52 protein-coding genes, 2 tRNA genes and 3 pseudogenes (2 of these 57 running past the window's edge) are annotated in these 57,671 nt (G+C 42.2%); 41 read left to right on the top strand and 16 right to left on the bottom strand.

Annotated features, from left to right (window positions below; translation table 11 throughout):
• Both clpX and recQ read left to right on the top strand, forming a co-directional pair.
• On the top strand, positions 1–442 hold the final stretch of the coding sequence (clpX, locus tag BACFIN_RS15885) for an ATP-dependent Clp protease ATP-binding subunit ClpX (protein WP_007749572.1). Its footprint begins 803 nt before the window's first position; 442 of the gene's 1,245 nt are visible here — the last part of the coding sequence; its start codon lies beyond the left edge, outside the window; it ends in the stop codon at positions 440–442.
• A gap of 169 nt (positions 443–611) precedes the next feature.
• Entirely contained in the window at positions 612–2,792 is a 2,181-nt protein-coding gene (recQ, locus tag BACFIN_RS15890; protein WP_007749569.1) for a DNA helicase RecQ, read from the top strand.
• 728 nt (positions 2,793–3,520) lie between these two features.
• Here recQ and BACFIN_RS15895 read toward each other — a convergent pair.
• Both BACFIN_RS15895 and BACFIN_RS15900 read right to left on the bottom strand, forming a co-directional pair.
• Positions 3,521–3,982 (bottom strand): lipocalin-like domain-containing protein, encoded by a 462-nt coding sequence (locus BACFIN_RS15895; protein WP_007749565.1) that lies wholly within the window; start codon positions 3,980–3,982, stop codon positions 3,521–3,523.
• 354 nt (positions 3,983–4,336) lie between these two features.
• The gene (locus tag BACFIN_RS15900; protein WP_007749562.1) at positions 4,337–4,858 is read right to left on the bottom strand and encodes a lipocalin-like domain-containing protein; all 522 of its coding nucleotides are present in this window, start codon (positions 4,856–4,858) and stop codon (positions 4,337–4,339) included.
• 116 nt (positions 4,859–4,974) lie between these two features.
• On the opposite strand from BACFIN_RS15900, the pseudogene BACFIN_RS20510 reads away from it, so the two are divergent.
• The 9 genes and pseudogenes from BACFIN_RS20510 (at position 4,975) to BACFIN_RS15940 (ending at position 16,920) form a co-directional block, all read left to right on the top strand.
• Positions 4,975–5,876 (top strand): annotated as a pseudogene (locus tag BACFIN_RS20510) (IS982 family transposase).
• A 279-nt stretch (positions 5,877–6,155) separates the two neighbouring features.
• Positions 6,156–7,634 carry an IMP dehydrogenase gene (gene guaB / locus BACFIN_RS15905; RefSeq protein ID WP_007749555.1) on the top strand — a complete coding sequence of 493 codons (1,479 nt, stop codon included), beginning with the start codon at positions 6,156–6,158 and terminating at the stop codon, positions 7,632–7,634.
• A 100-nt stretch (positions 7,635–7,734) separates the two neighbouring features.
• Complete coding sequence (locus tag BACFIN_RS15910; RefSeq protein WP_007749553.1) at positions 7,735–9,282, top strand: peptidylprolyl isomerase; 1,548 nt, start codon at positions 7,735–7,737, stop codon at positions 9,280–9,282.
• A gap of 54 nt (positions 9,283–9,336) precedes the next feature.
• Positions 9,337–10,182, top strand: coding sequence for a hypothetical protein (locus BACFIN_RS15915; RefSeq protein ID WP_007749550.1), 846 nt, complete (start codon positions 9,337–9,339; stop codon positions 10,180–10,182).
• Between the two features lie 9 nt (positions 10,183–10,191).
• Entirely contained in the window at positions 10,192–11,574 is a 1,383-nt protein-coding gene (locus BACFIN_RS15920) for a peptidylprolyl isomerase (protein ID WP_007749541.1), read from the top strand.
• Positions 11,575–11,595: 21 nt separating this feature from the next.
• Positions 11,596–13,299 (top strand): OstA-like protein, encoded by a 1,704-nt coding sequence (locus tag BACFIN_RS15925; RefSeq protein WP_007749538.1) that lies wholly within the window; start codon positions 11,596–11,598, stop codon positions 13,297–13,299.
• Between the two features lie 4 nt (positions 13,300–13,303).
• Positions 13,304–13,603, top strand: coding sequence for a hypothetical protein (locus BACFIN_RS15930; RefSeq protein ID WP_007749535.1), 300 nt, complete (start codon positions 13,304–13,306; stop codon positions 13,601–13,603).
• A gap of 124 nt (positions 13,604–13,727) precedes the next feature.
• A complete protein-coding gene (gene mutL, locus BACFIN_RS15935) occupies positions 13,728–15,629 on the top strand; it encodes a DNA mismatch repair endonuclease MutL (RefSeq protein ID WP_007749532.1) in 1,902 nt (633 codons plus the stop codon).
• A 103-nt stretch (positions 15,630–15,732) separates the two neighbouring features.
• Entirely contained in the window at positions 15,733–16,920 is a 1,188-nt protein-coding gene (locus BACFIN_RS15940) for an OmpA family protein (RefSeq protein ID WP_007749530.1), read from the top strand.
• A 159-nt stretch (positions 16,921–17,079) separates the two neighbouring features.
• On the opposite strand, the gene BACFIN_RS15945 is transcribed toward BACFIN_RS15940, so the two are convergent.
• The 6 genes from BACFIN_RS15945 to trpS form a co-directional block, all read right to left on the bottom strand.
• A complete protein-coding gene (locus BACFIN_RS15945; RefSeq protein ID WP_007749528.1) occupies positions 17,080–17,781 on the bottom strand; it encodes a hypothetical protein in 702 nt (233 codons plus the stop codon).
• Positions 17,782–17,900: 119 nt separating this feature from the next.
• Complete coding sequence (locus BACFIN_RS15950; RefSeq protein ID WP_007749526.1) at positions 17,901–18,509, bottom strand: TetR/AcrR family transcriptional regulator; 609 nt, start codon at positions 18,507–18,509, stop codon at positions 17,901–17,903.
• Between the two features lie 130 nt (positions 18,510–18,639).
• Positions 18,640–19,212: a PepSY-associated TM helix domain-containing protein gene (locus BACFIN_RS20505; protein ID WP_230325672.1), complete on the bottom strand. Its 573-nt coding sequence runs from the start codon at positions 19,210–19,212 to the stop codon at positions 18,640–18,642.
• Between the two features lie 35 nt (positions 19,213–19,247).
• Positions 19,248–19,778 (bottom strand): DUF4374 domain-containing protein, encoded by a 531-nt coding sequence (locus BACFIN_RS20500; RefSeq protein ID WP_007749522.1) that lies wholly within the window; start codon positions 19,776–19,778, stop codon positions 19,248–19,250.
• Positions 19,779–19,812: 34 nt separating this feature from the next.
• A complete protein-coding gene (locus BACFIN_RS20495; RefSeq protein ID WP_262479221.1) occupies positions 19,813–20,937 on the bottom strand; it encodes a TonB-dependent receptor in 1,125 nt (374 codons plus the stop codon).
• A gap of 446 nt (positions 20,938–21,383) precedes the next feature.
• Positions 21,384–22,478, bottom strand: a complete 1,095-nt coding sequence (gene trpS, locus BACFIN_RS15970) for a tryptophan--tRNA ligase (protein WP_007749509.1) — start codon at positions 22,476–22,478, stop codon at positions 21,384–21,386.
• A gap of 347 nt (positions 22,479–22,825) precedes the next feature.
• Here trpS and carB point away from each other — a divergent pair, with 347 nt between their 5' ends.
• The 19 genes and pseudogenes from carB (at position 22,826) to tsf (ending at position 39,199) form a co-directional block, all read left to right on the top strand.
• Positions 22,826–26,047: a carbamoyl-phosphate synthase (glutamine-hydrolyzing) large subunit gene (gene carB / locus BACFIN_RS15975; RefSeq protein ID WP_007749503.1), complete on the top strand. Its 3,222-nt coding sequence runs from the start codon at positions 22,826–22,828 to the stop codon at positions 26,045–26,047.
• A gap of 91 nt (positions 26,048–26,138) precedes the next feature.
• The gene (gene yaaA, locus BACFIN_RS15980; protein WP_032839283.1) at positions 26,139–26,912 is read left to right on the top strand and encodes a peroxide stress protein YaaA; all 774 of its coding nucleotides are present in this window, start codon (positions 26,139–26,141) and stop codon (positions 26,910–26,912) included.
• A gap of 3 nt (positions 26,913–26,915) precedes the next feature.
• Entirely contained in the window at positions 26,916–27,467 is a 552-nt protein-coding gene (locus tag BACFIN_RS15985; RefSeq protein ID WP_007749496.1) for a sugar O-acetyltransferase, read from the top strand.
• 160 nt (positions 27,468–27,627) lie between these two features.
• A tRNA-Val gene (locus tag BACFIN_RS15990) sits at positions 27,628–27,702 on the top strand.
• Between the two features lie 36 nt (positions 27,703–27,738).
• Positions 27,739–27,813 (top strand) — tRNA-Val (locus tag BACFIN_RS15995).
• Positions 27,814–27,955: 142 nt separating this feature from the next.
• Complete coding sequence (gene purB / locus BACFIN_RS16000; RefSeq protein ID WP_007749493.1) at positions 27,956–29,302, top strand: adenylosuccinate lyase; 1,347 nt, start codon at positions 27,956–27,958, stop codon at positions 29,300–29,302.
• Positions 29,303–29,375: 73 nt separating this feature from the next.
• Complete coding sequence (locus BACFIN_RS0219495; RefSeq protein ID WP_032839196.1) at positions 29,376–30,839, top strand: pseudouridine synthase; 1,464 nt, start codon at positions 29,376–29,378, stop codon at positions 30,837–30,839.
• A gap of 25 nt (positions 30,840–30,864) precedes the next feature.
• Positions 30,865–32,268, top strand: a complete 1,404-nt coding sequence (gene asnS / locus BACFIN_RS16005) for an asparagine--tRNA ligase (protein WP_007749485.1) — start codon at positions 30,865–30,867, stop codon at positions 32,266–32,268.
• Between the two features lie 138 nt (positions 32,269–32,406).
• Complete coding sequence (locus tag BACFIN_RS16010) at positions 32,407–32,898, top strand: DUF4488 domain-containing protein (RefSeq protein ID WP_007749484.1); 492 nt, start codon at positions 32,407–32,409, stop codon at positions 32,896–32,898.
• A gap of 74 nt (positions 32,899–32,972) precedes the next feature.
• Positions 32,973–33,356, top strand: a complete 384-nt coding sequence (locus tag BACFIN_RS16015) for an L-rhamnose mutarotase (RefSeq protein ID WP_007749483.1) — start codon at positions 32,973–32,975, stop codon at positions 33,354–33,356.
• A 253-nt stretch (positions 33,357–33,609) separates the two neighbouring features.
• A pseudogene (locus BACFIN_RS23680) lies at positions 33,610–33,720 on the top strand (LuxR C-terminal-related transcriptional regulator); the annotation flags it as partial.
• Between the two features lie 41 nt (positions 33,721–33,761).
• Positions 33,762–34,226 carry a transposase gene (locus BACFIN_RS21215; RefSeq protein WP_007749481.1) on the top strand — a complete coding sequence of 155 codons (465 nt, stop codon included), beginning with the start codon at positions 33,762–33,764 and terminating at the stop codon, positions 34,224–34,226.
• The gene (locus BACFIN_RS22525; protein ID WP_149926364.1) at positions 34,141–34,563 is read left to right on the top strand and encodes a transposase family protein; all 423 of its coding nucleotides are present in this window, start codon (positions 34,141–34,143) and stop codon (positions 34,561–34,563) included. The genes BACFIN_RS21215 and BACFIN_RS22525 overlap by 86 nt, the downstream gene beginning before the upstream one ends.
• Positions 34,560–35,027 (top strand): Mu transposase domain-containing protein, encoded by a 468-nt coding sequence (locus BACFIN_RS21205; protein WP_007749475.1) that lies wholly within the window; start codon positions 34,560–34,562, stop codon positions 35,025–35,027. The genes BACFIN_RS22525 and BACFIN_RS21205 overlap by 4 nt, the downstream gene beginning before the upstream one ends.
• A gap of 85 nt (positions 35,028–35,112) precedes the next feature.
• Positions 35,113–35,875: pseudogene (gene istB / locus BACFIN_RS20485) on the top strand (IS21-like element helper ATPase IstB).
• Positions 35,876–36,273: 398 nt separating this feature from the next.
• Positions 36,274–36,735, top strand: a complete 462-nt coding sequence (gene rplM / locus BACFIN_RS16020) for a 50S ribosomal protein L13 (protein WP_007749464.1) — start codon at positions 36,274–36,276, stop codon at positions 36,733–36,735.
• 6 nt (positions 36,736–36,741) lie between these two features.
• Complete coding sequence (gene rpsI, locus BACFIN_RS16025; protein ID WP_005679151.1) at positions 36,742–37,128, top strand: 30S ribosomal protein S9; 387 nt, start codon at positions 36,742–36,744, stop codon at positions 37,126–37,128.
• Between the two features lie 121 nt (positions 37,129–37,249).
• Positions 37,250–38,086 carry a 30S ribosomal protein S2 gene (gene rpsB, locus BACFIN_RS16030; RefSeq protein ID WP_007749457.1) on the top strand — a complete coding sequence of 279 codons (837 nt, stop codon included), beginning with the start codon at positions 37,250–37,252 and terminating at the stop codon, positions 38,084–38,086.
• A 120-nt stretch (positions 38,087–38,206) separates the two neighbouring features.
• The gene (gene tsf, locus BACFIN_RS16035) at positions 38,207–39,199 is read left to right on the top strand and encodes a translation elongation factor Ts (protein ID WP_007749454.1); all 993 of its coding nucleotides are present in this window, start codon (positions 38,207–38,209) and stop codon (positions 39,197–39,199) included.
• Between the two features lie 204 nt (positions 39,200–39,403).
• On the opposite strand, the gene BACFIN_RS16040 is transcribed toward tsf, so the two are convergent.
• On the bottom strand, positions 39,404–39,913 hold the full coding sequence (locus tag BACFIN_RS16040; protein ID WP_007749451.1) for a TlpA family protein disulfide reductase: 510 nt from the start codon (positions 39,911–39,913) through the stop codon (positions 39,404–39,406).
• A gap of 36 nt (positions 39,914–39,949) precedes the next feature.
• On the bottom strand, positions 39,950–40,300 hold the full coding sequence (locus BACFIN_RS16045; protein WP_032839281.1) for a translation initiation factor: 351 nt from the start codon (positions 40,298–40,300) through the stop codon (positions 39,950–39,952).
• A 165-nt stretch (positions 40,301–40,465) separates the two neighbouring features.
• On the opposite strand from BACFIN_RS16045, the gene BACFIN_RS16050 reads away from it, so the two are divergent.
• Genes BACFIN_RS16050 through ispF form a run of 3 tightly spaced genes read left to right on the top strand, consistent with a single transcriptional unit; the run spans position 40,466 to position 42,226 of the window.
• Positions 40,466–41,116, top strand: coding sequence for a redox-sensing transcriptional repressor Rex (locus BACFIN_RS16050; RefSeq protein WP_007749448.1), 651 nt, complete (start codon positions 40,466–40,468; stop codon positions 41,114–41,116).
• Positions 41,116–41,730, top strand: coding sequence for a fumarylacetoacetate hydrolase family protein (locus BACFIN_RS16055; RefSeq protein ID WP_007749447.1), 615 nt, complete (start codon positions 41,116–41,118; stop codon positions 41,728–41,730). Before BACFIN_RS16050 ends, BACFIN_RS16055 begins: the two co-directional genes overlap by 1 nt.
• A gap of 16 nt (positions 41,731–41,746) precedes the next feature.
• Positions 41,747–42,226, top strand: a complete 480-nt coding sequence (gene ispF / locus BACFIN_RS16060) for a 2-C-methyl-D-erythritol 2,4-cyclodiphosphate synthase (RefSeq protein ID WP_007749445.1) — start codon at positions 41,747–41,749, stop codon at positions 42,224–42,226.
• Here ispF and BACFIN_RS16065 read toward each other — a convergent pair.
• Entirely contained in the window at positions 42,223–43,089 is an 867-nt protein-coding gene (locus BACFIN_RS16065) for an exodeoxyribonuclease X C-terminal domain-containing protein (RefSeq protein WP_007749443.1), read from the bottom strand. The two genes, ispF and BACFIN_RS16065, sit on opposite strands and share 4 nt — an antisense overlap.
• A gap of 109 nt (positions 43,090–43,198) precedes the next feature.
• Between BACFIN_RS16065 and mnmA the strand changes: the two genes are divergently transcribed.
• From mnmA to BACFIN_RS16100, 7 genes are all read left to right on the top strand, one after another.
• Positions 43,199–44,284, top strand: coding sequence for a tRNA 2-thiouridine(34) synthase MnmA (gene mnmA / locus BACFIN_RS16070; RefSeq protein ID WP_007749439.1), 1,086 nt, complete (start codon positions 43,199–43,201; stop codon positions 44,282–44,284).
• 21 nt (positions 44,285–44,305) lie between these two features.
• Entirely contained in the window at positions 44,306–45,673 is a 1,368-nt protein-coding gene (locus BACFIN_RS16075; RefSeq protein ID WP_007749438.1) for a S8 family peptidase, read from the top strand.
• A gap of 12 nt (positions 45,674–45,685) precedes the next feature.
• Positions 45,686–47,014 carry an exodeoxyribonuclease VII large subunit gene (xseA, locus tag BACFIN_RS16080; RefSeq protein WP_007749437.1) on the top strand — a complete coding sequence of 443 codons (1,329 nt, stop codon included), beginning with the start codon at positions 45,686–45,688 and terminating at the stop codon, positions 47,012–47,014.
• Between the two features lie 21 nt (positions 47,015–47,035).
• On the top strand, positions 47,036–47,245 hold the full coding sequence (gene xseB, locus BACFIN_RS16085) for an exodeoxyribonuclease VII small subunit (protein WP_007749434.1): 210 nt from the start codon (positions 47,036–47,038) through the stop codon (positions 47,243–47,245).
• Between the two features lie 19 nt (positions 47,246–47,264).
• A complete protein-coding gene (locus BACFIN_RS16090; RefSeq protein WP_262349395.1) occupies positions 47,265–48,317 on the top strand; it encodes a branched-chain amino acid aminotransferase in 1,053 nt (350 codons plus the stop codon).
• 156 nt (positions 48,318–48,473) lie between these two features.
• Positions 48,474–49,232, top strand: a complete 759-nt coding sequence (trmB, locus tag BACFIN_RS16095; RefSeq protein ID WP_007749431.1) for a tRNA (guanosine(46)-N7)-methyltransferase TrmB — start codon at positions 48,474–48,476, stop codon at positions 49,230–49,232.
• Between the two features lie 99 nt (positions 49,233–49,331).
• A complete protein-coding gene (locus BACFIN_RS16100; RefSeq protein ID WP_007749429.1) occupies positions 49,332–50,432 on the top strand; it encodes an Mrp/NBP35 family ATP-binding protein in 1,101 nt (366 codons plus the stop codon).
• A 197-nt stretch (positions 50,433–50,629) separates the two neighbouring features.
• Here BACFIN_RS16100 and BACFIN_RS16105 read toward each other — a convergent pair whose 3' ends face one another.
• Positions 50,630–52,543 carry a TlpA family protein disulfide reductase gene (locus tag BACFIN_RS16105; protein WP_007749426.1) on the bottom strand — a complete coding sequence of 638 codons (1,914 nt, stop codon included), beginning with the start codon at positions 52,541–52,543 and terminating at the stop codon, positions 50,630–50,632.
• Positions 52,544–52,933: 390 nt separating this feature from the next.
• On the opposite strand from BACFIN_RS16105, the gene BACFIN_RS16110 reads away from it, so the two are divergent.
• On the top strand, positions 52,934–53,590 hold the full coding sequence (locus tag BACFIN_RS16110) for a porin family protein (RefSeq protein WP_007749421.1): 657 nt from the start codon (positions 52,934–52,936) through the stop codon (positions 53,588–53,590).
• Positions 53,591–53,799: 209 nt separating this feature from the next.
• On the opposite strand, the gene BACFIN_RS16115 is transcribed toward BACFIN_RS16110, so the two are convergent.
• From BACFIN_RS16115 to BACFIN_RS16130, 4 genes are all read right to left on the bottom strand, one after another.
• Complete coding sequence (locus BACFIN_RS16115) at positions 53,800–55,041, bottom strand: ABC transporter permease (protein ID WP_007749419.1); 1,242 nt, start codon at positions 55,039–55,041, stop codon at positions 53,800–53,802.
• Complete coding sequence (locus BACFIN_RS16120; RefSeq protein WP_007749418.1) at positions 55,042–56,223, bottom strand: ABC transporter permease; 1,182 nt, start codon at positions 56,221–56,223, stop codon at positions 55,042–55,044. It abuts the gene before it with no gap.
• A gap of 6 nt (positions 56,224–56,229) precedes the next feature.
• Positions 56,230–57,222 carry an HlyD family secretion protein gene (locus BACFIN_RS16125; protein WP_007749417.1) on the bottom strand — a complete coding sequence of 331 codons (993 nt, stop codon included), beginning with the start codon at positions 57,220–57,222 and terminating at the stop codon, positions 56,230–56,232.
• A gap of 89 nt (positions 57,223–57,311) precedes the next feature.
• Positions 57,312–57,671 carry the final stretch of a TolC family protein gene (locus tag BACFIN_RS16130; RefSeq protein WP_032839280.1) on the bottom strand. Its footprint extends 1,095 nt past the window's final position, so the window shows 360 of its 1,455 coding nt (coding positions 1,096–1,455); its start codon lies beyond the right edge, outside the window; the stop codon is at positions 57,312–57,314.

Genomic DNA, 57,671 nt, shown 5'->3' with positions numbered 1-57,671 from the left:
TTATACGGCTTCACAAAAAACAGCGACGGTAGATAGGAACAACATGATGCAATATATCGCTCCTCAGGATTTGAAGTCATTCGGGCTGATTCCCGAAATTATCGGACGTCTTCCAGTGCTGACTTATCTGAATCCGTTGGATCGCGATGCGCTTCGTGCTATACTTACCGAACCCAAGAACTCAATCATCAAACAGTATATCAAGTTGTTTGAGATGGATGGTATTAAACTTACATTCGAGAAGTCTGTTTTCGAGTATATCGTCGACAAGGCTGTGGAATATAAGTTGGGTGCCCGCGGATTGCGCTCTATTGTGGAAACAATCATGATGGATGTCATGTTTGAAATCCCTTCAGAGAACAAGAAAACGTATGAGGTGACGCTGGAATATGCAAAAAGCCAACTGGAAAAAGCGAATATGGCACGATTGCAAACGGCTTAAAATCAGAACGTAAGGTAACTGGAATTGATTGTTTCTGTTTTTTCTTGAAAATATTAGTCACTTTTTGCTTGGTAATTACGAAGTTGTTTATAACTTTGTTTGGCTCTCTTGAAAAAGAGAGGTTTACTTGAAGTTAAACCATGAACTGAATAAAACAACCTAAGTTAAGATGGCAGGGAAGATTAATTTAACAGATGAACTGAAAAAGTATTTCGGATTTAATAAGTTCAAGGGAAACCAGGAAGCAATCATTCAGAATTTGCTTAGTGGCAAAGATACCTTTGTACTGATGCCTACCGGTGGCGGGAAATCTTTATGCTATCAGTTACCTTCGCTCTTGATGGAAGGTACGGCAATTGTAATTTCTCCGCTTATTGCGTTGATGAAAAACCAGGTGGATGCAATGCGTAATTTCAGTGAAGAGGATGGCATCGCCCATTTCATCAATTCTTCATTGAATAAAGGCGCGATAGAACAAGTGAGGTCTGACATCCTTGCCGGAAAAACAAAATTACTATATGTGGCACCTGAGTCACTGACAAAGGAGGAAAACGTGGAATTTTTGCGTTCGGTGAAGATCTCGTTCTATGCGGTGGACGAAGCCCACTGCATTTCGGAATGGGGACATGACTTCCGACCTGAATACCGACGAATTCGTCCGATTATCAATGAAATAGGAAAGGCGCCGCTGATTGCGCTTACAGCAACGGCAACACCGAAGGTACAACATGATATCCAGAAGAATCTGGGGATGGTAGATGCACAAGTCTTTAAATCCTCGTTCAACCGTCCGAACTTGTATTATGAGGTACGTGCGAAGACCGCTAATATCGACAGGGATATAATCAAGTTTATCAAGAACAATCCGGAGAAATCGGGTATCATCTATTGCCTGAGCCGGAAAAGAGTGGAAGAACTTGCTGAAATCCTGCAAGCAAACGGTATCAATGCGCGCCCCTATCATGCAGGGATGGACTCGGTGACGAGAACCAAGAATCAGGATGACTTTCTGATGGAAAAGGTAGACGTTATTGTGGCGACTATCGCATTTGGTATGGGAATAGACAAACCGGATGTAAGGTTTGTGATTCACTACGATATTCCGAAGAGTCTGGAAGGGTATTATCAGGAAACCGGACGTGCCGGTAGAGATGGCGGAGAAGGCCAGTGCATAACCTTTTATACAAACAAAGACTTGCAGAAACTGGAAAAGTTCATGCAAGGCAAACCTGTGGCAGAACAGGAAATTGGCAAGCAGCTTCTGTTGGAAACCGCTGCTTATGCCGAATCTTCCGTATGCCGACGCAAGACATTACTACATTATTTTGGTGAGGAGTACACGGAAGAAAATTGTGGAAATTGTGACAACTGTTTAAACCCTAAAAAACAAGTGGAGGCTCAAGATTTATTGTGTACCGTGATTGAAGCGATTATCGCGGTGAAAGAAAATTTTAAAGCAGATTATATTATAGACATACTACAAGGTAGAGAAACTTCAGAAGTGCAGGCTCATTTGCATGAAGACCTGGAGGTGTTCGGTTCCGGTATGGGCGAAGAGGATAAGACGTGGAATGCGGTGATCCGTCAGGCGTTGATTGGAGGTTACTTGAGCAAAGACGTGGAACATTATGGACTTCTGAAGGTAACGGAAGAGGGACACAAATTTCTGAAGAAGCCGAAATCATTCAAGATTACTGAAGATAACGACTTTGAAGAGACTGAAGAGGAAGCACCGGCACGTGGCGGTGGCTCTTGTGCGGTGGATCCGGCTCTTTATTCAATGTTGAAAGATTTGCGGAAGAAGCTCTCGAAAAAACTGGAAGTTCCGCCCTATGTGATATTCCAGGATCCGTCTTTGGAAGCGATGGCTACTATCTATCCGGTAACATTGGATGAGTTGCAGAACATTCCCGGTGTGGGTGCCGGAAAGGCAAAACGTTATGGTGAGGAGTTCTGTAAACTGATCAAGCGTCACTGTGAAGAGAATGAGATAGAACGTCCCGAAGATTTACGTGTACGTACGGTTGCCAATAAATCAAAGATGAAGGTGTCTATCATTCAGGCTATCGACCGTAAAGTGGCGTTGGATGATATCGCTCTTTCTAAAGGAATTGAGTTCGGCGAATTGCTGGATGAAGTGGAAGCGATTGTTTATTCGGGAACGAAACTGAATATCGATTATTTCCTGGAAGAGATCATGGACGAAGACCATATGCTCGATATCTACGATTACTTCAAGGAATCTACTACGGATAAGATTGATGATGCGCTTGATGAACTGGGCGATGACTTCACGGAAGAGGAAGTCCGTTTGGTACGTATTAAGTTCATCTCTGAAATGGCTAATTAAAAAAAAAGCGAAAAAAATAGGCGTGTAGGTATGCGGTTTTGAATAAAAAACGTATATTTAGATTGGGTACTGTTTATCAGTAATTTACAAAGGGATATTCCTAAAATAATAAAATTTAAGGCAACTAACTCGCAATGAATTAGTTGCCTTAAATTTTATTATTTTAGGAATATCCCTTTGTAGATAAAAAAAGCCAGCTATCAATTTCGATAACTGGCTTTTCAAATTCAATTAATTATTGGCTAAGTCAAGTATATCTTTATAATACTATGCATAATTCTTTGCTTCGGGACTTCCTTTTGTTTATGTACATCATTATCCATTATTCTGCTTATAGAAGCAATAATTCCATTTCGTCGTTGCTATCTACTACCTTGTCTTTCCCGTTCCGCACATATATTCCAATAATCCAGAATGTATATCTTGTATTAGATTTGCCTGATTCTTATCAGTACCTTTGCCATAGATAAATCAATTACCAACCTATTTATTTCCACACAAATATGCAAGTAGCACCAAAGAAGACTAACACAATTCATTATTTACCACAAGAGATTAAAGAAACTAGATTAACAGAGGTCACATACTTACCTATTACAAGGGAGATGTTAGAACAACTATTCTCAAATTCAGCTAAGAAGGATAAGCATAGACTGGTTAAGAAGAGAAGGAAGTGAATTAAAAAAACAGCAAATGAATTTCTTCAAATACTGTTCTTTTATTATTTATTACATACGTTTATATGTCATTTTATTATAATACTCTCCGTCTTCATCCGTACCTTTAGTCTCAATAACCAATTCATTTGAATTAGCTACGACCAATTCTGTAAACTCACCAGCATCACCATCAACAGGAATTAGCTTATTACCATCTAAAGTGAATTTTCCAGTATCACCTGTATGCCATTGGTTACCATAGTAATAAGAAGAAGCAAAAGAATAAGTATTATCGGCTACCTTTGAAATAACTATCTTTTCACAATCCTCTGTTGGATTGGCTGGGTCATAGCTATCATTCCAACTTTCTTTTTCACCTTCATAGTACTCATAACCTTCGTCACGCACTAATCCCCAAGTACCTTCCAGTTGAGCGATGTCAATGTCATCGTCATCGTCACTACAAGCTGTAAAATTCACACTCATTACTATGGCTACGATAGCCATTCCAATTAATCTTAATGTTTTCATTTCGGTTTGATAAATTAATATGTTAATAAATAAAATCTGTTTTATTAAAGTATTTTACTGCAAATATAAACAACAATATTAGCGCATAAAAATAAAATTATATATTTTATAACTAAACCTGACTAAAATCAGGTTCATCTGTAGAGAAACTACGTTTAAATGGAATATAATTGCAATATAATACTTCTATCACATGAAGGAAATCCTAAAAGATTCATAATTAATTTCCTTTCTTATCAAAGGATAAGAGTACTAGTTAAGAACAAAAAAGAGTTAGGTTAACTAAAATGGAAACTAAAAGGCAGCAAGTGAGTATTACTTCAAATGCTACCTTTATTGATTAATAATAGGTGTTTATTCCATTCTGGTAAATGTTTCTGTAAAGTCTCCACTATGACGGTGTTCAGGTTCAAATTCAGGGTCAGTTTGTACATTATCATATTTGATATGTAATATCATTTTATCAGAAGTTAAAACTTCAATTATTGGATTTCCATAATCAAAGTGTCCAAATTCACCATCAGTTTGAGTTATAACTAAAGTATTTCCATTCAACGACATTATTTGACTACCACGGTCAGGCTTCCATTGTGAATACGAGTAATCATGTCCAGTCACAGAATATTTATTATCTTCCAATTTCTTGATAACCAATTTACTACAATCCTCGTCAGGATTATAGGGGTTATAAGAATCGTCCCATTCATCTTTTTCAGTTTCTTCGCTGCAAAGTTCCCATCCTGCACTACGCACCAATCCCCAAGTTCCCTCTAACTGGCTTACATCAATGTCTTCATCATCATCGCTACAAGCTGCAAAGTTCAAACTCATAATAATGGCTACTACTGCCATACCAATAAATCTTAGTGTTTTCATTTTAATCTAACGTGAATTCGAAATAAGAATAAATATATTTTTCTGATAATTAGAAACATAGCGATAAAGTCCTTAAATTTATAGTGTCCAATTATAACATTTAAACGATTACCGCTATGTTTCCAGAGTCTAAAGTTACAGAGATTTATTGTATGGCCGATGATTTTTGCAAGGAATTTACATTTCAACAGGAAAAATATATGATTAAGGATAAGAAGACCAATCATCGTAACAACCCCAACCATATAAGTGATGCAGAGATTATGGTTATTCTAATCCTGTTTCACTCCGGTGGTTTCCGCTGTTTCAAGCATTACTATAAGGAATATGTCTGTAAACATGAAACGCCTTTTTCCGCGTCAGGTTTCTTATAACCGTTTTGTGGAACTGGAGAAGGAAGTATTGCTTCCCATGACTATCTTCATCAAAAAAGTCCTGCTGGGAACCTGTACCGGCATCAGTTTCGTTGGCTCCACTTCCTTACGTATATGTCGTAACCAAAGAATCCTTATTCATAAGACATTTGAAGGGCTTGCCGAGCGTGGAAGATGTTCAATGATGGTTCTTCGGATTCAAGCTGCATCTGATAATCAATGACAAGGGAGAGATCCTCAATTTCATGTTCACGCCTGGAAACGTGGATGACCGGGAACCGTTGAAGCAAGGTAAGTTTCTGGAAAACATCAAAGGAAAACTATGTGCAGACAAGGGATATATAGGTCAGGCTCTGTTTGAAAATCTTTTCCTGAATGGCATACAGCTTGTCACTAAAGTTAAAAATAATATGAGTAACTCACTGATGAGTATTGCCGACAAGATTTTGCTCAGAAAAAGAGCCCTGATCGAAATGGTCAATGACGAATTGAAGAACATTGCGCAGATAGAACACTTCAGACATCGTTCATTCAATAACTTTATAGCCAACTCCTTGTCGGCTATCGCGGCATACTGCTTTTTTGAAAAGAAGCCCGCCATTGACGTAAATTCTGTCAATGTCGGACAACTTGCTATTTTTTGATTTTATTTCGAACCCACGTTAAATAGAGATTGGTTGGCTTCTTGCTAGGTGGTTTTCTTAAATTGAAACGAGCTTGCATCTCATTAATAAAAATCTGTCTTTCCATAATCTTGTTTTTTAAAGTTGTTCTTTAATTCGGTTCTTTGAATGTGTTCTTTTAAAGCAATTCTTTCTGATAAGTATTAATTAGCCCCCTCGTTAAATATTCTGGCGCACAGTTTGCGCATTTTGAATAAAAACCGTATATTTGCACGCAATAAATTTTAAACGCATAGCCCTATGTCATTTATTGCTGATAAGATTGTAATGGACGGGTTGACTTACGACGACGTATTGTTGATCCCTGCTTATTCTGAAGTTTTACCGCGCACTGTCGATCTCTCGACAAAGTTTTCAAAAAACATTGAGTTAAAAATTCCTTTTGTGACGGCTGCCATGGATACGGTTACCGAAGCGAAAATGGCTATTGCCATTGCTCGTGAGGGTGGTATCGGAGTGATTCACAAAAATATGTCTATCGAAGAACAGGCAAGACAAGTTGCCATTGTGAAGCGTGCCGAGAATGGTATGATTTATGACCCTGTAACGATTAAAAGAGGCTCTACCGTTCAAGACGCTTTGGACATTATGGCAGAATACAAGATTGGTGGTATCCCTGTGGTAGATGACGAAGGCTATTTGGTAGGTATTGTTACCAACAGAGACTTACGTTTCGAAAGAGATATGACTAAGCATATCGATCTTGTCATGACTCCGAAAGAAAAATTGGTGACTACTAACCAGTCTACCGACTTGGAGTCTGCTGCCCAGATTCTTCAGAAGCATAAGATTGAGAAACTTCCGATTGTCGGAATGGATGGAAAGTTGATCGGTCTGGTTACTTATAAAGACATTACAAAAGCAAAAGACAAACCGATGGCTTGTAAAGATGCCAAAGGTCGTTTGCGTGTAGCTGCCGGTGTGGGTGTTACTGCCGATACGTTGGACCGTATGCAGGCTTTGGTAGATGCAGGTGCGGATGCTATTGTCATTGATACGGCTCACGGACATTCGATGTACGTGATTGAGAAACTGAAAGAAGCTAAGAAACGCTTCCCGGATATTGATATTGTAGTAGGTAATATTGCTACCGGAGAAGCTGCGAAAGCATTGGTGGAAGCAGGTGCTGATGCGGTGAAGGTCGGTATCGGTCCGGGCTCTATCTGTACTACTCGTGTGGTTGCAGGCGTAGGCGTTCCGCAGTTGTCGGCTGTATATGATGTAGCGAAAGCCTTGAAAGGTACAGGTATTCCTTTGATTGCCGATGGTGGTTTGCGTTATTCGGGTGATGTGGTAAAAGCGTTGGCTGCCGGTGGATATTGTGTGATGATCGGATCATTGGTTGCCGGAACGGAAGAGTCTCCGGGTGATACAATCATCTTCAACGGTCGTAAATTCAAATCCTATCGAGGCATGGGTTCATTGGAAGCAATGGAGAATGGCTCAAAAGACCGTTATTTCCAAAGTGGAACGGCTGACGTGAAGAAATTGGTTCCGGAAGGCATTGCTGCCCGTGTTCCCTATAAAGGTACGCTTTTCGAAGTGGTTTATCAATTGACAGGTGGTTTACGTGCAGGTATGGGATACTGTGGCGCTGCTAATATTGAAAAACTTCATGACGCGAAGTTTACCCGTATTACCAATGCAGGTGTAATGGAAAGCCATCCGCACGATGTGACGATTACCAGTGAATCGCCTAATTATAGTCGTCCGGAATAATAAATATAAACGGTGAACTGTTAACGGTGAACGGTGAACAGGCTGTATGAATCAGCAGATGTTCGCTGCTCACCGTTTATTGTTTGTAAAATGAGAATTGATGATGAATAGATGTTTGTTGCCACTATGTGCCTGTCTTTTGGGAATTCTGGCTTTTGCGCAGGAAAATCCTGTGCTGATGCGTGTTAACGGGAGAGAGGTTTCCCGTTCGGAATTTGAATATTCGTATCATCATTATAGGGCAGGTGGGGGGAGGGATCTTTCCCCTAAAGAATATGCACTGCTGTTTTCTCAGGCAATACAGAAAGTTGAAGCTGCTAAAGCTATCAGACTTGATACAACTGCTGCCTTTCGCAAACAACAAGAAGAGAATCGGATTAAGTTGATGGAGGATTGTCTGGTTGATAAACAGACGGTAGATAGCTGCGTTCGTGTTTCCTATCAGAAAATGGCACTGAAAGCACGTACTGGGCAAGTGCAAGTAATGCAGATTTTTAAGTATTTACCACAGACAATAACTTCCCGACATTTGGAAGAAGAAAAAGCTCGGATGGACTCTATTTATCAGGCTATCCGGAATCAGCCCGGATTGGATTTCTCTGCTTTGGTGAAATGTTATTCGGATGATAGGCAAAACCGTTGGATTGGAGGATTGCAAACTACTGTTGAGTTTGAAAATATTGCTTTTGCTTTGTCGAAGGGAGAAATCTCCGAACCGTTTTTTACTCCTGCGGGAATCCATATTCTGAAGGTCATGGATAGGAAGGAGTTGCCTGTGTATGAGGACGTAGTCGATGGAATTGTACAGCGCATATTGCATAAGGAAATTCGGAATCAGGGGATCGGAAAAGTAATAGAGCGACTGAAAAGGGAGTGGAGGTATACTCCGAATCAGACAGGTATAGAGGAACTGTTGACAAAAGGAGATACGGAACGGACATTGTTTGCTATTGATGGGCAGGAGTATACAGGAGGTCGGTTCAAACAATTTGCTGCTTCCCATCCTATGACTGTGAAACGTCAACTTGAGGAATTTGTAGCAAAGTCTCTATTGGACTATGAAAGTAAAAAATTAGATAAAAAATATCCGGAGGCTCGGTACGCATTGCAAAAGGCGGATGAAGATTATCTTATAAAGGAAATGACACGGCAGAAAGTGGAGTTGCCTGCAATGAATGATCGGGTCGGATTGGCTACTTACTTTAAATTTCATTCATCTGATTACCAATGGGATAACCCTCGCTACAAAGGTGTTGTTCTTCACTGTGCCGATAAAAAGATTGCGAAGCGGGCAAAAAAGATGTTGAAGAAGTTACCCGCTGATGAATGGATGGATAAGCTCCGGCAAACTTTTAATACATCCGGAGCGGAAAAGATACAGATTGAACAGGGAACGTTTGCCGACGGAGAGAATAAATATGTCAATAAACTAGTTTTTAAGAGCGGAGATTTTGAACCTTTATTGTCTTATCCTTTTACTATAGTTGTCGGCAAAAAGCAGAAAGGTCCGGATGATTATCGGGAAGTAATAGACCGGGTGCGGAAGGATTATAGAACCTATCTTGACACGTGCTGGACGCGGGAATTGAGGGAGTCTGGTAAGGTTGAAATAAACCAAGAGGTTTTAAAAACAGTTAATAATAACTGATGTAACCGATTATTCACTATCTTCGTACCTTAAATAAGTAGATTTCAGTTGACAATGCGAATATTAGTCCTCTTACTGATTACCCTTCTCGGTTGTGGGGCGTGCAAGGAACAGCGCGACCACAAAGGAAAGACTCCTTTGGTAGAGGTGGACGGTAACTTTTTGTATAAAGAAGATTTGATGTCCGTGCTTCCTGTCGGGTTGTCAAAAGATGATAGTATTCTCTTCACCGAGCATTATATTCGTAGCTGGACGGAAGAGATCTTATTGTATGAAAAAGCGGCAAACAATATTCCGGACAATGTCGATGTGGACAAACTGGTGGAAAATTATCGGAAAGCGTTGATTATGCATACTTATCAGCAAGAATTGATAAACCAGAAGTTGACGAATGATATCTCCGAACAAGAAATTACGGATTATTACGGACAGAACAAGGAACTGTTCAAATTGGAGAATCCGTTGATTAAGGGGTTGTTTATCAAAGTGCCGTTGACGGCTCCCCAACTGAATAATGTGCGCAGGTGGTATAAATCTGATAAACAGGATGCTATTGAAAGTCTTGAAAAATATAGTTTGCAGAATGCGGTGAAATATGAGTACTTTTACGACAAATGGGTATCCGTGACGGATGTGTTGGATATGATTCCGTTGAAAGTGGAAGCTCCGGAAGAATATGTGAATAAACACCGTCAGATAGAATTGAAAGATACGGCATTCTGTTATTTCCTGAATGTGAGTGATTATCGTGGAGCGGGAGAGGAAAAACCGTATGAGTTTGCCCGTCCGGAAGTGAAAGACCTGCTGGTCAATCAAAAGCGGGTAGATTTTATGGAACGGGTGAAGAATGATCTCTATCAGCAGGCAGTAAGCAAGAAGAAGATTATATATAATTATTAAATACAAAGAATGAAGAAGTTTGTGAACTTTAGATTTGTTGTTACCCTTGTCTTGGCAGTATTTGCTAATGTGGCAACTTATGCTCAGGATAATGTGGTTGATGAAGTAGTTTGGGTAGTAGGTGACGAAGCTATTTTGAAATCAGATGTAGAAGAGGCTCGTATGGATGCCCTGTATAATGGACGCAGATTCGAAGGCGATCCGTATTGTGTGATTCCTGAAGAGATTGCCGTGCAGAAGTTATTTTTGCATCAAGCTAAGTTGGATAGTATTGAGGTTTCCGAAGCGGAGATCATCCAGCGTGTAGATATGATGACCAATATGTATATCCAGCAGATCGGTTCAAAAGAAAAAATGGAGGAATACTTCAATAAGACTTCGACACAGATTCGCGAAACTTTGCGTGATAATGCGCGTGACGGGTTGACAGTGCAGAAGATGCAGCAGAAATTGGTGGGAGAGATCAAGGTGACTCCGGCGGAAGTACGCCGTTACTTCAAAGATCTTCCGCAGGATAGCATTCCTTATATCCCGACACAGGTGGAAGTGCAGATTATCACGTTGCAACCGAAGATTCCTATCTCGGAAATTGAAGATGTGAAGAAGAAATTGCGTGACTACACAGACCGTGTGACAAAAGGGGAAATTGACTTCTCTACATTGGCGCGTTTGTATTCTGAGGATAAAGCTTCTGCCATCAAAGGTGGTGAGTGTGGATTTATGGGACGCGGTATGATGGATCCGGCCTATGCGAATGTAGCATTCAGCTTGCAGGATCCGAAGAAGGTTTCCAAGATCGTGGAGTCGGAATTTGGTTATCACATCATTCAGTTGATTGAAAAGCGCGGTGACCGTGTGAATACCCGCCACATCCTGTTGCGTCCGAAAGTATCGGAGAAAGAACTGACCGAAGCTTGCGCACGTCTGGATTCTATTGCTGACGATATCCGTGCGAACAAATTTTCTTTTGATGAAGCAGCAGCCGTTATCTCACAAGATAAGGATACCCGTAACAACCATGGTATCATGGTGAATGTTAATGAGCACTCGGGTATTACTACTTCTAAGTTCCAGATGCAGGATCTTCCACAGGACGTTGCCAAAGTTGTGGACAAGATGAATGTGGGAGAAATTTCAAAAGCCTTTACAATGATAAACGAGAAGGATGGAAAAGAAGTTTGTGCAATCGTGAAGTTGAAAACAAAGATCAATGGTCATAAGGCTACCATTGCGGAAGACTATCAGGACTTGAAAGAAATTGTAATGGATAAGCGTCGTGAAGAGATGTTACAAAAATGGATTCTGGACAAACAGAAACATACCTATGTACGTATCAACGAAAACTGGCAGAAGTGTGACTTCAAATACCCGGGTTGGGTGAAGAAGGATTGATGTTTAACAGCTTGATTTTATATGCTGAAACGAAATAAGAAAGATAAACAACAAGACAGGCATAGATGGCTCCTTATAGGCTTTCTATGCCTGTTTGGCGTATGTCTTGTGGCGCAAAATCCCAAGAAACCGGCAGACAAGAAACAACAACCGGCGAATAAGCAACAGTCGGAAAGTAAGAAGCAGCCGGAAAATAAAAAGACAAAGGTTTATTTGCTTCATGCGGATGAGGGACAGGCGGATAAACTGTCTCGTCCGGACGTGCAAGTACTGATCGGTAATGTGAAAATGCGCCATGACAGTATGTATATGTATTGTGACAGTGCGCTGATTTTTGAGAAAACCAATTCTGTAGAGGCTTTCAGTAATGTTCGTATGGAGCAGGGAGACACCTTATTCATCTACGGTGATTATCTATATTACGACGGAATGACGCAGATTGCGCAACTCCGTGAAAACGTGAAAATGATTAACCGTAATACGACTTTGCTGACGGATAGCTTGAATTATGACCGTCTTTATGATCTCGGGTATTACTTCGAGGGAGGAACTTTGATGGATGAAGAGAATGTGCTGACTTCCGATTGGGGGGAGTATAGTCCTGCTACCAAACAGTCGGTGTTTAATCATGACGTGAAATTGGTTAACCCGAAGTTTGTATTGACTTCCGATACATTAAGGTATAATACAGAGAACAAAATCGCAGTTATTCTCGGTCCTTCAAACATCGTTAGTGACAATAACCATATCTACTCCGAGCGTGGATTCTATAATACATTGACCGAGCAAGCCGAACTGTTGGACCGTTCCATTCTGACCAATCAAGGAAAGAAATTGGTGGGCGACAGTCTGTTCTACGACCGTGTTGCCGGTTATGGAGAAGCGTTCGACAATGTGAAGATGACGGATGCCATCAATAAGAATATGCTGACAGGAGATTATTGTTTCTACAATGAATTGACTGACTCCGCCTTCGCAACAAAACGGGCTGTGGCTATCGACTACTCACAGGGGGATAGCCTCTTTATGCACGGAGATACTTTGCAGCTAGTGTCTTACAATCTGAATACCGACTCGTTGTATCGTTTAATGAAAGCTTATCATAAAGTACGTATGTATCGTACAGACGTGCAAGGAGTATGCGATTCACTGGTTTATAATTCGAAAGATTCTTGTATGACCATGTATACCGATCCGATTCTGTGGAATGACGGTCAGCAGTTATTAGGTGAGGAAATCAAGATTTATATGAACGACAGTACTATTGATTGGGCACATATCATCAATCAGGCATTAACGGTGGAGATGAAGGATTCCATTCACTATAATCAAGTGTCCGGAAAGGAGATGAAGGCTTATTTCATAAATGGTGATATGCGTCATATCGAGGTAGTCGGTAATGTGCAAACGGCTTTCTATCCGGAAGAGAAAGACAGTACCATGACGGGATTTAACTGTTTGGAGGGCAGCGTGCTCCATCTTTATATGAAGGATAAGAAAATGGAAAAAGGGCTGTTTGTCGGCAAATCTAACGGAACGATGTATCCGATGGACCAAATCCCTCCTGACAAACTGCGTCTCCCTACTTTTTCCTGGTTTGACTATGTCCGTCCGTTGAATAAAGACGATATTTTCAACTGGCGTGGCAAACGTGCGGGAGAAACGTTGAAACCGACTACTGACAGGCGTCCAAAGACAGATAAGCGTAACTTAATTAATATGTAGCAGTATGGGAATGTTTAATTCGATGAGGAAACCCCGTGGCTTTAATCATCAATACATTTATGTAGACGAGCGTAAAGAGAAACTCGCCAAGATGGAAGAGAACGCTAAACGCGACTTGGGGATGTTGCCGGAGAAAGAATTTAATCCGGAAGATATCCGTGGTAAGTTTATCGAAGGAACTACCCACTTGAAAAGAAGAAAAGCAAGTGGTCGCAAGCCGATCTCTTTCGGAATCATATTGATTATCATTGCCTTTCTTCTCTATCTGTGGCATTATTTAGCAACAGGAAGCTGGAGTTTTTAATTAAAGATTATAAATTAAAAATTAAAGAAGAGAAAGGTACTGGATATTTATTTGAACGGCTGTAACATTGAATTGACGGAATACGATTTCCGGCTTTTAATTTTTAATTGTTAATTTACGAAGTATGAGCGATATTATTCATTTGTTGCCGGATTCGGTAGCCAATCAGATTGCTGCCGGTGAAGTGATACAACGTCCGGCGTCTGTAGTCAAAGAGCTAGTGGAGAATGCAATTGATGCGGAGGCGCAAAATATACATGTGCTGGTGACTGATGCGGGAAAAACGAGTATTCAGGTTATTGATGATGGAAAGGGAATGTCCGAAACGGATGCCCGTCTTTCTTTCGAACGCCATGCTACATCCAAAATACGTGAGGCTTCCGATTTGTTTGCTTTGCGCACGATGGGATTTCGAGGAGAAGCTTTGGCTTCCATAGCCGCAGTGGCGCAGGTGGAGTTGAAGACACGTCCGGAATCAGAAGAGCTAGGGACAAAGCTGGTGATAGCGGGCTCTACAGTGGAGAGTCAGGAAGCTGTTTCCTGTTCTAAAGGAAGCAATTTCTCTATAAAGAATCTGTTCTTTAATGTGCCGGCCCGGCGTAAGTTTCTGAAAGCTAATTCCACCGAACTGAGCAATATCCTTGCTGAATTTGAACGGATCGCTCTCGTTCATCCGGAAGTTGCCTTCTCGCTTTACAGTAATGATTCCGAACTTTTCAATCTTCCCGTATCTCCGTTGCGCCAGCGTATCATGGCTATTTTCGGTAAAAAGCTTAATCAGCAACTGCTGAATATAGAGGTGAATACTACGATGGTGAAAATCTCCGGATACGTAGCTAAGCCGGAGACTGCCCGCAAGAAAGGTGCACATCAGTATTTCTTTGTCAATGGACGTTATATGCGCCATCCTTACTTTCACAAGGCGGTGATGGAAGCTTATGAGCAGTTGATTCCCGCCGGTGAACAGATCTCCTACTTCATTTATTTTGAAGTAGATCCGGCTAATATCGATGTGAATATCCATCCGACAAAAACAGAAATCAAGTTTGAGAATGAACAGGCTATCTGGCAGATTCTTTCGGCTTCTGTCAAAGAATCATTGGGTAAGTTCAGCGCTATTCCTTCTATTGATTTTGATACGGAAGACATGCCCGATATTCCGGCATTTGAGCAGAGCACCTCTTCCGAACCTCCTAAAGTTCATTATAATTCAGATTATAATCCGTTCAAGGTTTCGGCTGGAGGCAGTGGTGGCGGTTCATATAGTCGCTCCAAAGTGGAATGGGAAGATTTATACGGGGGATTGACAAAGGCTAGCAAAATGAATAATCCGATGCCCGAGCCTGAGACAGATTGGGAAAACCCTTTTAGTGGTGAACAACAATCGTTTGTCACGGAGAAAGAGGGAGAAACGCTGACATCCATAGCTTCGACCTTGTATGGCGATGAGCCTGTGGTGGAGAAAGGAAACCAACATTTGCAATTTAAAGGGCGCTTCATTTTGACTTCTGTGAAATCCGGTTTGATGCTTATTGATCAGCACCGGGCACATATCCGAGTACTTTTCGACCGTTATATGGAACAGATCCGGCAGAAACAAGGAGTATCTCAAGGCGTTCTCTTCCCGGAGATATTGCAGTTGCCGGCTTCGGAAGCAGCCGTGTTGCAAGGTATCATGGATGATTTGGCGGCGGTAGGTTTCGATTTGAGTAATTTAGGTGGCGGAAGTTATGCTATAAATGGCATTCCATCGGGTATCGAAGGATTGAATCCGGTTGAATTGGTGCGTAATATGCTGCATACGGCAATGGAAAAAGGAAACGATGTAAAGGAAGAAATCCAAAATATATTGGCTTTAACATTGGCGCGTGCGGCGGCAATCGTTTACGGACAAGTATTGAGCAATGAAGAGATGGTAAGCCTTGTCGATAATCTTTTTGCCTGTCCTTCACCGAATTACACCCCGGATGGGAAAACAGTGTTGACAACGATCAAAGAGGAAGATATCGAACGTTTATTCAAATAAAACAAATTATTTTTTCTATTCATAAAACCTTTTAGTTCGGTTCGTGTTATTTAATTAGTTAAACAAAGAAAAAGATTTAAATAACCACTTAACTATTAGGTATATGAAAAAGATTCTGATGTTGCTGGCTTTTGCCGGCGTTACGTCTGTCGCTTCTGCGCAGCAGACTATGACGGTAACTGAATACGAAGTGATTCAGGTACAGGATAAATATCAAGTAATAACCAATCCATTCTGGAGCAACTGGTTCTTCTCTGTAGGAGGTGGTGCTCAGGTGCTGTATGGCAACAATGACCATATCGGCAAATTCCGAGATCGTGTCGCTCCTACGTTTAATGTATCTGTCGGCAAATGGGTGACTCCGGGTTTTGGTGTACGTTTGCAATACAGCGGACTGCAAGCTAAGGGATTCACAATGAATGAAACGGCCGATTATGTAGTCGGTGGTCCGAGAGAAGATGGTTCTTACAAACAGAGATGGGATTATATGAACCTTCACGGTGATTTGATGATTAACTTAAATGCATTATTCGGTGGATATAATCCGGATCGTATTTATGAGATCATACCTTATATCGGTGCAGGTTGGGCTCACTCCTATACTCGTCCTCATACCAATTCGGCTACTTTCAATGCAGGTATCATCAACCGTTTCCGCTTGTCGAATGCTGTCGATTTGAATCTGGAATTGAGTGCAACAGGGCTGGAAGGTAAGTTTGACGGTGAACACGGAGGTAAACGTGACTATGACGGTATCTTAGGTGCTACTGTAGGTGTAACCTATTATTTCCCGACTCGTGGATTCCAACGTCCTGTACCACAGATTATCTCTGAAATCGAATTAAGTCAGATGCGTGATCAGATGAATGCGATGGCTGCCGCTAATCTGCAGTTGCAACAGCAGTTGGCTAACGCACAACAACCGGTGGAAATAGAAGACACTGAAGAAGTTGTGATTGCAGATACCAACATTGCCCCACGTACTGTATTCTTCAAGATTGGCTCTGATAAGTTGTCTCCGCAAGAAGAAATGAACTTGTCATACCTTGCTAATAAGATAAAAGAATCTCCGAATACTACGTACACAATCAATGGATATGCAGACTCTGCAACCGGTACTCCGGCTTTCAACCAGAAGTTGAGTCTGGAACGTGCACAAGTTGTTAAAGATTTGCTCGTTAAGAAGTATGGCATTTCTGCCGATAGACTGAAAGTTGCTGCCGGTGGTGGTGTCGATAAATTCGGTCAACCGATCCTGAACCGTGTAGTATTGGTAGAATCAGCACAGTAACGAAATGATTTCAGCATTCAACGATTCTTTATAGTCGCTTGCTGAAAAAAGAAAAACGGCTGAAAGCGAAACCTGAAAGTAGGTGTTCTCGCTTTCAGCCGTCTTTTTATTAGTTCTCCTGTTGAATACAGTTTTATTTTTCTCTCCTATATTTTTCTTTTAGTTGAATATCGGCAGTGAAACTTTTAGGTTCGGATACAGGTCGCCTAGTTGTTTCAAAAAATCATTTGCTATGATAATGGCTTCTATTGTCTTTTGGGGATTCGTTGGTATTTCTGCAATATTGGTAAAAATCAAGCAGGAGTAGATGATGAGTACGACAGGTTTGTCATCAGTCTGTAGTGATAACTTATAAGCTTTTACGTTATTTCCGCGAGCTTGAGCCTGTGCCTGTACCGAACCGGTCAGTGGAAGTTCGGTAAGTCTGGAATTCTCAAGACGTGCTGCATCGAAGATAAAGTGCCGATTGATCTCACCGTCCGTATCTGTGTCGAATAAATGTAAGTTTTTTCCGCTTAGTACGAGATATTTAGGTGTTTGCACTGTGGTGAAACGTACTGCTCCCAAAGTTGCCATTCCTTTTAATTTATCTTTTACTCCGTCTTTGAGGGCAGAAGCTACCCCATATTCATTGCTGGCATAGTTGAAAGCATCAATCTTTTCCTGTTCCATCGCTTTCTTTAAGAAAGGTAGTTCGGAAGTCAGGAAGTGGTTTTTATACTTCTCGGCATTTGCAAATTCTGCTTTGAAATCAGTGTTGCTGACAATTTGAGCTTGTTGTGAGTTCTTGTTCTTTATATAGAACCAATACCCTAAATATAGGGCGATAAAAACGATGGGAATGAGTGTGTAAATTGACATAATTTATCTTTTTAAGTTATTGACTTAGGCACAAATATATAAAAAAGTTAAGCAAAAACCATACAATTGTTTGGTTTTTTGCTTAACTTTCTGTCAATGTACACTTTATCAGTGGCTTATCATTTCAGTAATGAGTAAATATAACGGAAATTTTCAGCAAGAAGATCGACATCCAATCCGTTTAAGAATGATTGCTCATAAGACAGACCGAAATACATTTGACGGAACATGGTTGCCGCCTTCTTCACATCTGTATCAGGACGTATTTCTCCACTATCTTTTGCTTGTTGTATAATGGTAGTCCACAAATGATAATCTTGTTCATAAAACTTGGGTATCTGTTTCCGGATATTGGGATAGTACATCCTGACCTGTGTGAAGAAGTGAAAATAGTAAAAGTTGGGACAAGAATCATAAGGATTGTTGCCGTCATCTATTAATTCCACCAATCGCTTCATGGTAGCGGTTACACCTTTCAAATACAGTTCGATAAAATCTTTTAAGGTACATTCTTTTACATCGAACTTATTATTCGGATGATGGATTTGAAATACAAATTTGTCTACTACTGCTACAAATAAATCTAATTTGTATGGAAAGTAGTGGATGATGCCTGCCCTTGATAGTCCGCAGGCTTTCGCAATCTCTGTAAAGCTGGCTTTCTCGTAGTTCATTTTGACAAATACCTTAAAGGCCTTTTCCAGCACTTCTTCCCGATTGGTAATCATACTTTTTGTAGGTTTTATGTTTTTATTACGAAGATACAGAATTTTTCAAATTGCTCCTTATTTTTATTGGATAGAGTTTGTTAATTAGCTTTATTCAATTTTTGTATGACTATGGTGAGAAATGTAATACTTAAGACTTACGAAGGTGTAATGAATGATTCTGTTTCTTTTTGAACCAAATAATAAAGCCGGTGACAGGTAACGATGCTCCGATTAGTGCACATACGAATACAATGATTTCCCCGAAGATACCCAAAATTCTTCCATCGTGAATTTCAAGATTCATCCGTCTTAGTTTGTCGGCAGGTGATGCTTCTGTGTATTTTCCGGCATAAGCTCCTGAGCCTTGTAAGGGAGCAAGTGTATATTGATCGAAGAATAAGTTGTCGGTTTTATAATAAGAGCCTCTTTCATGAACTACGCTGACACGTATTACCTCTTCCTTTTTCTGTGGCAGGGCAAAATAAAATGTGGCGGCGTTGGGAGATTCTTCTTTTAATTTCTTAAAGAGGACATTCAGACTGGCTTTTCCTGCTTCGATATGTAAAGTGTCCGATTGCGGAAGTACATAAGGTTTCAGTTCTTTTCCTCCGGAAGTGATGTAATATGTTGCCTTGCTGAACCAATTAAAACTCCATACTAGTCCGGTAGCAGAGAGGACGAACAATACGATGGCGGCATATCCGCCTAAAACATTATGCAGGTCATAATTGAGCCGTGCAAAAGGAGCTTTGATTTTCAGTGTGAAATTACGGAGGGCAGTTTTCTTATTCCATTATCTTTTACCGTTTTCTCTTTTACGTCAATAATACAGGCTTTCAATTCTTTATCTGCCCATCTGGTCATTTCTTCCGATTGCAATGTACTTACTTGAGCAAAGAACTTACCGTTACCCAAATATTGCAAATGAACGGGTTTCAGACCTCTGGCTGCGGTTTCAACGTCAAAGTAATAGTCATCGAATTGGGTTGTTCCTTTCGGGATATGTAAGAATGCGGCTTTCTTTGTACTGTTCTCTGTAAAACCGTTAGCTATGGATGTATTTGAGAACGTGTACATGTTACCTGATTCGGTTTGGAAGATCCCATTGTAAGCATTCCATGAACCGGCTATGGCTGCACGTTCATCTTCCATTGTCGTGATATATTCCAGTTCAGGATAAGAGTATACGGCTACATACGCTTTGTTGATGTAACGTGTCACACTCGGCTTTTTTGTTTCGTCTGTCAAGTAATATGTGATATAAATCTTGTTGTCACTGACAGTCATACCGGTAAGGCGGGGCTAGTCCGAAGTTGACAGTTCATTCACAGGCTTTGTCACCTTTCGAACAAGGTAGCATTCCATCGTGTATATTTGGCCATCCATCCCAGACCAAGTATTGCTTGTCAATACTCTGAGGAACTTTATTGTATTCGTTGGCAGGATCTTCTACATCGGACACTTTGCGTGTCAGTCCGGAGTAGACATGATTTAGTGATAAAGTGTGATACTGATTGAATGTATAGTTCAGACTGGTATTTGTTCTCCATTCTTTGTTATTGATATGGAGTTGTGAGCGCGATCTTTCGCCTGAACTGGTGGAAGCGTTTGGCACCCATTCGCCCTGCCAGTTGTATCGTCTTGGGACAGTATCCGTACTGTTATTGTCAACGTCACTGTAAGAACCGTAAAAAGAAAGTCCCCACCCTTCTATGAACAGGTCTGATTTTTTATAACGCAGCATTGGAATGACCGAACGGCTGTCTGTTGTTCGAGCTCCATATACGAGCTCCATGACGACTCCGTTCTGAATATCTTTGTCGTTTCCGGCAACAATAATGCCTGCCAGCAGATAATCAGCGAACGGACGGTTTACGAAACCGGTTTCTAATCGTACTCTCAACGACTTATATCCATCGTGGAAACGCTTAACCCATTGATTGCCCAATTTCTGCCCGCTTTCCAAGTCAATGATCGGTACATATACCTTATAATTATTATCCGAATAATTGAGGAAAGAAGTGAGGCGGGTTGTGAGTCCGGTTTTTCCGTTAGTATATGCTCCGTTAATGGAGGCTTTGTGTGTGTTGAATGAGCCGAAAGAGTATGAAACATCCAAATAATTTGCAGTCTTGCGGGTGATTACATTGACCGCACCGCCCAATGCATCAGCTCCCAAGCCTACGGGGAGTACACCTTTGTAGACTTCCGCTCGTTCCACCATATTGGCAGGAAGGTTATTTATACTGAAAGCATCACCGAAATTGTCCATTGCCAGACCGTTCATGAAAAATTTTACCTGTCGTCCGGAAAAACCGTTCAAGGTGAAATTGTAATCAGAGCCGACTCCACTATTTACACGGAGTTTGACTCCTGCCATACGGTTGGTGATAGTACCGATATCGACAGAAGTGTTATAGTTCTTGCTCAAATCGGCAACCGAGATGGCGAATGCCTGCTCCTGCTGTCGGCAGGCCTCACTTTTACCGACAATAACTACCTCGTCGATTTCTACATAATTGCTGTTTTTGATGTCCGGTATCGAAGTGGTTCTTCGGAAACTGTGTTCTGAGCTTCAGAAATCAGAGGAATATTAATGAGAATAGGTATAACCGACAAATACCATTTAAACATACTTTTTTTCTTTCTTTTCATATCAATCGTTATCCTGAATAGTTTGCGGTGCAAAAGTAGATAAACGGGATATGCCTGGCAATCGTTATATTTGGGTATTTGTATGGCTGCTGTTTGTCGGAGGATTTACGCAATCATTATTTATTGGTATATTGGGAAACCGTAGTTTGGAATTTATTCATAGAAATAAAAAGTCCGGGCAAATGAGTCCGGACTTTTTTAGTTGTAGGAGAGTCTGCTAAAACGCAGATTAATCTCTTATTCTTGAGAGAAGCGTTTTACCTGTTCTTCGATCAGTTCTTTATCATCGAAGTAATTGATCTTCATTGCTTTCTTTACATCAGCCAATGTCTCGGCTGCGGTAGCTCTTGCCACTTCGCATCCTTTTCGGAGCATTTCGTAGACAGCAGGAATATCTTTGCTGAATTCTTTGCGGCGATTGCGAATCGGTTCCAGCGTCTCCTGCATGATGGAATTCAGGAAGCGTTTTACTTTTACATCCCCCAATCCGCCGTGTTGGTAGTGAGCTTTCAATTCAGCCAGATTCGGGTAATCCGGTAAATAACGTTCAAAATGTTCCGGACGGCAGAAAGCATCGAGATATGTGAACACGGTATTGCCTTCGATTTTTCCCGGATCCTGCACACGGAGATGTCCCGGGTCGGTGTACATACTCATGATTTTTTTCTGTATTTCCTCCGGCTCTTCCGAAAGGTAGATACAGTTCCCAAGTGATTTGCTCATTTTTGCCTTACCGTCAGTTCCCGGCAAACGCAGGCAAGCGGCATTGTCAGGCAACAGGATTTCCGGTTCTACCAATGTCTCACCATAAATATAATTAAAACGACGGACAATCTCGCGTGCCTGTTCAAGCATTGGTTCCTGGTCCTCACCTACGGGAACAGTCGTAGCACGGAAAGCAGTGATATCCGCAGCCTGGCTGATAGGATAAGTGAAGAAGCCTACGGGGATACTTGCTTCGAAATTACGCATCTGGATTTCCGCTTTAACCGTCGGATTACGTTGCAGACGCGATACACTTACAAGGTCCATGTAATAGAAACTAAGTTCGCACAGTTCCGGTATTTGCGACTGAATAAAGATGGTCGCTTTGGAAGGATCGATTCCGCAAGCCAGATAGTCGAGGGCAACCTCAATAACATTCTGACGTACTTTCTCCGGATTGTCTATATTGTCTGTCAATGCCTGCGAATCGGCAATGAAGATAAACATCTTGCTATAATCACCCGCGTCTTGTAACTCCACTCTGCGTTTCAACGAACCTACATAATGGCCGATATGAAGTCTGCCGGTAGGACGGTCGCCCGTCAATATTATTTTTTCTTTTCCCATTGTTATTACCTTATTAATATCTATTTAGCGACAAAGATACGGATAAAAACTGAAAGATGTATCAAAATGGGAGCACTTCACTGTAAAAAAGTAGACGTTTCTTTTTGCCATTTGCAAAATATGTCGTTACTTTGCACAAATTTTGGAACCGACAATGAATCAACAGGAAATCAGAAGTAAGTATTATTTACATTCGGATGTTTTGCACCCGGAAACGGCAGGCTTCTTCTTTTTTCTCCAAAAACGATATTTTAGTTCTTTGGTAATGCGTTAATCCTTTTTTGAGGGTAACGCATTTTTTTTATGGACGAACTTAGAAATAACAACTTATTATAACAACAAAAGAAATGGAAAAGGAAATCAAGAAAGTTCTCGTTTTGGGTTCTGGAGCACTCAAAATCGGACAAGCCGGAGAGTTCGACTACTCAGGCTCACAAGCACTGAAAGCTTTGAAAGAAGAAGGTATCAGCTCAGTATTGGTAAACCCGAACATCGCAACCATTCAGACTTCTGAAGGCATTGCCGATAAAGTGTATTTCCTTCCCGTAACTACTTATTTCGTAGAAGAGATTATCAAGAAGGAACGTCCGGACGGTATTCTGTTGGCATTTGGCGGACAGACCGCGTTGAACTGTGGTGCAGAACTCTATACACAGGGTATTCTTGATAAATATGGAGTAAAAGTGCTTGGTACGTCTGTTGAGGCTATCATGTATACTGAAGACCGCGATCTGTTCGTGAAGAAGCTCGATGAAATCAGTATGAAAACTCCTGTCAGCCAAGCTGTAGAAAGTATGGAAGACGCGATTGCTGCTGCCCGTAAGATTGGCTATCCGGTTATGGTGCGCTCGGCTTATGCGCTGGGAGGCCTTGGTAGCGGTATTTGCGCTAATGAGGAAGAATTTCTGAAGTTGGCTGAAAGTTCATTTGCGTTCTCTAAACAAATTCTTGTTGAAGAGTCTTTGAAAGGCTGGAAAGAAATAGAGTTTGAGGTAATCCGTGACGCTAATGACCACTGTTTTACAGTAGCGAGCATGGAAAACTTCGACCCTCTGGGCATTCATACCGGTGAGTCTATCGTTGTTGCTCCGACTTGCTCACTGGACGACAAGGAACTGAAAATGTTGCAGGAGCTTTCTACAAAATGTATCCGCCATTTAGGTATCGTAGGTGAATGTAATATTCAGTATGCTTTCAACTCTGATACGGATGATTACCGTGTGATTGAAGTAAACGCTCGTTTGAGCCGTTCTTCCGCTTTGGCTTCTAAGGCTACCGGTTATCCGTTGGCATTTGTCGCAGCTAAAATTGCTTTGGGTTACTCGCTCGACCAGATTGGCGAGATGGGAACTCCTAACTCTGCATATGTTGCTCCTCAGCTTGACTATTATATCTGTAAGATCCCTCGTTGGGACTTGACGAAGTTTGCCGGTGTATCTCGTGAAATCGGTTCGAGCATGAAGTCGGTAGGTGAGATCATGTCTATCGGGCGCTCTTTCGAAGAAATCATTCAGAAAGGTCTTCGTATGATTGGGCAGGGTATGCATGGTTTCGTAGGTAATGACGAACTCCATTTCGACGATCTTGATAAGGAACTTTCACGTCCGACTGACTTGCGTATCTTCTCCATTGCGCAGGCTATGGAAGAAGGCTACACTATCGAACGTATCCATGATCTGACAAAGATTGATCCTTGGTTCCTCGGCAAACTAAAAAATATTGTTGATTATAAAGCTAAGTTATCTACTTATAATAAGGTAGAAGATATTCCGGCTGATGTAATGCGTGAAGCAAAGATTTTAGGCTTCTCTGACTTCCAGATCGCACGTTTTGTTCTGAATCCGACAGGAAATATGGAGAAAGAAAACTTGGCGGTACGTGCTCATCGTAAATCTATGGGTATCCTTCCGGCTGTAAAACGTATCAATACAGTTGCTTCCGAACATCCGGAACTGACCAACTATCTGTATATGACATATGCAGTGGAAGGTTATGATGTGAACTATTATAAGAACGAAAAATCAGTAGTCGTGTTGGGCTCGGGTGCTTATCGCATCGGTAGCTCGGTTGAGTTTGACTGGTGTTCGGTGAATGCAGTTCAAACCGCTCGTAAGCTGGGTTATAAATCAATTATGATTAACTACAACCCGGAAACAGTTTCTACAGACTATGATATGTGCGACCGTCTGTACTTCGACGAACTTTCTTTTGAACGTGTGCTTGACGTAATCGATCTTGAACAGCCTCGTGGTGTGATTGTTTCCGTAGGTGGACAGATCCCGAACAACCTGGCCATGAAACTTTACCGTCAGTCGGTTCCTGTATTGGGTACTTCTCCAATCTCGATCGACCGCGCCGAGAATCGTAACAAATTCTCCGCTATGCTTGATCAACTGGGTATCGACCAGCCGGCTTGGCAAGAGCTGACGAGCCTTGAGGATGTCAAAGGATTCGTAGAAAAAGTAGGCTATCCGGTATTGGTTCGTCCTTCTTACGTGCTTTCGGGAGCTGCAATGAATGTTTGCTATGATGACGAGGAGCTGGAGAATTTCTTGAAGATGGCTGCCGAAGTTTCTAAAGAATATCCGGTGGTTGTTTCTCAATTCCTTGAAAATACAAAAGAGATTGAGTTTGACGCGGTTGCCCAGAACGGTGAAGTAGTAGAGTACGCAATCTCTGAACATGTGGAATTTGCAGGTGTTCACTCCGGTGACGCTACACTGGTGTTCCCGGCTCAGAAGATTTATTTTGCAACAGCACGCCGTATCAAGAAGATCAGCCGTCAGATTGCCAAAGAACTCAATATCTCCGGCCCGTTCAATATTCAGTTCTTGGCCCGTAACAATGAGGTGAAAGTAATCGAGTGTAACTTGCGTGCTTCTCGTAGCTTCCCGTTTGTTTCTAAGGTACTGAAACGTAACTTCATTGAAACGGCTACCCGCATCATGCTGGATGCTCCGTACTCACGTCCGGATAAATCTGCATTCGATATCGATTGGATTGGTGTAAAAGCATCTCAGTTCTCTTTCTCCCGTTTGCACAAGGCTGACCCGGTATTGGGTGTGGATATGTCTTCTACGGGTGAAGTGGGATGTATCGGTGATGATTTCTCTGAAGCATTGTTGAATGCAATGATTGCTACCGGCTTCAAGATTCCTGAAAAAGCAGTGATGTTCTCTTCCGGTGCTATGAAGTCAAAGGTTGATTTGCTGGACGCCAGCCGTATGTTATTCGCTAAGGGATATCAGATCTACGCTACTGCCGGAACTGCAGCCTTCCTGAATGCTCATGGTGTGGATACTACTCCGGTTTATTGGCCGGATGAGAAGCCGGGTGCGGAAAACAACGTGATGAAGATGATTGCCGATCACAAGTTTGATTTGATCGTCAACATTCCGAAGAATCATAGCAAACGTGAATTGACAAACGGTTACCGTATCCGTCGTGGCGCAATTGACCATAACATTCCGTTGATTACAAACGCTCGTCTGGCAAGTGCCTTTATCGAAGCATTCTGTGACTTGAAATTGAATGATATTCAGATTAAGAGCTGGCAGGAATATAAATAAAAACTGCTTGAGCGGTATGGTATATTAAACTAAGTAGGACTCCCTCTTTGGCTTGTTCAAGGAGGGAGTTGTAGATAAAATAGGATTCATCATGTTAGTACTTCTATCCTGCGCCAAGACCATGAGTGAGACTTCAAAGGTGAAAGCCCCTTTGAACACAGTTCCGCGTTTTCAAAAAGAAGCGTCCGAGATAGCTTTGCAGATGTCGCAGTTCTCGGTGGACGAGTTGGAACGTCTGTTGCGTGTAAACGCAAAGATAGCTGTGGAGAATTATAAGCGTTATCAAGTCTTTCATGCAGAAGGCACTCCGGAACTTCCGGCCTTGTTGGCTTACACCGGAACCGTGTTCAAGCGTTTGAATGCGAAAGATTTCTCCAAAGAAGAATTTGAATATGCACAGGAACATCTACGGTTGACTTCATTTTGTTACGGCTTGTTGAGGCCGTTGGATGTTATCCGTTCTTATCGGTTGGAGGGGGATGTCGTGCTGCCGGAATTGGGGAATCAGACAATGTTCTCTTATTGGCAGTCCCGTCTGACGGATATATTCATAGAAGATATAAAGAATGCGGGTGGCATACTCTGCAATTTGGCAAGTGATGAGATGAAAAGCCTGTTCGACTGGAAGCGGGTAGAAAAAGAAGTACGTGTCATTACTCCGGGATTTCAAGTGTGGAAAAACGGGAAGTGGGCTTCGGTTGTTATCTATATAAAGATGTCGCGTGGTGAAATGACACGTTTCGTCCTAAAGAATAAAATAGAAAATCCGGAAGAACTGAAACATTTCTCTTGGGAAGGATTCGAGTTTGATGAGTCTCTTTCGGATGAGAAAAAGTTTGTGTTTACTAACGGTAAAGAAATATAACGTATGACAGAAGTAGAAAAAATGCGTAGCAGCCGGTTGACCGATATGGCTGTGCCGGAAATACAAGAACGTTTTGCGCATGCCAAAGCACTGCTGGCTCGTATGGGAGGAATGAGTACATACGAAGACGGATACAGAAAGCTATTGGAAGAATTGGTGCCCGGGATACCTGAGACATCGATTATCTGTCCGCCTTTCCATTGCGATCATGGAGATGGAATCAAACTGGGCGAGCATGTTTTTGTCAATGCCAATTGTACATTTCTGGATGGTGGATATATTACGATTGGTGCTCATACGTTGATTGGCCCCTGTGTACAGATTTACACTCCGCATCATCCGATGGATTATCTGGAAAGAAGAGGCTCTAAGGAATACGCTTATCCGGTGACGATTGGTGAAGATTGCTGGATTGGCGGTGGAGCTATCATCTGTCCCGGTGTGACGATTGGCAGTCGCTGTGTGATAGGAGCAGGTAGTGTCGTCACAAAAGATATCCCCGATGATTGTGTTGCAGTCGGGAATCCGGCACGTATAATTCGGAAACAAGCGTAACCGTCGGGAAAAATTGCATGAAAAAAAACTCCTTTATTATTTGCTGATAATCAGTAGATTCGTTTGCCGGATAAAAACTTTCTTGAAAAATATTATTAGAAATGTTTGGAGGTTTCAAAAAAAGCCGTACCTTTGCATCGCTTTTGAAACGGAAGTGTACGGGCGTTTAGCTCAGCTGGTTCAGAGCATCTGCCTTACAAGCAGAGGGTCGGCGGTTCGAATCCGTCAACGCCCACACGAAAAAAACGAAACACTTCCGGCTCATTAACAAGGGCGTTTAGCTCAGCTGGTTCAGAGCATCTGCCTTACAAGCAGAGGGTCGGCGGTTCGAATCCGTCAACGCCCACACAAAACAGAAGTCTTGCGAAGAAATTCGTGAGACTTTTTTTTATTTCTTACCGCTTTTATACAAACTTTCTTTATCCTTTTGCCTTATAACTCAGGAAAAAGAGTTAATTTTGCGTTCTGATAATTATCTAAGAAAACGTATGGAACTTGATGTATTAACGGCCATATCCCCGATTGATGGTCGATATAGAGGCAAAACGAAAGCTTTGGCAGCTTATTTCTCTGAATTTGCACTGATCAAATACCGTGTACAGGTAGAGGTGGAATACTTTATCACCTTGTGCGAACTTCCCTTGCCGCAATTAAAAGGAATCGATAGCAGCGTGTTTGAAACTTTACGGAATATCTACCGTAACTTCTCAGAAGCGGATGCACAGCGCATTAAAGATATCGAGAGTGTGACTAACCACGACGTGAAAGCAGTAGAATACTTCCTGAAAGAAGAATTTGACAAGATGGGCGGGATGGATGACTATAAGGAATTCATCCACTTCGGACTGACTTCTCAGGATATCAACAATACGTCTGTTCCCCTTTCTATCAAAGAAGCATTGGAACAGGTCTACTATCCGTTGATTGAAGAACTGATTGCACAATTGAAAACATACGCAACGGACTGGGCAAATATCCCTATGCTTGCCAAAACTCACGGTCAACCGGCTTCTCCCACCCGCTTGGGTAAAGAAGTGATGGTGTTCGTTTACCGTCTGGAACGTCAGTTGGCAACATTGAAAGCCAGCCCGATTACTGCCAAGTTCGGTGGCGCTACCGGAAATTACAATGCACATCATGTTGCATATCCCCAGTACGATTGGAAACAATTCGGTAACAGATTTGTTGCAGAGAAGTTGGGGTTGGAGCGTGAAGAGTATACAACGCAGATTTCGAACTATGATAACCTTTCTGCTGTTTTTGATGCAATGAAGCGTATCAATACCATTATGGTGGATATGAACCGTGACTTCTGGCAGTATATCTCTATGGAGTACTTCAAGCAGAAGATCAAAGCCGGAGAAGTTGGTTCGAGCGCTATGCCGCATAAGGTCAACCCGATTGACTTCGAAAATGCGGAGGGTAATCTGGGTATTGCGACTTCCATTCTGGAACATTTGGCCGTGAAACTCCCTGTTTCCCGTTTGCAGCGTGACTTGACAGATTCAACGGTGCTGCGTAATGTGGGTGTGCCTTTCGGCCACATCGTGATTGCCATCCAGAGTTCTTTGAAGGGATTGCGCAAACTGTTGCTGAACGAGCCGGCTATCTATCGTGACTTGGATAACTGTTGGAGTGTAGTGGCAGAAGCTATTCAGACAATTCTGCGCCGTGAGGCTTATCCGCATCCGTATGAAGCCTTGAAAGCTTTGACCCGGACCAACCAGGCTATTACAGAAAGTTCTATTAAAGAGTTTATTGAAGAATTGAATGTAAGCGAAGATATTAAAAAAGAGTTAAGAGCAATCACTCCCCATACTTATACGGGGCTTTAATTGTTTACTAATATAATAAACGTGTTTTTAAATAGGCCGTGAGGCCAAAGTCTAATTTTATTCGAATAAAAAAATGAGCACAGAAAACGAAGAATGGCGCGAAAATTCTTTCAATGAAGAGAATGCAGGTGCCGGCCGTGATGGTAACAGGTCTTACAACAGAGAAGGTGGAGAACGTCCGTATCGTCCTTCTTACAATCGTGAAGGAGGGGATCGTCCGTATCGCCCGAGATTTAATGCCAACAATGAAGGAGGCGACCGTCCGCAGCGTTCATACGGTGACCGTCCTCAACGTCCTCGCTTCAATAGCGAAGGAGGTTCTTACGGTGACCGTTCTCAACGTCCCCGCTTCAATAGCGAAGGAGGTTCATACGGTGATCGTCCTCAACGTCCCCGTTTCAATAGTGAAGGTGGTTCATACGGTGACCGTTCTCAACGTCCCCGTTTCAGTAGCGAAGGTGGTGACCGTCCTTACCGTCCTCGTTTCAATAACGGTGAAGGTGGCGACCGTCCACAGCGTCCTTACAATCGTGAAGGTGGTGATCGTCCGTATCGTCCCCGTTTCAATAACGGTGAAGGTGGCGACCGTCCTCAGCGTCCTTACAACCGTGAAGGTGGTGACCGTCCGTATCGTCCCCGTTTCAACAACGGTGAAGGTGGCGGCTATCGCAGCAACAATGGCGGAGGTTACCGTCCGAGATTCAACAACGACCGTCAAGGAGGATACCGTCCTCGTCCGCGTACCGCTGATTATGATCCGAATGCTAAGTACAGCGTGAAGAAACAGATTGAGTACAAGGAACAGTTTGTGGACCCGAACGAACCGATTCGTCTGAATAAGTTCCTGGCAAATGCCGGTGTTTGTTCACGCCGTGAGGCTGATGAATTTATTACGGCGGGTGTGGTTTCTGTAAACGGTGAGGTAGTAACTGAATTGGGCACAAAGATCAAACGCTCGGATGTGGTTAAGTTCCACGAAGAACCGGTTAGCATTGAACGCAAAGTATACGTGTTGTTGAATAAGCCGAAAGATACGGTTACTACATCGGATGATCCGCAGGAACGCCGTACAGTAATGGATTTGGTAAAAGGCGCTTGCAATGAACGTATCTATCCGGTAGGACGTCTTGACCGTAACACCACCGGGGTACTGTTACTGACGAATGACGGTGATCTGGCTTCCAAGCTGACACACCCGAAATTCCTGAAGAAGAAGATTTATCATGTTCATCTGGACAAGAATCTGACGAAAGCGGATATGGATCAGATTGCAGCCGGTATCCAGTTGGAAGACGGCGAGATTCATGCAGACGCTATCAGCTATACAGATGACTTTAAAAAAGACCAGGTAGGTATCGAAATCCACTCCGGCAAGAACCGTATCGTTCGCCGTATTTTCGAATCACTGGGTTATAAAGTAGTGAAACTCGACCGTGTATTCTTCGCCGGGCTGACTAAAAAAGGTCTGCGACGCGGAGACTGGCGTTACCTGACGGAAGCAGAAGTAAACTACCTCCGTATGGGTTCGTTTGAATAAGAACGTTAATAAAAGAATAAGTTAAATGGAAAAGATTGGTAGAACAAAAATTGTTGATCTGTTGAAGCGCACGGATATTGGCGCTATGGTCAATGTGAAAGGATGGGTTCGCACCCGCAGAGGTAGCAAACAAGTAAACTTTATCGCACTGAATGACGGTTCTACAATAAATAATTTGCAGGTCGTAGTAGACTTGGCTAATTTCGACGAAGAGATGTTGAAGCAGATCACCACCGGCGCTTGTATCAGCGTGAACGGGGAAATGGTAGAATCAGTAGGTTCCGGCCAGAAGGTGGAAGTGCAGGCTCGTGAAATCGAAGTGCTGGGTACTTGCGACAATACATATCCATTGCAGAAGAAAGGTCATTCCATGGAATTCTTGCGTGAGATAGCTCATTTGCGTCCGCGTACCAATACATTTGGTGCTGTGTTCCGCATCCGCCACAATATGGCGATCGCTATCCATAAGTTCTTCCATGAAAAAGGATTCTTCTATTTCCATACACCGATCATTACGGCTTCCGACTGCGAAGGTGCCGGACAGATGTTCCAGGTGACCACCATGAACTTGTATGACTTGAAGAAAAACGAAGAAGGCTCTATCATTTATGATGACGATTTCTTTGGCAAACAGGCAAGTCTGACAGTCTCCGGTCAGTTGGAAGGTGAGTTGGCTGCTACGGCTTTGGGATCTATTTACACATTCGGTCCTACGTTCCGTGCCGAAAACTCCAATACTCCCCGTCACTTGGCAGAGTTCTGGATGATTGAACCGGAAGTTGCTTTCAACGACATTACAGATAATATGGACTTGGCTGAAGAGTTCATCAAATACTGTGTGAGATGGGCGTTGGATAACTGTGCGGATGATGTGAAGTTCCTGAACGATATGTTCGACAAGGGCTTGATTGAGCGTCTGCAAGGTGTATTGAAAGATGATTTTGTTCGTCTGCCCTATACAGACGGTATCAAGATTCTGGAAGATGCCGTAGCGAAAGGTCATAAGTTCGAGTTCCCCGTTTACTGGGGGGTGGACTTGGCTTCCGAGCACGAACGCTACTTGGTGGAAGAGCACTTCAAACGTCCGGTCATCCTGACTGACTATCCGAAGGAAATCAAAGCCTTCTATATGAAGCAGAACGAGGATGGCAAGACGGTACGTGCGATGGATGTTCTTTTCCCGAAGATCGGTGAAATTATCGGTGGTTCTGAACGTGAATCGGACTACAACAAGTTGATGACCCGTATCGAAGAACTTCACATTCCGATGAAGGATATGTGGTGGTATCTGGATACGCGTAAGTTCGGTACCTGTCCTCATTCCGGTTTCGGACTGGGTTTTGAACGCCTGTTGCTCTTTGTAACGGGTATGTCCAACATCCGTGACGTGATACCGTTCCCGCGTACACCGCGAAATGCTGAATTCTAATATTTCGGTATATTTATGTAAAACTCGCATAATCTTCTGGTTATGCGAGTTTTTTATGAGCTTTCTGTTTCTTTTCTCAAAATAAATCTTTATATTTGGACATACGCATTCGAGAGTGTTAACTAAAATAATACTATCATGAAAAAGCTCTATTTCTTTACCATGCTTTCAATAATGTTGTTGGCGGTAACAGGTGCGATGGCCCAGAAGAAAACAAAATTCCAGTTGGCCGATCTGAAAGGTATTTGGCAGCTTTGCCACTATGTGTCCGAATCTCCTGATGTTCCGGGATCTTTAAAGCCTAGTAATACGTTCAAGGTTCTGAGTGATGACGGACGAATTGTGAACTTCACGATTATTCCCGGTTCCGATGCTATCATCACGGGATATGGAACATGGAAGCAACTGACGGATGATTCTTATAAAGAGAGTATCGAGAAGAATATCCATCTTCCGATGTTGGACAATCAGGATAATATTCTGCAATTCGAAATCAAGGATAAAGATTACTTGCATCTGAAATACTTTATCAAGAACGATTTGAATGGAAACGAACTCAATGCCTGGTATTATGAAACTTGGAAGAGACTGGGAATGCCGACCAAGTTCCCGGAAGACATCGTGAGATAGTCTAGTCTGTTTAGCTATGAAAAGAACATATATCCAACTAATTAAAATATAATTGAATTAAGGAACACTAGAAAATGAAAGAAAATGGTTATGTAGTACAGGAATATAAAGTTCCGGTGAAAAGGTACTGCCAGACAATGGATTTGAAAGACAACCCCGAATTGATAGCGGAATATGTAAAGCGTCATAGTGAAGCAGAGGCGTGGCCGGAAATCCGGGCTGGAATCCGTGAAGTGGGTATTCTGGAAATGGAGATTTATATATTGGGGACCCGTCTGTTCATGATAGTCGAGACACCGCTTGATTTTGATTGGGAGACTGCGATGGCGCGTCTCGCCACCCTGCCTCGTCAGGCTGAATGGGAAGCCTATATGTCTATATTCCAGCAGGCGGATGCAACAGCGACTTCAGCGGAGAAATGGCAACTGATGGACCGTATGTTCTATTTATATAAATAAAATACATTCCGGTAAAGTGAACTGCGTACATTATCCGTGAAAGGATATATGTACGCAATTTTTATATATAGGTGGAAAATATAAATCCCGTTGCCCCACTATTATAAAAGTCTGTAGCCCCACCTTTATAATCTAAATTGCTCCATTGAGATTATAATAGAATTTGCCCCTATAGAGACATCTTATTTTACTCTTGTTTTTGTACATTAAAAAGCATTTTAACCCGGTATAATTTACCAAATATTTTTTAAGTATGAAAATAAGAATCAAACACATTCTTCGTTGCTATCAGTCAGGAATGAGTATCCGAAGTATCAGTTCTTCTCTTCTGATTTCACGCAATACAGTCAAACGGTATATCCGTATATATTAAGATATGGGTATAGAACTGGAGCGCCTGTTAAAATGGACGAACAGCATCTGCATGAACTTTTCGGTGTAGATATTGATAATGCATCATCCAGATCTGCAGAGTATAAGTATCTTGAAGAACATATACCTGAGTACATTAAACGACTTAAATCTCGTGGAACAACAAGAAGGTCCTTGTATGAGGAGTATCTGAAAAATCGTCCTCAAGGTTACAGCTATTATTCTTTTTGCCTATATCTCAGACGTGAAATAGAAGTAAAAGTGCCCGTTGTGCGCATAGATCATATAGCCGGTGATCAGATGTATGTGGATTTTGCCGGTGACAAACTTTATCTTTCAGACGAAAAGACAGGTGATAAGGTTCCCGTAGAAGTTTTTGCTGCCATACTTCCGTGCGGTCAGATTACTTATTATGAGGCTGTACCATCGCAGAAGAAAGAATATCTTTATAGTTCCCGACAATCTCAAGTCTGTCGTAATAAAGCCCGGAGGGATTGAGCCTGTAGTCAATGATGACTTTGCTGCATTTGCAGACCATTACGGTTGTGTTGTCTTTCCGGCAATGGTACGTAAACCAAAAGACAAGGCCTTGGTTGAGAATGCTGTAAGATTTCTCTATAGGGAGGTCTATTCAAAGATGATGGGATTGAAGTTCAATGATCTTGAAGCCTTGAACATAGAGACTGTAAAACATACAGATGCGTTGAACAGCCGAAAGATGTACAACCGCAGTCACAGCCGCAGGGAGCGCTTCCTCGAAGTCGAGAAAGACAGGCTGCACACTTTGCCCGCTACAAGGTTTATATCAAAAACCGGAAAACGGCGACTGTCATGAGAAACAGTTATGTCTCGCTTAACAGTCACTATTACAGTGTCCCCAAAGAGTATATCGGCGATACTGTAGAATTGCTGTATGATGGGGACATAGTGGAAATATATCATAAATTCAGACATATAACGACACATCGCAGGGATGATACACCTTTTACTTATTCAGAAAAAGAGTCCCACAAACTTCCGGGAGTACTACATGAATATAGAAGTAGAATGGATGATATATACCGTAAGGCAGGTGAAATCGATTCGGTAGTGGAAGAGTACATAAAACTAGTGGGCGTTGCCAAAAAATATCCGATTCAATCCGTACGTTCATCCGATGTCATATTAAGTCTTGTGGAACGTTTTGGGCGCGACAGATTGGTTCTTGCATGCCAGATAGCAATGGAATCCAAAATGTTTGGATACAACGAAATTGAAAGCATTCTGATAAATCGGGAAGATGAAAAGTATCATGTCTAAATGGAGAGACAGATCCCTGAGCTTACTCCTAAACATAAAAATCTCAGAGGTAAGGATTATTTTAACTCTAAAAACAGTGATGAAAATGACAAGTAATAATAAGACAAATAGAACTGTCGAAAAAATATGGACAGAATAATGGAACTACTCTCCAAGCTACGTTTTTACGGTATGCTTGAAACATACAGAAACGATTGCAGGACTACATCTTCAGATGGTATGACAAATGATGAGTTTCTTAAATGGCTTCTGGAAAGCGAGAATGATTACAGGTGCAATATAAGCATTGAACGACTGATAAAGTCTGCAAACTTCAGATATAAAGCATATATGGAGAAAATAGACTGTACAATCAAACGTAATCTAGACCTAAACCAGCTCGAAAGACTTGCTTCTCTTGGTTTTATAAGAGATGGACAGAATATTTTTATAACAGGCAGCTCTGGAACTGCTAAAAGCTACCTGGCTTCAGCCATAGGATATGAAGCGTGTCAAAATGGAGTCAAGACGTTGTATTCCAATGCATCAAAGCTCATGGTACATCTTAAAATGGCCCCAAATAAGGGTACAATAGAATCTGAGATGAAAAGTACCTACTGTTGATTCTTGACGATCTGTTTCTTATTGGGTTGGACGCAAAGGAAAGGTCGATCCTTATGGAAATAATAGAAGACAGGCACGGACTAAAATCAATCATAATAACATCACAACTTCCTGTCGAAAGCAGGTATGATGCAATTGGTGATCCTACCCTAGCCGACGCAATACTGGACAGAATTGTACACTCTGCACACAAGATTGAACTTACTGGAGATTCTGTAAGAAAAATAAATGCCAAAAAGAAGTAACATCTGTGGTAGATAATTATAACTAAAACTGCCCCGGGTTAAAATGCATTTTTCTTTTCATAAATCCAATGTTTTTTTGATGGATCAATTGGGAATATAATAGTGGGTCAACGGGCTTTATATTTTCCAACCTGTGTTCCTCGGTGGCGAACCATGCCTTCCCCGGTGCCGTACTTTTGTATACCTTAATTATCTACTCCTTGTCATTCAACCGAATAAATCCAAAAAAAAGGAAGAATTTGTTTGCCAATTCAAAGAAAAGCCGTACTTTTGCAAGCCGATTATTATCACAAAATGATAAGAGATTAATTCATAGCGAGTTAGTCGTCCTTTGTCCGGGGAGGACTAATAAGTGGTGAAGAAATTTTAGTAGTAACATTTAAAAAACAAATTTAAGAGTGGATACTTTAAGTTACAAGACCATTTCTGCAAACAAGGCAACCGTAACCAAAGAATGGGTTATTGTTGACGCTACAGACCAGACTTTAGGTCGTCTGGGAGCAAAAGTTGCAAAATTGCTGAGAGGAAAGTACAAACCGAACTTTACTCCTCATGTAGACTGCGGTGATAACGTTATCATCATCAATGCTGACAAAGTAAAACTGACTGGTAATAAATGGAATGACAGAGTGTATTTGTCATATACTGGTTATCCCGGTGGTCAGAGAGAAATGACTCCTGCCCGTTTGATCGCTAAACCGAACGGCGAAGAGAGATTACTGAAAAAAGTAGTGAAGGGGATGCTTCCTAAGAACATTCTGGGAGCTAAATTGCTGAACAACTTGTATGTTTACGCTGGTAGCGAACACAAGCACGAAGCTCAAAGCCCGAAAATGATTGATATTAATTCATATAAATAAGATATAATGGAAGTAGTAAATGCATTAGGCAGACGTAAACGTGCTATCGCACGCATATTCGTAAGCGAAGGTACAGGAAAGATTACTATTAACAAGAGAGACCTTGCAGAGTACTTTCCATCAACTATTCTTCAGTATGTTGTAAAACAACCATTGAACAAGATTGGTGCTGCTGAGAAGTATGACATCAAGGTTAACTTGTGTGGTGGTGGTTTTACAGGTCAGTCTCAGGCTTTGCGTCTGGCAATCGCCCGTGCACTGGTGAAAATCAACGCTGAAGACAAAGCTGCTCTTCGTGCTGAAGGCTTCATGACTCGCGACCCGCGTTCTGTTGAACGTAAGAAACCGGGACAGCCGAAAGCTCGTAGAAGATTCCAGTTCAGCAAGCGTTAATGGGTTGCCTGACAGAGGAATATGTTTAGTATCTAAACTACTGGGACTCTGCTTGCGGACTACCCGGCGGTTGGTTTAAGAAAAAACAAAAAAGAAAGTAAACGATTTAAAGAAAAACAAGATGTCAAGAACAAATTTTGATACATTATTGGAAGCTGGTTGCCACTTCGGACACCTTAAGAGAAAGTGGAATCCTGCAATGGCTCCTTATATTTTCATGGAACGCAATGGTATTCACATCATTGACCTCCACAAAACAGTTGCAAAAGTAGACGAAGCTGCTGAAGCTTTGAAACAGATTGCCAAATCCGGCAAGAAAGTTCTTTTTGTTGCTACTAAAAAACAAGCGAAACAAGTTGTAGCTGAGAAAGCTCAATCTGTTAATATGCCTTATGTAATCGAACGCTGGCCGGGTGGTATGTTGACCAACTTCCCGACTATCCGTAAGGCTGTGAAGAAAATGGCTACTATCGATAAATTGACTAACGATGGTACTTATGCTAACCTTTCTAAGAGAGAAATCCTTCAGATCTCTCGTCAACGTGCAAAATTGGACAAGACTTTGGGCTCTATCGCTGACCTGACTCGTCTGCCGTCTGCTTTGTTCGTTATCGACGTGATGAAAGAAAACATCGCAGTTCGCGAAGCTAACCGTTTGGGTATCCCTGTGTTCGGTATCGTTGATACTAACTCTGATCCTACAAACATCGACTTCGTAATTCCTGCTAACGATGACGCTACTAAATCTGTAGAAGTTATCTTGGATGCTTGCTGCGCTGCAATGATCGAAGGTTTGGAAGAAAGAAAAGCTGAAAAGATCGATATGGAAGCTGCTGGTGAAGCTCCCGCCAACAAAGGCAAGAAGAAATCAGTGAAAGCTAGACTCGACAAGTCTGACGAAGAAGCTATCAACGCAGCTAAAGCTGCTGCTTTCATCAAGGAAGACGAAGAGGCTTAATATATAAATGTGCCAATTTGCTAATGTGCAAGAGTATGCTTATACACTTGTATCTTGATTGGCAGATTGGCACATTTTTTGTTTAGGAAATTATTATTCATTTAAATAAAGGAAATTATTATGGCTGTAAGTATGGCTGATATTACCAAGCTGCGTAAAATGACCGGAGCTGGTATGATGGATTGCAAAAACGCGTTGACTGAAGCTGAGGGCGATTTCGACAAGGCAATGGAGATTATCCGTAAGAAAGGACAAGCTGTTGCTGCTAAGCGTTCGGAACGTGAGGCTTCTGAAGGTTGTGTTCTTGCTAAGACTACCGGTGACCGTGCTGTTATCGTTGCTTTGAAGTGTGAAACTGACTTTGTGGCTCAGAACGCTGATTTCGTGAAGTTGACTCAGGATATTCTTGATCTTGCTGTGGCTAACAAATGCAAGACTTTGGACGAAGTAAAGTCATTGCCTATGGGTAACGGTACTGTACAGGATGCAGTGACTGACCGTAGCGGTATCACAGGTGAGAAAATGGAATTGGATGGCTACATGACTGTAGAAGGTGTAAGCACTGCTGTTTACAACCACATGAACAGAAATGGCCTTTGCACGATTGTTGCTTTCAACAAGCCTGTTGACGAGCAACTGGCTAAGCAGGTAGCTATGCAGATTGCTGCTATGAACCCGATTGCTATTGATGAGGACGGTGTTTCTGAAGAAATCAAACAGAAAGAAATCGAAGTTGCTATTGAGAAGACAAAAGCTGAACAGGTACAGAAAGCTGTTGAGGCTGCTCTGAAGAAAGCTAATATCAACCCGGCTCACGTAGACAGCGAAGAGCACATGGAAAGCAACATGGCTAAGGGCTGGATTACAGCTGAAGATGTAGCGAAAGCAAAAGAAATCATCGCTACTGTTTCTGCTGAGAAAGCTGCACACTTGCCTGAACAGATGATTCAGAACATCGCTAAAGGTCGTTTGGCTAAGTTCTTGAAAGAAGTTTGCTTGCTGAATCAGGAAGATATCATGGACGGTAAGAAGACTGTAAGAGAAGTATTGACTGCTGCTGATCCTGAATTGAAGATTGTTGACTTCAAACGTTTCACTTTGAAAGCTGAATAATCAATCAGATTCAAATTCTATGATGTGTCCTTAAAAACGGAACACGTTAACTTAATAGAGGTATTCATTAAGATTCTCTATTTGAAGAAACAAGAAAGGCAACTGATTCATAACGAGTTAGTTGCCTTTTCTTTTGATTTGATCTTATCATTCCTTTCCTCAAGAAACTGCCATGTATAACATGAGGCGCATTCTTGGGGAGGATTATTTCAATGCTTTGTCTATTTCCTTCATCAGCTTGTCCATTTCTTCTTTTTTATAACCGACAGTGGCGGATATCACTTTCCCTTCTTTGTCGATTAAGTAGCTTCTGGGAATGTATTGACTGGCAAACTTACCTGTGACTTCCCGTTTCGGGTCCGGGTAGAGAGGAAATGTAAACCCTTTGCGCTTGTTGTATTCCGTTAATTGAACGTCGGTATGTTCGCGTCCGATTACTAACATGCAGAAATCTTTGTTGTCCTTATATTTAGGCCAGAGTGTTTTTTGAACTTCAGCCAGTTCGCTTTGGCAAGGACCACACCAAGTAGCGAAAATATTGATTAATACAACTTTTCCTTTCAGGTCCTCGGAGTTTACAGTACCGTTCACTGTTGAATGAAGGGTGAAAGCAGGCATACTATCGCCTACCTTGACGATATCAGCATTGTTGTCTTGTGCAAATGACAACAGTGAGAATAACGCTGCTGCACAGAATAATGTTACTTTTCTCATATCTTTAAAATTTCTAGTTACAAAATGCTATTTAGTTTAACCTCCTATACCTTTTGTTTTAGAGTATCCTTCTTTAATGAGCAGCTCTATGATTTTGGTTTTGAAATCTCCTTGTACCATAATCTCTCCGTCTTTAGCCGATCCGCCTACTCCGCATTTGCTTTTCAGTAGCTTACCCAGCTCTTTCAAGTCGTTTTCCGTACCTATAAATCCGGTAATTAATGTGACCACTTTACCGCACCGGTTCTTTTTGTCAATGGAAACTCGCAGGTTTTGTTTGTTTTTGTCGAGAATAACTTGCTCTTCATCGTTGTCCATTTCATAGCCGAAGTCCGGATTCGTGGAATATACTACGTTTAATCTATCTTTCCAATCATTCTTTTTCATACTCGTCATATTTATTTCTTCTCAAAAGTATCAAACTTATGGAAAAGGGCAAAATTTGAGCCTGTTTTCCTTGTTTTGTTTAATCTCTATTAAGGTTTTCTGTTATAGGGTTGTCAGTCTCAAAAAATAATGTACTTTTGCAAAATACCAAATTTTGTAAGAAGTATGAGCACTTATATACGAAAAGAGGCGGATAAAGTGCCGGAGCCTACCTTGCGCAGACTTCCCTGGTATCTGTCCAATATAAAACTAATGAAAGAAAAAGGAGAGCAATATGTCTCCTCGACACAAATCTCTAAGGAAATAAATATTGACGCTTCTCAAATCGCCAAAGACTTGTCGTATGTGAACATATCGGGACGTACGAGAGTGGGCTATAATATTGATGCACTGATTGAGGTTTTGGAAAGCTTTCTTGGATTTACTAATATGCACAAAGCCTTTTTGTTTGGTGTAGGTAGTTTGGGAGGTGCGTTACTCCGTGACTTGGGTTTGCGTCATTTCGGTCTGGAAATCGTGGCGGCTTTTGATGTCAATCCGGAATTGGTAGGGAAGGACTTAGGTGGAATTCCAATTTTCCATTCTGATGACTTTGAAGCAAAGATGAAGGAATATGATGTGAATATCGGTGTGCTGACAGTACCTATTAATATCGCTCAGGAAATTACAAATAAGATGGTAGACGGAGGAATAAAAGCAGTGTGGAACTTTACTCCTTTCCGTATTCGCGTGCCGGAAAATATTGTCGTACAGAACACTTCTCTTTATGCGCATCTGGCCGTTATGTTTAACCGATTGAATTTTAACGAGAAATAATGAAGATTATCGCAGTAGGAATGAACTACGCTCAGCATAATCAGGAGCTGGGACATACACAGGTAAATACGGAACCGGTCGTTTTTATGAAGCCGGACTCTGCCATTTTAAAGGACGGCAAGCCGTTTTTCATTCCTGACTTTTCTAACGAGATACATTATGAGACGGAATTGGTAGTCCGTATCAACCGTTTGGGGAAGAACATCGCTCCTCGTTTTGCTAACCGCTATTATGACGCCGTGACTGTGGGTATCGATTTTACTGCCCGTGATCTTCAGCGAAAATTCCGTGAACAGGGAAATCCTTGGGAACTTTGCAAAGGCTTCGATTCTTCGGCGGCTATCGGAGATTTTGTTCCGGTAGACCGTTACAAGGATATCCGACATTTGAACTTCAATCTGTTGATTGACGGTAAAGAAGTGCAAAAAGGGTGTACGGCGGATATGCTTTTCAAAGTGGATGACATCATAGCGTATGTCAGTCAATTTGTGACACTGAAAATAGGTGATTTGCTATTTACAGGTACACCTGCCGGTGTAGGTCCGGTCAGTATCGGACAACATTTGCAAGGATATCTGGAAGGGGAAAAGCTATTGGACTTCTATGTCCGCTGATGGAGGAAGGTAAATTATGAGGATAAGAGTAGGCTTTGGTTTCGATGTGCACCAATTGGTTGAAGGACGTGAGCTGTGGCTTGGAGGCGTTCTTCTGGAACACACAAAAGGATTGCTGGGGCATTCGGACGCTGATGTGCTATTGCACGCCGTCTGTGATGCATTGCTGGGAGCTGCGAATATGCGTGACATCGGTTATCACTTTCCGGATACAGCGGGAGAATTTAAGAATATCGACAGCAAAATCCTTCTGAAAAAGACCGTAGAACTGATTGCTTCCAAGGGATATAAGGTCGGTAATATTGACGCGACTATCTGCGCCGAACGCCCGAAGCTGAAAGCGCATATTCCTTTGATGCAGGAGACAATGGCAAACGTGATGGGTATCGATGTTGATGATATTTCCATTAAAGCGACCACTACCGAGAAACTCGGATTTACTGGGCGGGAAGAAGGTATCTCGGCTTATGCCACAGTACTGATAGAAAAGGATTAAACTGTCGTGGTCATAACAAGTTTGACGTGACTGATACGGGTATACTTTGATCCGTAACTTTCGTATCGGCGTGACACCCGCGCAGATGCGACATAAATGATTTCTCCCGGTCGGTATTCATGTTCTATCCCGGATAGTGTGCATGAAACCGCACTGGGATTTTTTGACGGTATACTCATGATAACCAGGTTGCCGCTTGCATCGGCCAATGTCAGTACCTGCTTTACAAAAAATTGTGGTACAGTACCATTTATTCTTGTCTTATACGGATCATCTTCCAATCGCACCCGTATGACTTTTAATCTGAGGTCCGTGAGTTTCTCCCCTAGTTCACCCAAATACCGGCTTACTGAATGTTTCTCTTTCGACTTCCTTTGCATGAGGTCTAAATGTACGGAGTGATAAGCTTGCGCTATCTTGACGAAACGTTCCTGTTTGGGGATTCTCGGTGTAAACTTATAGGCTATCCAACTCAAATAAGCCGGATCCACTTTCAATATCTCATGTAGGAAATGTCCCCGATACTTCCCGAAAAAGATAAGGTCGTCGCCATTGCTTTGCATTCTCTTTTCGTTGTAATCTACAAGAATCAGGCATCGCCTTGAATAATAGAACATAGTACTTGCCATGCGGAGGGATTCGTTGATGTCCGGTGACAAATCATGTATGTAAAGGATGGATTGTTTTTCCGGTAGAGGAGAATAAAGCCATAACGAATAGTTGGGTTTACCTGGTCGGGGTAATACCACCAAGTAAACTCCCGCCTCTTTGAAAGAGGCCCTGCCTCGGTTGTATTCATTCAGTTTGGCATACAATAAGGCTTGCTCATTTTCGGAAATGCCCGGTAATCTTGGGTTAGCCATAATTGTTCTTGCTTTTGTATATCTCAAATATAAGGATTTTCTTCCGGAAAAGCAAGAATTCTCTTTGAAATCTCGTACATTTGTATCCATGTAACTTTTCAAAGATCAGATGAAAGAACGAAATAAGAGAGTGCTGGTGGGTATGAGTGGCGGTATAGACAGTACCGCTACCTGTCTTATGCTGCAAGAACAAGGATACGAAATAGTGGGAGTCACTATGCGTGTGTGGGGAGATGAGCCGCAGGATGCCAGAGAGTTGGCTGCCAGGATGGGTATTGAACATTATGTGGCGGATGAACGTATACCTTTTAAAGAGACTATTGTAAAAAACTTCATAGACGAATATAAGCAGGGACGTACACCGAATCCTTGTGTGATGTGCAATCCGTTGTTTAAGTTCCGTGTGTTGACGGAATGGGCGGATAAGTTGGATTGTGATTGGATTGCTACCGGACATTATTCACGGTTGGAAGAGAAAAACGGGCATATTTATATCATAGCTGGAGACGATGATAAAAAAGACCAGTCTTATTTTCTTTGGAGGTTGGGACAGGATGTGCTGCGGCGTTGTATCTTTCCGTTGGGGGCTTATACGAAAATAAAAGTGCGTGAATACCTGGCTGAGAAAGGCTATGAGGCTAAATCGAAGGAGGGGGAGAGCATGGAAGTATGTTTCATTAAAGGAGATTACCGCGACTTTCTCCGCGAACAGTGTCCGGAATTGGATAGCGAGATCGGGCCGGGATGGTTTGTCAACTCCGAAGGTGTAAAGTTGGGGCAGCACAAAGGGGCGCCTTATTATACTATAGGTCAGAGGAAAGGACTGGAAATCGCGCTTGGAAAGCCTGCTTATGTATTGAAAATCAATCCTCAGAAGAATACGGTAATGCTTGGCGATGCGGAGCAGTTGAAGACGGATTATATGTTGGCGGAGCAGGATAAGATTGTGGACGAACAAGAACTGTTTCAGTGTGAGAACCTGACAGTACGGATTCGCTATCGCAGTCGTCCGTTGGCTTGTCGGGTGAGACGTCTTGAAGACGGGCGTTTGCTTGTCCGTTTTCTTGAAACGGCTTCGGCTATAGCTCCCGGACAATCGGCTGTTTTTTATGATGGAAAGCGAGTGTTGGGAGGAGCCTTCATTGCTTCACAGCGTGGAATAGGTCTGGTGATTCTGGAAAACGAAGGATTTTAATTGATAAAATAAAGATAACTGATGAAGAAGTTCATACTATTGATTCTTACTTTAACTGTGTGCTTGGGTGGATTCGCCCAATTTACTCCCGGAGATACCTTGAAGTATCGTATCAGTCTGAAAGACAAGGCTGCTACCGATTATTCTTTGCAAAAACCGGAAAAGTACTTATCCAAAAAGTCTATTGAACGGAGAAAGAAACAGGGGTTGAAGATTGATTCCACCGATTTGCCGGTATGTAAGAAATATGTAGACGCTATCCGTCGGAAAGGAGTTCACATACTTGTGACCGGAAAATGGGAGAATTTCGTTACTGTCTCTTGTAATGACAGTGTGTTGATAGATGAGATTGCCCGGTTGCCTTTTGTGCGCTCTGCGGAAAGAGTATGGAAAGGTAATATGGAAAAAGCTACCCGAAGAGATTCGCTGATTAATAAGCCGCTGCGTACAGACAGCCTTTACGGTCCTGCGTGCACCCAGATTGAGATGAGCAAGGCGAACCTCCTTCATGATGCGGGTTTCAAGGGAAAAGGAATGATGATTGCGGTTATTGATGCGGGATTCCATAATGTAGATAAGATTGAAGCGATGAAGAATATCGATATTCAGGGTGTGCGTGACTTTGTAAACCCGGAGGCGGATATTTATGCGGAAAGCAGTCACGGTATGTCTGTCCTTTCCTGTATGGCGATGAATCAGCCGAATGTCATGATCGGTACGGCTCCCGAAGCTTCTTATTGGTTATTGCGCAGTGAGGATGAGTATTCGGAGAACTTAGTAGAACAGGACTATTGGGCGGCAGCTATTGAGTTTGCCGATAGTGTAGGTGTGGATTTGGTGAATACATCACTCGGATATTATTCCTTTGATGATCCGACAAAGAATTATAGGTACCGTGATCTGAACGGACATTATGCGTTGATGTCACGTGAGGCTTCCCATGCGGCCGATAAAGGAATGGTCGTTGTTTGCAGTGCCGGAAACTCCGGTGCGGGTTCGTGGAAGAAGATTACCCCTCCGGGAGATGCGGAAAATGTGATCACTGTAGGCGCCATTAATAAAAGAGGTGAGTTGGCTCCGTTTTCTTCCGTAGGAAATACGGCGGACGGACGGGTGAAACCTGATGTGGTGGCTGTCGGTCTGGGATCGGATGTGATGGGAACGAATGGCAATCTTAGCCGTGCCAACGGTACGTCTTTCTCTTCTCCGATTATGTGTGGGATGGTGGCTTGTCTGTGGCAGGCTTGTCCGAAGCTGACGGCAAAAGAGATAATCGAACTTGTTCGCCGTTCGGGTGACAGAGCCGGTTTCCCCGACAATATTTATGGCTATGGCATACCCGACTTATGGAAGGCTTATCTAGACTCCTCCTCTAAGGAAAAGAAATAAGATGGCTGCTGTATGATAAACACTATGAATCAGTCGAAACGGTCAGCCCCCTTCTCTTCGGGGGAGGGTGGAGAAAGACTTTCTCTTTTGGAGCTGAATGCGCTTGTCCGCCGTAGTCTGGAGCAATGCCTGCCTGATGAATATTGGATACAGGCTGAGCTGAGCGATGTCCGTTCCAATACGACAGGCCATTGCTATCTGGAATTTGTGCAGAAAGATCCTCGCAGCAATAGTCTTATTGCTAAAGCACGCGGTATGATTTGGAATACCATTTATCGTTTGCTGAAACCCTATTTCGAGGAAACGACCGGGCAACCGTTTACATCCGGCATTAAAGTGCTGGTGAAAGTGACCGTCCAGTTTCACGAACTTTACGGTTACAGTCTGACCGTGCTCGATATTGATCCTGCCTATACATTGGGAGATATGGCCCGTCATCGTCGGGAAATACTGTTGCAGTTGGAGGAAGAAGGTGTACTGACCTTGAACAAGGAATTGGAAATGCCTCAGCTTCCTCAACGTATTGCGGTCATCTCTTCCGCTACTGCAGCCGGATACGGTGATTTTTGTCATCAGTTGCAGCACAATCCCGGAGGGTTCTTCTTTTACACAGAACTGTTTCCTGCATTGATGCAGGGGAATCAGGTGGAAGAATCTGTGTTGGCTGCATTAGACCGCGTCAATGCCCGTATTGATGATTTTGATGTGGTGGTCATCATTCGTGGCGGAGGGGCTACTTCCGATTTGTCCGGTTTCGATACTTACCTATTAGCTGCTGCATGTGCGCAGTTCCCGCTTCCTATCATTACCGGAATTGGTCATGAACGAGACGATACAGTGCTTGATTCGGTAGCTCATACCCGAGTGAAAACTCCTACGGCTGCGGCGGAACTTTTGATTCATCGGGTTGCGGAAGTGGCGGACCGTCTGGAGGATTTGTCTGTTCGCATTCGGCAAGGAGCATATATGCTGTTGGAGCGGGAGCGGAGAAGATTGGATACACTGCAGGCTCGTATCCCGAACCTTGTACAGCGGAAACTGACAGAGACGCGTTTTGCCTTGCTGACAGCCCGAAAGGATCTGTCGCAAGCCACAATGGCGTTATTGTCCCGCCAGCGTCACCGATTGGAACTTTTGCAACAACGCATTGCCGATGCTTCTCCTGATAAATTGTTAAGTCGTGGATACAGCATCACGCTGAAAGATGGGAAGGCGGTAACGGACGCATCCTCATTGAAGTCGGGAGACAGATTGGTCACCCGGTTCTCGAAAGGGGAGGCGCAATCTGTGGTAGAGCAAAGCCGTCTTATCGGAACTGATAAAAGAAACAAATCTCATTAACTCTTAATAAATATAACGATCGTGGCAGCAAAAAAAGAAACCTATCTTCAAGCAATGGAACGTCTCGAGAAGATTGTTCGCCAGATAGACAATAATGAATTGGATATTGACATCTTGGGTGAGAAAATCAAAGAAGCCAATGAAATAATAGCTTTCTGCACCGAAAAACTGACGAAAGCAGATAAGGAAGTCGAAAAATTATTGCAAGAAAAGCGGCAATCTGAAGAATAAAAGCTATTTTTGCGAATCAATACATAAGAAAAATAAACTAATACGTTACAATATGAAAGAAATAGACTGGGCGAATCTGTCGTTTGGCTACATGAAGACAGACTACAATGTGAGAATTAATTTCCGCAATGGAGCATGGGGAGAACTGGAAGTGAGCAGTGACGAACATCTGAATCTGCACATGGCAGCTACGTGCTTGCATTATGGTCAGGAAGCGTTTGAAGGCTTGAAAGCTTTTCGTGGAAAAGACGGTAAAGTGCGTATTTTCCGTTTGGAAGAGAATGCAGCCCGTCTGCAATCTACTTGTCAGGGAATCCTGATGGCTGAACTTCCAACTGAACGTTTCAAGGAAGCTATTCTGAAAGTGGTGAAACTGAACGAACGTTTCATTCCTCCATACGAGACAGGTGCTTCTCTTTACATTCGTCCGTTGCTGATCGGAACAAGTGCTCAAGTGGGGGTGCATCCGGCAAATGAATATATGTTTGTCGTATTTGTGACTCCGGTAGGTCCGTACTTCAAGGGTGGTTTCTCTACCAATCCGTACGTTATCATTCGCGAATATGACCGTGCCGCTCCTCACGGAACTGGTATCTATAAAGTGGGTGGTAACTATGCCGCCAGTCTTCGTGCCAACAAAAAAGCGCATGACTTGGGTTATTCCTGCGAATTCTATCTCGACGCAAAAGAAAAGAAGTATATCGATGAGTGTGGAGCTGCCAACTTCTTCGGTATCAAAAATAACACTTATATCACTCCGAAGTCAACTTCCATTCTCCCGTCTATCACGAACAAGAGCTTAATGCAGTTGGCGGAAGATATGGGTATCAAGGTTGAACGCCGCCCGATACCGGAAGAAGAACTGGAGACTTTTGAAGAAGCCGGTGCTTGCGGAACTGCGGCAGTAATCAGCCCGATTCAGCGTATCGATGATTTGGAGAATGGAAAATCATACGTTATTTCTAAAGACGGAAAGCCGGGACCGATTTGTACGAAGCTGTACAATAAGTTGCGTGGTATCCAATATGGTGACGAACCGGATACACACGGATGGGTGACAATCGTAGAATAATACAGATTTCACCACAGATTACACGGATTAACGCAGATTATTTCTTCTTTTTAATCTGTGTTAATCCGTGTAATCTGTGGTGAAAATAATCCTCTTCTTTTTTCTTTTTGCCGATTACGTCAAAATCAGTACCTTTGCAGCCTAATCAGGATTGATATGGGTAAGAACAAATTAGAAAAGTTTGCCGATATGGCAAGTTATCCGCACGTCTTCGAGTATCCTTATTCGGCGATAGATAACGTGCCTTTCGATATGAAGGGAAAATGGCATGAGGAGTTTTTCAAAAACGATCATCCTATTGTACTCGAACTAGGCTGCGGACGTGGTGAGTACACGGTCGGTTTGGGAAAGATGTTTCCCGAGAAGAATTTTATAGCGGTCGATATCAAAGGAGCCCGTATGTGGACCGGAGCTACGGAGTCATTGCAGGCGGGAATGAAGAATGTGGCTTTCCTGCGTACCAATATTGAGATTATCGAACGCTTCTTTGCTGAGGGTGAGGTGAGCGAAATATGGCTTACTTTCTCTGATCCGCAGATGAAGAAAGCGACGAAACGGCTGACTTCCACTTACTTTATGGAAAGATACCGCAAGTTCTTGCGACCGGACGGCATTATCCACCTGAAGACGGACAGCAATTTCATGTTCACTTATACAAAATACATGATAGAGGCGAACCGGCTTCCAGTAGATTTTATGACCGAAGATTTATATCACTCGGGATTGGTGGATGATATTCTCGGTATCAAGACCTATTATGAACAACAATGGCTCGATCGTGGTTTAAACATCAAGTATATCAAATTCCGTCTTCCACAGGAAGGGAAGCTGCAGGAGCCGGATGTGGAAATAGAACTTGATTCTTATCGCAGTTATAACCGCAGCAAGCGTAGCGGACTAAATACAAGTAAATAGAACTGCATAAATATGGATCGGACCTACGCATCTCCTCCTATCACTCAAGGAGCCTGCGCATCTCCCTCTTTAATATTTAATATTTAATTTTTAATTGACATGACTCTTTATCCTAAATTAATATTGGATGCATTGGCAACGGTGCGCTATCCCGGTACGGGAAAGAATTTGGTAGAAGCGGAGATGGTTGCCGATAATCTCCGTATTGACGGTATGTTTGTCAGTTTTTCATTGATCTTTGAGAAACCGACCGATCCGTTTATGAAATCAATGGTGAAAGCTGCCGAGACGGCTATTCATACCTATGTGTCTCCGGATGTGCAGGTGACGATTGCGACAGAAAGTAAGCAAGCTCCCCGTCCAGAGGTGGGCAAGATGCTTCCTCAGGTAAAGAATATTATTGGTATCTCTTCCGGTAAAGGTGGAGTAGGCAAGTCTACCGTGTCAGCAAATCTGGCAGTTGCTTTGGCGAAATTGGGTTATAAGGTAGGTTTGCTCGATGCGGATATTTTCGGTCCTTCCATGCCGAAAATGTTCCAGGTGGAAGATGCGCGCCCGTATGCCGAGCGTATAGACGGTCGTGATCTGATTATTCCGGTAGAGAAATATGGAGTGAAATTATTGTCTATCGGTTTCTTTGTTGATCCGGATCAAGCTACTTTATGGCGTGGCGGGATGGCAAGCAATGCGTTAAAACAGTTGATAGGTGATGCGGCTTGGGGAGATTTGGATTATTTCCTGATAGACCTTCCTCCCGGAACCAGTGATATTCATCTGACCGTTGTTCAGACATTGGCTATGACAGGAGCGATTGTTGTCAGCACTCCGCAGGCGGTTGCCTTGGCGGATGCCCGTAAGGGAATCAATATGTTTACCAATGATAAGGTAAATGTGCCCATTCTCGGTCTGGTTGAGAATATGGCATGGTTCACTCCTGCCGAACTTCCCGAAAATAAATACTATATCTTCGGCAAAGAAGGTGCCAAGAGACTGGCTGAAGAGATGAATGTTCCTTTGCTGGGACAGATTCCTATCGTGCAAAGCATCTGTGAAGGAGGAGATAATGGTACTCCTGTCGCATTGGATGAAGATTCTGTGACCGGACGTGCGTTCCTTTCCTTGGCAGCTAGTGTTGTCCGTCAGGTAGATCGTCGGAATGTGGAAATGGCTCCTACCAAGATTGTAGAGATGCATAAATAAGAGTTTGTAAAAGAACTGTATCGTAATGAATAATAAAACGCAGATTAACGCAAATTATCGTAGGGTATTTCAATTATATATTTATCAATAACTTGTAAAATTGCTTCTACGATATTTGCGTTAATCTGCGTTTCGTTTATTCATTATGACAATCCTCTTCTGGATACTTCAAAACCCCTTTCATACCATATTCGGAACTATTTACTCAAAGTTTTCAGTAACTGCTTTTTCATCGTTTCTACTCCCGGAAATCCTGTCTTCTTATAAGTGATATTGCCCTCAGAATCAATGATAAAATAGGTAGGGACTCCCTCTATGTTAAGGTTGGACATCAGAAAATTCCATTGTTCGTTGGTTACGCGGAAATGCTCACCGTGAATATCGGAAATCATATTTTCCCATGTTCCTTTGGGAGACGTTTCGCCTGTGATGTAAAGATAGATAATGTCTTTCTCTTTCAATTCCTCTTTCATCGGGGCGATTGCTTTATTGGCCATTCGGCAAGGACCGCACCAGGTTGCCCAAATATCAACCAGTAAAGTGTGTCCGCGAAACTTGGAAAGGATGGATGGGAACAAATCTTCATTGGAGACTTCTCCCGCTTCATTGATAGTAAATCCACTCTTCCTTTTGTTCAATTCTATTTTCTTTATTGTTTCTTTGTTCGTTTGAGTAAGCATTTCGGTATACGCCGGAGAAGACAACTTCTTTATTTCTATCTCCTGATCTGCTGTCAATGGAATGAAATCTTTGATAGAATGGTACAGTTCGTTGAATCTTATATAATCAAATAATGGCCCTTGATTCGTTCCTAACGTTTCTTTAAGTATTTTCCGATAGTTCGGCATAAAACTGATCAGATAGATTGTTGATGCATACTGCCTGCTGTATAACGCTTTGAGGGTATTGATGGAAGTAAATTCCTTTAATATGTCATAGTATCCTTCGGGAATATCAATATGCGTATTGGAAAAATATTCGTTTGCTTTTTCTCTATTCAACTTATTTACAGCAATATAAGCAGATTTTAGCTCTCTGTCTGTCATCGCGATTTTTCCGGTTGCTGCCAGATCTACCTGTATGTTTAATAGTTCTTTGCATGCATTGCTATAGGAAGATTGTTCTATCGCTTTCCGGATGGATGGAAGACGTTCCAATACGTAGGCTTTATATTCATCTGCGCTTTTCCCTGCAATGGCGTTGTACATATCCATGTAGAAAACACTTTTTAATGTGATATCAATATCTACTGAAGCCAGTTCTTGTTGCAAGCTGGCCAGATATCCGTTGAAGTATACAGGTTCTCCGAATGTTTTATCCTTCTTTTGCAGATGTGTCTGCCTACGGCAAAGTTCTTTTGTGTTGATAATGAGAGATGTTTCTTCATTGGGGGCTATCAGGCATTCCACCCAGCCGAAAGGCATCTCCAATGCAACGCTTGTGACGGACGCTACTTTTACTTCTGCTTGAAAGCTGCCATCCTCCTCGATTTTTATAATATTCTGTTCGTTGTGGATATTCGATGCGGGACTTTCTATATGCATCCGCATCTGTTTCATCATATCTTTCTGATAATCGAGGATTTTCCCTTTCAAAGTAGCGGTAGCATAAGCTAACTTAGGGGTGGGTAATGCCGCTTTTTTGTTTATTTTGTGCTTGACCGCTTCTTTAGGAAGTTTTTGCTTGTAAAATGCGTTTCTATCTAGTTGTATTCCCCATATCTTGTACGCTCCGTCAAAATCTCCTTCCGAGAAATCAAGACTAGTTACATTTTGAGGAATGGGAGGAAACAATAATTGGAATTCGGCTTCTCCTGATTCCGGCATCCAGAATTCTTTGTCCAATGTGATTCCAACTCCCTTGCGGATAGGGTAAAGCATTCCGTTATTGTCTCTTAGAAAACTGCCTGTCGCAATTTTTATCCAATATTTAGGGCGATAATAAGCTTTGATGTATAGGGTGGTAACTGTATCTCCCATAACAATTTTATCAATCTCAATGCTATTGGAACTCCAGGCTAGAAAAGGAGGACGTTCAATCACTCTGTCTTGGGCTTGTACACCGTAAACGGTGCAAAGTAGCAAACCGATAATCCATGCGAAACTTCTCATATCTATATAATGTTTCTTAATACAACGAACAAATATAAGAATATTCTTGTGACTACCTGTTGGTTTATAATAAAATATGTGTGTTTGTTGCAAGAATGTTTCAATGACATTATTTCGACAAAATTATTAAGCACGAAAAATGATAGGATAAACACTATTTTTGCCTAAATAGTCACACTTTAATAACATTTATGCAAAAGATGGTTGCTCTAGGATTTTTTTTATATAAAATAAATGAAATATATTTGCGGATACAAAACAGACGTTAAATATGAAACGGTGTGTCTTGATACTCTAACAAAGTTCAGGAAATTCCCCGCACTAGAGATACAAAACTATTAATAATGCTGACCAAAGGGAAAGAGGGAGGCGAATTAAAAAATAAATGATATGAAAAAAGGTTTGATTTTTGTGCTATTTGCACTTGTTTCTATCGTTTCTTATTCTCAGCTTTCTTGGAATGCCAAAGTTGGTATGAACATGAGTAATTTTACAGGAGATGCGTTTAAAGATAGTAAGATGAGAATTGGATTTAATGTAGGCGTAGGTGCGGAATATCAATTCACAGAAATGTGGTCTATCCAACCATCGTTGATGTTCACTCAAAAAGGAACTAAAATGGAAGAGAGTGAAGAGGGAATTACTGCTACTGCGAAATTGAATCCGATGTATTTAGAGATTCCTGTGTTGGCAGCTGCTCGTTTTGCGATTGCTGATAACCAAAACATCGTGGTGAAAGCTGGTCCATACTTTGCTTTTGGTATTGCAGGTAAGTGGAAAACTGATATTGAGGGTGATTTAGGTGGAATTTCTGTAGAAGATGTTTTGGATTATCTAGATATTCCTAAAGAAGCAGATCTTTTTGGAAGTGGTGAAGATCAAATGGATATGAAGAGGTTTGATTTTGGTATTGGTGTTGGTGTTGCTTATGAGATCAATAAGTTCTTTGTTAGTTTAGATGGAGAATTTGGTCTGACCAAACTTGTTGACGGTGACGGTGCTCCGAAGAACATGAACTTCTCTATCGGTGTAGGTTATAAATTCTAATTAGGATTATACTCTCTTTATAATATCTCTTTAAAATCCCTCGTTCTATACTCTCTGGAACGGGGGATTTTTATATTATAATGTTTGATATATTTCTTCTTATTATATGGTATTGGGATGAGTTATATATTCTGCCTCATTTATCTGCAAGAACTACTTGTCTGACACCCGGGTGTCAGTACAACTTGATATCCTATATCAAAAATGAATTAATGTAGAGTTTTCTCCTTTAGTTCTTTATATCTCTCTATCGCATGTTTGCGACTCATAAGGATTTGCCAGCGATATACCCAACAGGTGGTAAGGAAGTAAATGCCTGCCTGTAACCATAAAGCTTTATATTCAAAGGCTACTTCGCTTAGAGTAGCTCCCATATTATTGATTTTCACGAAACCATTGATACCGAAAGTAGACGGGAAGATGTAAGATACATATTTCCAAAAGGGAGGTATGGCGGCTCCCGGCCATGAAATTCCGGAGATAAATAATAAAGGGACAGATGTAAATACAAAAATCAGCATACACGTTTCCCGGTTGCGGATGGCGATAGAGGCAGTCATTGCAAAGAATATACAGGCGGCTAAATAGGGGACAACAAATAACACTAATGAGTCCGGTTGTCCTATTTGGTTGAGGCTGAATATTCTTGGGACAATATACAGTACATAAAAAGCTACCAATATATAAATCAAGAAGTAGCTCAGACCTTTTCCGAGTACAATCCGTAAAGTACCGTTGTAATGCCGGTTGATGGGAACAAGGTCTTTGAAACGGTTGTTTTCTCGGGCAGTACCGGCAGCCAAGCCAATACCGAGCAATAAGGTTTGCTGAATGATTAACACCAGTACGGCAGGAATCAGAAAAGCTGCGAATCCGGCAGTAGGATTGAATATGGAAATTTCCTCATACTCTATCGGATAAGCGGTGATTTCATCCTGACGGTCAGTAGTATTGCTACTACGTGCAATTTTGATATCCTGATTCATATCCAGTGAAACGGCTGTATTGGCTATGAGCATGGATTTATAATAAAGTAATCCGCTCATATCACAATAAATGCTGACTTGCGTCTGTTTTCCTTTAGCTATATTATCACTAAAGTCAGAGGGTATATAGATAATACCATACGCAAGTCGGTTTTTCAACATCTGTTTGGCTTCCTCCATATCGGCACAGTATGAAACAATTTGGATATCAGGCGTAGCGTCTACTTTGCGCAGGTATTCGCGGCTGAGAGATGAATGTGAGTCATCCACAACGATAGCGGGGACCTCACGCACAACTTCATTATCGTAAATGAAACTGTATAATAGCGGATAACCCAATGGAACGAGTATAAAGAATATCAGTACCCCTTGGTCGCGGAAAGTTGTCTGAAACTCCCGTTTCCAGATATAAAACAGGTCATTGATACCTTGTACTATCTTATCTTTTAATTTTATATCTTTCATTTAGGGAATATATTTATAATAAATAAGTGCTTCTTTCAAGCGGTGAACTACCAGAAAAGGAAGCAGCATGAATATCAGTAATGCCATATAGTTACTCCAAGAATAAGCCATGCTGTACCCATTGAGCGCTTGATCTACATAAATAAGGAAGTAGTGACGCAACGGAAACAGATTGCTCAAAGCTTGTAAAACAGGATGCATCGCCATTACCGGAAATGAAAAGCCGGAGATGGAGAATGATATAACTCCCCATAAGGAAGCGAAACTCAGTCCAAGCCGCAAAGTCGGTAAGGTTCCTATCATGACAACACCGCAGCATTGCGAGGCGAGAACGAGACAGAGTGTTGCGAATATCATCGGAAGAATACCGCTATTGCAAGGAAAATGTAGGAAACCATACAGGTATACATTATAGAATATGCCCATAATAAAAAAGATAACCGTATGGGGCAGTAGTTTTCCTGCCAATGCAATATAAATCGAGTTATTGCTCATACGTAACCATTCACGTGCGGTACGGTCCTTGATTTCCACACCGATTGAATAGACGGTAACCATGAATATAAGCAACATAAGTACTCCCGGTATCAATGTGTTGCACAGATATACCGAATAGTTCAGCCACGGGTTGTTCAGAGGATGCGTATCAATCACAATAGGTTGCAGAAATCCCATCGCCTGGCCTTCCGTTGCCCCTTTGGCGTATAAAGCGGTTCGTGCGGCGGCACCGGAGGTGAGTTCCCCCATCATTTTCATGTCTCTGAAAAGCAAGGAGCCGGCAATCAGATAAGAATAATTGGTGTAGAAAGAAATCTTAGGTTGCCGCTGGCTTTGCGCTTCTACGGATAATCCCTTCGGGATGTAGAAAAATCCATAAATTTTCCCTTCCTGTACAGCAATTCGAGCATCCGTCACATTACTGTAATGCGCTACGACACCCGTCTGTGAGAAGGCATCCAGATTGCGCACGATGTTGCGGGAAGTCGATGAGTCGTCCATATCCACTACACCGGCCGGAAGATTTTGCGGAAGTCCCGAATCCATTAATGTAGTGAAGAAGATATAGCAGAATAGTGGAGCGATAACCATACAGAAAAGGTAGAGCGGACGTGAAACCAACCGTCGGCATTCCCTTTGTATGACTTGCCACAAAGCTATATATTTCTTTTCTCTTTCTTTCATGACCTCTTATTTGTCAATGACAACCGACATTCCCGGACGGAGGTTTTCTACTTTTTCCATAGGGGAAGCTTTCACCTCAAATGTTTTCAAGTCAAACTGTCCGGTTGTTTTAGTTGCTTTCCAAGCGGCATAACTTCCTAGATCTTTCAGATAATATACTTTGAGTTTGATTGTTTTATTATCCAGAGCGGGTACGATTGCCTCAAACTCGGTTCCCATAGTCAAATCTTTGAGGAGGTCTTCGCGCACATTAAATGTTACCCACATATTGTTCAGTTCGGCTATGTTCATGATTGGCGCTCCTGTACCCACTAATTCACCGACTTTCGGGAATATTTCAGAAACCTCTCCGGCGGCAGGCGCTATAAGATAGGTTTCCTTGATATACGATTCCACTTCGGCAACAGCACCTTTTGCCCGGTTCACCAAAGCCTCCGCAGCCATTTTGTCCTCACGTTCGGCTCCGTTCTTAGCCATTGTATATTGAGCTTTGGCGGCTTTCTCGGTTGCGATGGCAGCGTCACGCTGTGCGGTTACCTCATCCAACTTTTGTGCGGGCATAACTCCTTGCTCATGCAGGTTTTTGATTCTTTGGTATGATTTCTCGGCAATAGTAACACCTGCCTGTGCTTTTTGCCACATCTCGTAAGCAGCTTGGATTTGTTCCTTGCGGGCTCCTTTGATTGCTTTCTCATTCTGTGCTTGCGCAGCGGCTTCGGCTGCACGTGCCTGTTCCATTTTTGCCATGACGTCAGGGGCTTCTAAAATAGCTAGTGTATCACCGGCATTTACGCTTTGACCTTCTTTCACGCGAAATTCCAGAATACGCCCCGGAACTTTGCTTGAAACGCGGTACTCGGTAACCTCTGCCTGCCCTTGTATGATCTCAGGGCCTTTGCGAAGCATGAAAAAGCCAACTACTGCAACGATTGCAATAACTCCGAGTAAAGTAAGAAAAGCCAGCAGCATATTGCTGTTTTGTGATTTTGTAGTTACCATATTATAATGAATTACTAAATTACTATTTATAAATTACCAGATAATGAGTTTTACTCCCAACTCTCCATCCTCCACTTTTTACTCTCCACTTATTGAAGAGTTCCTAATGATTTCTTCAGATAAATCTCAGTCAGTTTCACGTCTATTTGTGCATCGATCTTTTCAGATTGGGCGGATAGCCAGGCGGTTTGCGCTTCGAGAACGTTGCTGGTGGCAATTACGCCTTCTCTGAATCCAAGTGTCGCGTAACGGAGGTTTTCTTCTGCTTTTTCCATATTTTGGGAAGCCATAACCAACTTCTTACCTGCTTCATTCACTTTGAATGCTGCTTGATTGACTTGCAACTCTATTTTTTCTCGTGCATCTTGAAGTTGATACTGGGCGATGCGTGCTTCGGCCTTGGCAGCTTTTGTTTTATAGATACCTTCTCCCCAATGCCATATAGGAAG

Source organism: Bacteroides finegoldii DSM 17565 (assembly GCF_000156195.1).
Taxonomy (GTDB): domain Bacteria; phylum Bacteroidota; class Bacteroidia; order Bacteroidales; family Bacteroidaceae; genus Bacteroides; species Bacteroides finegoldii.
This window is presented reverse-complemented; position numbering and strand designations above follow the sequence as displayed.

Coding starts and splice junctions, on each gene's coding strand:
- BACFIN_RS15985 (WP_007749496.1), top strand. CDS start 26,916: ATGACAGAAGTAGAAAAAATGCGTAGCAGCCGGTTGACCGATATGGCT.
- rpsI (WP_005679151.1), top strand. CDS start 36,742: ATGGAAGTAGTAAATGCATTAGGCAGACGTAAACGTGCTATCGCACGC.
- BACFIN_RS16065 (WP_007749443.1), bottom strand. CDS start 43,089: ATGGCTAACCCAAGATTACCGGGCATTTCCGAAAATGAGCAAGCCTTA.
- BACFIN_RS15950 (WP_007749526.1), bottom strand. CDS start 18,509: ATGATTACCAATCGGGAAGAAGTGCTGGAAAAGGCCTTTAAGGTATTT.
- tsf (WP_007749454.1), top strand. CDS start 38,207: ATGGCTGTAAGTATGGCTGATATTACCAAGCTGCGTAAAATGACCGGA.
- BACFIN_RS15930 (WP_007749535.1), top strand. CDS start 13,304: ATGGGAATGTTTAATTCGATGAGGAAACCCCGTGGCTTTAATCATCAA.
- purB (WP_007749493.1), top strand. CDS start 27,956: ATGGAACTTGATGTATTAACGGCCATATCCCCGATTGATGGTCGATAT.
- BACFIN_RS16100 (WP_007749429.1), top strand. CDS start 49,332: ATGACTCTTTATCCTAAATTAATATTGGATGCATTGGCAACGGTGCGC.
- trpS (WP_007749509.1), bottom strand. CDS start 22,478: ATGGGAAAAGAAAAAATAATATTGACGGGCGACCGTCCTACCGGCAGA.
- BACFIN_RS15920 (WP_007749541.1), top strand. CDS start 10,192: ATGAAGAAGTTTGTGAACTTTAGATTTGTTGTTACCCTTGTCTTGGCA.
- BACFIN_RS21215 (WP_007749481.1), top strand. CDS start 33,762: ATGGACGAACAGCATCTGCATGAACTTTTCGGTGTAGATATTGATAAT.
- yaaA (WP_032839283.1), top strand. CDS start 26,139: ATGTTAGTACTTCTATCCTGCGCCAAGACCATGAGTGAGACTTCAAAG.
- recQ (WP_007749569.1), top strand. CDS start 612: ATGGCAGGGAAGATTAATTTAACAGATGAACTGAAAAAGTATTTCGGA.
- BACFIN_RS15895 (WP_007749565.1), bottom strand. CDS start 3,982: ATGAAAACATTAAGATTAATTGGAATGGCTATCGTAGCCATAGTAATG.
- BACFIN_RS15900 (WP_007749562.1), bottom strand. CDS start 4,858: ATGAAAACACTAAGATTTATTGGTATGGCAGTAGTAGCCATTATTATG.
- BACFIN_RS0219495 (WP_032839196.1), top strand. CDS start 29,376: ATGAGCACAGAAAACGAAGAATGGCGCGAAAATTCTTTCAATGAAGAG.
- BACFIN_RS21205 (WP_007749475.1), top strand. CDS start 34,560: ATGAGAAACAGTTATGTCTCGCTTAACAGTCACTATTACAGTGTCCCC.
- BACFIN_RS16115 (WP_007749419.1), bottom strand. CDS start 55,041: ATGAAAGATATAAAATTAAAAGATAAGATAGTACAAGGTATCAATGAC.
- trmB (WP_007749431.1), top strand. CDS start 48,474: ATGGGTAAGAACAAATTAGAAAAGTTTGCCGATATGGCAAGTTATCCG.
- BACFIN_RS15925 (WP_007749538.1), top strand. CDS start 11,596: ATGCTGAAACGAAATAAGAAAGATAAACAACAAGACAGGCATAGATGG.
- BACFIN_RS15945 (WP_007749528.1), bottom strand. CDS start 17,781: ATGTCAATTTACACACTCATTCCCATCGTTTTTATCGCCCTATATTTA.
- BACFIN_RS16110 (WP_007749421.1), top strand. CDS start 52,934: ATGAAAAAAGGTTTGATTTTTGTGCTATTTGCACTTGTTTCTATCGTT.
- BACFIN_RS16010 (WP_007749484.1), top strand. CDS start 32,407: ATGAAAAAGCTCTATTTCTTTACCATGCTTTCAATAATGTTGTTGGCG.
- BACFIN_RS16125 (WP_007749417.1), bottom strand. CDS start 57,222: ATGGTAACTACAAAATCACAAAACAGCAATATGCTGCTGGCTTTTCTT.
- xseA (WP_007749437.1), top strand. CDS start 45,686: ATGATAAACACTATGAATCAGTCGAAACGGTCAGCCCCCTTCTCTTCG.
- BACFIN_RS16015 (WP_007749483.1), top strand. CDS start 32,973: ATGAAAGAAAATGGTTATGTAGTACAGGAATATAAAGTTCCGGTGAAA.
- asnS (WP_007749485.1), top strand. CDS start 30,865: ATGGAAAAGATTGGTAGAACAAAAATTGTTGATCTGTTGAAGCGCACG.
- carB (WP_007749503.1), top strand. CDS start 22,826: ATGGAAAAGGAAATCAAGAAAGTTCTCGTTTTGGGTTCTGGAGCACTC.
- BACFIN_RS16040 (WP_007749451.1), bottom strand. CDS start 39,913: ATGAGAAAAGTAACATTATTCTGTGCAGCAGCGTTATTCTCACTGTTG.
- mutL (WP_007749532.1), top strand. CDS start 13,728: ATGAGCGATATTATTCATTTGTTGCCGGATTCGGTAGCCAATCAGATT.
- BACFIN_RS16075 (WP_007749438.1), top strand. CDS start 44,306: ATGAAGAAGTTCATACTATTGATTCTTACTTTAACTGTGTGCTTGGGT.
- BACFIN_RS16050 (WP_007749448.1), top strand. CDS start 40,466: ATGAGCACTTATATACGAAAAGAGGCGGATAAAGTGCCGGAGCCTACC.
- BACFIN_RS16105 (WP_007749426.1), bottom strand. CDS start 52,543: ATGAGAAGTTTCGCATGGATTATCGGTTTGCTACTTTGCACCGTTTAC.
- BACFIN_RS15915 (WP_007749550.1), top strand. CDS start 9,337: ATGCGAATATTAGTCCTCTTACTGATTACCCTTCTCGGTTGTGGGGCG.
- mnmA (WP_007749439.1), top strand. CDS start 43,199: ATGAAAGAACGAAATAAGAGAGTGCTGGTGGGTATGAGTGGCGGTATA.
- BACFIN_RS16120 (WP_007749418.1), bottom strand. CDS start 56,223: ATGAAAGAAAGAGAAAAGAAATATATAGCTTTGTGGCAAGTCATACAA.
- BACFIN_RS15910 (WP_007749553.1), top strand. CDS start 7,735: ATGATGAATAGATGTTTGTTGCCACTATGTGCCTGTCTTTTGGGAATT.
- BACFIN_RS20500 (WP_007749522.1), bottom strand. CDS start 19,778: ATGACTGTCAGTGACAACAAGATTTATATCACATATTACTTGACAGAC.
- rpsB (WP_007749457.1), top strand. CDS start 37,250: ATGTCAAGAACAAATTTTGATACATTATTGGAAGCTGGTTGCCACTTC.
- BACFIN_RS16055 (WP_007749447.1), top strand. CDS start 41,116: ATGAAGATTATCGCAGTAGGAATGAACTACGCTCAGCATAATCAGGAG.
- ispF (WP_007749445.1), top strand. CDS start 41,747: ATGAGGATAAGAGTAGGCTTTGGTTTCGATGTGCACCAATTGGTTGAA.
- BACFIN_RS15940 (WP_007749530.1), top strand. CDS start 15,733: ATGAAAAAGATTCTGATGTTGCTGGCTTTTGCCGGCGTTACGTCTGTC.
- BACFIN_RS22525 (WP_149926364.1), top strand. CDS start 34,141: ATGAGGCTGTACCATCGCAGAAGAAAGAATATCTTTATAGTTCCCGAC.
- guaB (WP_007749555.1), top strand. CDS start 6,156: ATGTCATTTATTGCTGATAAGATTGTAATGGACGGGTTGACTTACGAC.
- BACFIN_RS16045 (WP_032839281.1), bottom strand. CDS start 40,300: ATGAAAAAGAATGATTGGAAAGATAGATTAAACGTAGTATATTCCACG.